Consider the following 57,671-nt stretch of genomic DNA (forward strand, 5'->3'; position numbering starts at 1 on the left):
GAGATCAAACGCTGCCTCAAGCGCTACGTCGCCCGAGAGCTCTACCGACGCCTCGAAACCCCACCAGGACCACTTGACGCGGCATAGGAGCGTCCGGGGACGTTGATCGAGTCTGAGCGTTGTGAGCCTGCGATCACAAGCGGTGAATTGGTCAGGACCCCTGGCCCTTCGCCTTCTGCGGGGCGTAGTAGGCGCAGGCGCGGTTGCGGTGGCCACAGTCCTTCGTGTTGCACCAGCGGCGGGAGCATCTGCGGCCGGGGGACGAGAAGTTCCACTACAGTGATGACTCCCACCGGTGGATTCCGCCGGAGCCGGACTACGACCAGGGGGTCTGGGACGAGCAGGTCCGCCAGCACAAGCTGGGCCACCTGCGCAACGACCGCCCGAAGGTCCGTGTTCGGCGTCTCGGGTGACGGCCGGCGCCGCAGGTACGGACCGGTGTCGGCAGGTCAGAGCACCGCCGCTGGTACCAGTTCCACCTCGTCGACACCGTCAAGGTTCATGAGCTTCGGCGCTCCGGGTGACTTCCCGTCGACAGGTAGCTCGAACCGTACGGACTCGCGCATCATCTGCCGGTCGAGCTGCGCGGCCAAGTCGCCCTTGCCCTGACACTGCTCACGGAGGCGCTCGTACGCCGCGTCGCGCTTCTCAACCTCGATCGACTTCGCGTGCGGCAGCGCCCGGACGGCCTCCTCCGCGGCGGACAGCTGCTCTCCCGTGGCCGTTGATTCCATCCGGACGATGAGCCCGATCCGCGATGGCAGCGGCTCTGCGTCGGCGATGCGGAGCGCGACCGCTCCGACATGGTCGACCGTACCCATGACAAGTTTGATCGCCTCGGCGGCCAGCGGGTCGGTGATGGTGGCGTGGAACGACTCCGGCACGTACTCGGGATTCAGGCGCGCAAGCAGGTCCGGGTCGTCCTTCAGGGTCTCCTTCTGGCGTGCGTACGCCTGCTCGCGCGTCTCGAGGGTGACGCCCTCGACGCTCGGCATCGAGCGCAGCTGTTGCTCCACCGCGCTCTTCTGCTCGGATGTCACGTCCTGATCGAGGATGACGGCCACCGTGGTGTGTGCGAAGTCCGCCGACTCAGAGGTGCAGCCGGGCAGCGGCACCAGAAGCAGGGAGGTCAACACCCGCGCGACACGACGCATGGGGTCGGATCGTAGATGATCCAACGCGGTCCGGTGGGCCCGCCCAGAACGGCCGGGCCACGAGTCCGATGTTGCGGTTTGATCAACTCGTTGACACGGCACCGCTCTGCCCGGGACTATCAGCGACGGTTCGGTGGCCTGCCTCTTGTGGGCGATGGGTCCACATGACAACGATGTCAGGCCGCGACTCCGGAGGAGAGCACATTGCCGAGATCGGCGGGCCACGCACCAGGGCGGCGAGCATCCTGTCCGGCGGTGCCGTGACGGCTCGACGCCAACTCCGACGGACGGTTCAACCGGCCTGAGCAGGCGGCAACGCCTGCACCCCTGACGGGCCGCGGTCGCGGCCCGCTCCACCACCACGTTCGACGTACTCGACGCGAATCGAGTCGAAAGGCCCTACCTGTATGTCGTATCCCTCATCCGCGCGCCCCCCGTCGCGCCGACTGCTCGCCGCGGCAACCGCGGTGCTGCTGCCGGTGGGCGTGGTCCTGGGCGCGCCCCTCGCGAATGCGGCGTCCCCGACGGAGCCGCCCGGCAACTTCAGCTCCTCGTTCGAGGCGGCCGACCCGCAGCCCGTGACGAGCACCGCAGAGGTGGGTACGGACGGAAAGCCGGTCCAGGCCAACCTGAGCGGGACGACAACCACCCTGCCCGGCAGCCTGCTCGACAAGGTCAGCTCGGTGACCGCGAGCGACGAGAACGCGCCGAACGAGATCGCCGCGAAGCTGACGGACGAGGACTCGGCGACGAAGTGGTTGGCGTTCAGCCAGACCGGCTGGGTCACCTACCGGCTGACCGAGCCGGCCGCGGTGGTGCGCTACGCGCTGACGGCTGCCAACGACGAACCGGGCCGTGACCCGCGGGACTTCGTCATCCAGGGGTCGAACGACGGCAGCACCTGGACCGACCTGGACAAGCGGAGCGGTGAGCGGTTCAGCGGGCGGTACGCCACCAAGTACTACAGCTTCACCAACAAGACCGCCTACGGTTACTACCGCCTGAAGGTCACCGCGAACTCCGGCGAGCCCCTCCTGCAACTCGCCGGCTGGAGCATCAGCGACGGCTCGAACACCCGGCCGCCGACCACCCCGATGGTCACCAGCGCGGGCACCGGGCCGATGGACGGCTACACCACCAAGCCCGACGCCGGATTCACCGGAATCTCCGCGCTGCGGTACGCGGGTGGCTCCGAATCCGCCGGTCGTTCGTACGCGACGAACAAGCTGTTCGACGTGCACATCCCGGTCGGACCGAAGACCCGGCTCTCCTACAAGATCTTCCCCGAGTTCACCGACGGGAACGGGCAGTACCCGTCCACCTACACGGCGGTGGACCTGCACTTCACCGACGGCAGCTACCTGAGTCGTCTCTCGCCGGTCGACCAGCACGGCTACCCGCTGACCACGGCCGGACAGGCCGCGTCCAAGGTGCTCTACGCCGACCAGTGGAACGCGGTGCAGTCCGACATCGGCGCGGTCGCGCAGGGCAAGACCATCGACCGGATCCTGCTCGCCTACGACAACCCCGACACCACCGACACGACCCGGTTCCGGGGTTGGCTCGACGACCTCGAGCTGACGGCCTCGCCGACGCCGATCGACGGCTCGCAGCTGACCAACTACGTCGACACGCGGCGCGGGACGAACTCGACGGGCGGCTTCTCGCGCGGCAACAACCTGCCGATCAGCGCGCTGCCGAACGGCTTCAACTTCTTCACCCCGGTCACCGATGCGGTCTCCGACTCGTGGCAGTACAACTACCACCGGTACAACAACGAGGCCAACCTGCCCGAGCTGCAGGGCCTCGGGATCTCGCACGAGCCCAGCCCGTGGATGGGTGACCGCAACCAGATGTCGGTCATGCCGGTCGCCGGCGACGGTCCCCTGACCGGGGAGCCCGCCAGCCGGGCGGTCGCGTTCCGCCACGAGGACGAGACGGCGCGGCCGGACTACTACCGGGTCGCCCTGCAGAACGGCCTGGTCGCGGAGATGGCACCCACCGACCACGCCGGGGTCATGCGGTTCACCTTCCCCACCGGGAAGGCCACCGGAAGCCTCGTCTTCTACAACGGCACGTTCAGCATCGGCACGGACGGCACGTTCACCGGCTGGGTCGACAACGGAAGCGGCTTCTCGGCCGGTCGTAGCCGGATGTTCGTGGCCGGCGCCTTCGACCGCGCGCCGACGGCGTCCGCCGCGACGTCCGCCACCTTCGACGTCTCCGCGAACCGTCAGGTCACGATGCGTATCGCGACGTCGTTCCTCTCGGTCGACCAGGCGCGTAAGAACCTCGACCTGGAGGTCACCGGGAAGAGCTTCGACCAGATCCACGCCGCCGCGACCGCCTCCTGGCAGGAGCGGCTCGGCCGGATCGAGGTGCGGGACGCGACCGAGACGCAGTTGGTGACGCTCTACTCGAACCTGTACCGGCTGAACCTGTACCCGAACTCGCAGTCGGAGAACACCGGCACCGCCGCCGAGCCGCGCTGGCAGTACGCGAGCCCGGTGTCGGCGCCGACCGGCGCGTCGACCGCCACGCAGACCGGTGCCAAGATCGTCGACGGTCAGATCTACGTCAACAACGGATTCTGGGACACCTACCGCACCGTGTGGCCCGCCTACGCACTGCTGTACCCGGACGTCGCGGCCCGGATCGCCGACGGGTTCGTCCAGCAGTACCGTGACGGCGGCTGGATCGCCCGCTGGTCGTCCCCCGGCTACGCCGACCTGATGACCGGCACCAGCGCGAACGTGTCGCTGGCCCAGGCCTACCTCACCGGGGTCAAGCTGCCCGACCCGCTCGCCGCGTACGACGCCGCGGTCAAGGACGCGACAGTCGCGTCCGGACGCAACGCGGTCGGCCGCAAGGGCATCGAGACCTCGCTCTTCCTCGGCTACACGCCGACCTCCACCGGTGAGTCGGTGTCGTGGGCCCTGGAAGGCTTCATCAACGACTACGGCATCGGCAACATGGCTGCGGCCCTGGCGAAGGACCCGGCGACGCCGAAGTCGGAACGCAACCGGCTCAAGGACGAGTCGGAGTACTTCCTGCAGCGGGCCCGCAACTACGTCCACCTGTTCGACCCGAAGACCAAGCTCTTCCAGGGCCGTGACGCCGCCGGTAACTTCCTCGTCAGCGACCCGCTGGACTGGGGTGGCGTCTACACCGAGACCAACGGGTGGAACTTCGCGTTCACCGCGCAGCAGGACGGCCGGGGACTGGCCAACCTGCTCGGCGGGCCGAAGGCGTTGGAGCAGAAGCTCGACGAGTTCTTCGCCGCCCCGGAGAACGCCGACCGGCCCGGCGGCTACGGCGGCATCATTCACGAGATGCTCGAGGCGCGGGCCGTGCGGATGGGTCAGCTCGGCATGAGCAACCAGCCGTCGCACCACATCCCGTACATGTACGACTTCGCCGGGGTGCCGGCCAAGACCCAGGCGATCGTCCGGGAGATCCTGCAGCGTCACTACGTGGGCAGCGAGATCGGCCAGGGCTACCTGGGTGACGAGGACAACGGCGAGATGTCGTCGTGGTACATCCTCAGCTCGCTGGGCATCTACCCGCTGCAGGCCGGGTCGTCCCAATGGGCCATCGGCTCGCCGCTGTTCACCCGGATGGTCGTGCACCGCGCCAACGGCGACATCGTCGTCAACGCGCCGAACAACAGCACGAAGAACGTCTACGTGCAGGGCGTGCAGGTCAACGGCAAGAAGCAGCGCACGGTCTCCATCGACGCGTCCGCGTTCGCCAAGGGCGGCACCATCGACTTCCAGATGGGTCCCAACCCGTCGTCCTGGGGTACCGGTGAGAACGACGCGCCGCCGTCGCTGACCAAGGGGAACGCGACGCCCGAACCGCTGCAGGACACCACCGGCCCGGGCCTCGGCACCGCGACCGCGACGGGCGGCCAGGACGCGGCGAAGCTGTTCGACGACTCGTCGACCACGCAGCTGACCTTCACCTCCGGCACGCCGGAGATCGACTGGACGTTCCGCGGCGAGAAGCAGAAGCCGGCGTACTACACCCTCACCTCGGGGGCCGCCGCGGGTGACCCGGCGGACTGGCGCCTGCAGGGCTCCAACGACGGCATCACCTGGACCACCGTCGACTCCCGCAAGGGTGAGGTGTTCCGGTGGCGCAACCAAACCCGCCCCTTCAAGATCGACAAGCCGGGACGGTTCGCTCAGTTCCGCGTCGTCGTGACGAAGAGCGTCGGCGCAGCGCAGACGAACCTCGCCGAGGTCGAACTGCTCGCCGGCGGTGACCTGGAACTCGGCGGTGGCGACGTCGCGGTGACCGCGGCGAGCAGCGTCAACGCGCGGGCCGGCGTTCCCGTGTCCGTACCGCTGGCCACCGTCACCGGCGGCAACGCCGAGGGCTACCAGGTCACCATCGACTGGGGAGACGGCACGCCGGTCACCGACGGCACCCTCGCGCTCAGCTCGCGTGCCGTCTACAGCGTCAGCGGCTCGCACACCTACGCCACGCCCGGTTACCACCAGGCGAACGTCACCGTCACCGACGGTGCCGGCCAGGGTTCCGTGACCGTCGGCGTCGACGTTTCCTACGCGCCGAGCGACGGCCTCGTCGCCGCCTTCGACACCGTCTGCATCGGTGACGAGGGCGTCCGCGCGGCGAACTGCGACGCCAAGCAGTGGGCGTACTCGCGGGCCGCCCTGACGGCGGCCGGCGTGACGCAGGGCAAGCGGCACGCGGTGCCGGGTACGTCGCTGCACTTCACCCTGCCGGCGATCCCGGCGGGGCAGGCCGACAACGCCAGCGGCAACGGGCGGACGATCGCGCTCGACCTGCCGGACGACGCCACCAGCATCTCGTTCATCGGCGCCGGCACGCAGGGCAACCAGAGCACGACCGGCACGGCGACGTTCAGCGACGGCAGCACCGCCAGCATCCCGATCCAGATGAGCGACTGGACGCTGGGCGGCAACGCCAACGGCACGCCGTCCTACGGCAACGTGATCGTCGCCAGGACCGCGTACCGGTTGTACGGCACGAGCCGGGACGGCGCCCAGCCGTTCCTGTTCGCCACCGCGCCGTACCAGATTCCGGCGGGCAAGACGCTGGTCTCGGTGACCCTGCCGGCGCAGACCGGCGACCCCGCCTCGGCGGGCCGGATCCACGTGTTCGCCATCGCCGACGACGGCACGTCGGAGGAGCTGGCGGTCGCCGCGGCGAAGGACCAGACGGCCGACGCCGGTCAGGTCCTCACCGCGAACCTCGGCTCGGTGAGCGGTGGCGTTCCGGACGCGTCGGGCTACCGTGCGCGCGTCCAGTGGGGTGACGGCACGGTTCCGGAAGACGTCACGATCGACGGGTCGGGTGCGATGAGCGGGCAGCACACCTACGCGCGGGAGGGCACCTACACGGTGCACGTCACCGCGTGGGACCGGCAGTCCAGCAGCACCGGCACCTTCACCGTGACCGTGGGACGTGGCGAGACCCAGCCGGCGATCGCCATGTCCGCGTCCGCCACCGTCACCACCGGCGACACGATCACCGTCAACGGCAGCGGGTTCGCCGCCGGCGAGCAGGTCACCGTGACGCTCGGCACCAGTCCGGTGCGGACCATGAAGGTCACCGCGTCCTCGAAGGGGGCGGTGAAGGCCTCGATCGCGACGTCCGGCGCGGCGCAGCCGGGCCGCTACTCCGTCACCGCCACCGGCGCCTCCTCGCGGACCCCGGCGACGGCCACCATCCAGGTGACCGAGCCGGCACAGCCGCGGACGTACCAACCGCGGGCGGGGCTGCTGACCACGTCGGGCCAGCGCGGCACGGCGATCATGATCGACGGTTTCGGGTTCGCGCCGAACGAGACGGTCACCGTCCGCTTCGGTGACGGCCTCGCCACCAGCACCGTGCGGGCGAACGCTGACGGCGTCATCTCCGGCGTCACCATCAGCGTTCCCGGCACGGCGAAGGTCGGCTCGACCAGCGTCACGCTGACCGGTGCCGACTCGGACAAGCGGATCACGCTGCCGTTCCGGGTCACCGGCTGAGCCGGAGGTAGTGCAACCGCCGTGGGCGGGCCGTGTCTCACGGCCCGCCCACGGCCGTTTTCCGGCGTCAGCGCAGCAGCACCGGTCCGGCGTCGATCGGAGTCCGGAACAGCGCGTACGGCTTGCGCCGCCGGTCCTGTCCGCCCTGGTAGGTGGCCTGCCGGTGCAGTTGGTTGGCGGTGACGTAGAGGTGCCCGTCGGTGGCGACCGACATGGTGTCCGGCCAGAGCAGGCGCGGGTCGTGCAGCAGCGTCTCGAACTGCCCGTCGGGCAGCCGCCGGTACACCGCGTTGTGCTCGTACGAGGTGAAGTAGATCCGCCCCGCGTCGTCGCTCTCCAGCCCGTCCGAACCGGTGCCCTTGTCGCCCTCGTCGACGACCGCGTCGGACATCTCCTCGTCGGGCAGCGACGCGTCGGCGAGCGCGTCGGTGGAGACGCTGTACCAGTGCCGCGACGCCAGCGGGCAGTAATAGAGCCGCGACCCGTCGGCGCTGATGGCGATCCCGTCGGAGCCCATCGACAGCGGCGTCGGCGGCCCGTCCGGCGGCCGCTGCAGCAGCGGCCGCCCCTCGACCATCGGCCGGTAGCCGTGCAGCGACTCGGCCTTCGTCGACGGGTGGTCGTGCAGCCGCCGCCACGAGCGGCCGGTGGCGAGGTCGACGACCACGATGCCGTTCGGGCCGTTGCTCGCGGAGTCGGTGAGGTAGGCCAGCCCGGCCGGCCCGCGTCGCAGGTCGAAGCGGACGTCGTTGAGGTAGGTGCTGGGCAGCACCACGTCGGGCGGGAACGTGATCACCTGGGCGACCTGGTCGGTGTCCAGGTCGATGCGGACCAGCTTCGGGCCGCCCGGCTTCGTCGGCCGGAACATCGGGCTGCCGGTGTCCACCACCCAGAGCCGATCGGCCGGATCGACCACCACGGACTGCACCGACACGAACGCCTGCGCGTCGTCGTCCCCGCCGGGGGAGTTCCACCGCTCGTCCGGGAACGGCACCTCCCGGCCGTCGCGCAGCTCGGCCACGGTGGCCGGCGGGTCGTCACCCCACTGCGGGTAGTTGACGAAGATCCGCCCGGTGTGCGAGACGGTCACCCCGGTCGGCATCGGCCCGGTGAAGGTGTGCACCAGCTCCAGCTCACCGACCGGCTCGTCGCCCACCGGCCCGTTCACGCCGGGCCACCGCGGGCGCCACCGTGCCGGGGCGCGGGCCTGGCGAAGCTTCCCATGGACGTACCTCCTCGGTGACGACGCGGCCGGCGGCGCGGTGACCTCCGTGCTTCCCGGCGAGCGGCGGCTGAAACCGGCCCCACCGCCCGCGCGCGTCAACCCGGCGGACCGGGACGGCGCTGCACCGCCCGCCGGCGCAGCCACCGCAGCAGGAACACCACGGCGCTGATCAGGAACAGGATTCCGGTGACCGCCAGCCATCGGCCCAGGAACGGGATCCGCTCGCGGGCGGTCGCCGCCCGGTAGGTGTCCGCGCCCCAGCCGAGCACGCCCGGCAGGTAGACGAGGAAGAGGAGCCCGGCGCCGAGCGCCGGCAGCCGCACGTGGTTGAGCAGCGCGAGCCGCACCGGAACCCGCCGGGCGTGGCTCGGCCGGGGGTCCGGCGCGGCCGGCCGGGCGGGTACGCCGACCGCGGCCCGCAGCACCCGGTCGACCAGCGCGTACACGGGGAAGAGGAGCAGGTCGTGGAGGACCACGGCGCCGATGAACCAGAGCAGCATCCGCCCCGCTGTAGCCTCCCCGGCCACCCGCAGGGCCACCCAGCCGGTGACCACGAAGCAGAGCAGCAGGACGAGCAGGTGCCGCGGCCCGGCGCCGTAGGTGGCCCGCAGCCGGGCGAGCGCCTCACGCATCGGTACGGAAGTCGATGCTGGCCACCCACTTCGTGCAGTGCACGCCGGGCAGCGCCGGAACGATGATCCTGGCCGGGGAACCATGGTCGAGGGAGAGGTCGGCCCCGTTGACCCGCAGCGCCAGCAGCGAGTCCGGGTCGAGCACCTGGTTCGCCTGGAGCGTGGCCCGCCGGAACAGCCCGTTGCGCTCCAGCGACTCGACGTGCGCCGCCACCGGGTCGGGCACCCCGGCGAGAGCGGCGAGGTCGCGCAGCCGTACACCGGTCCAGGTCTGCGTGGTCGACCAGCCTTCGACGCAGGCGATCGGCAGGCGCGCGGTGTGCTGCGCCATGGCGAGCAGCCCGGGACGGTCGAGGGTCGTGGTGCGTCCGCCACCGCGCAGCGTCAGCCGCCAACCGGAGCCGGTGTCGGCGGGTCGGATGCCGGCCGCCGCGGCACTCCGGTTGATCTGGAACCCGTTCGGTCCCTCGCCGGGGTCCTGTCCGCGCGGCAGCAGCCAGGCCATGCGACGCAGCGGCCCGTCGACGCTCTGCCCGACGGTCAGCGCGGCCAGCAGCAGCGAACCGCCGCCGACCAGCGCGATCGCGCCGCGCCGGCTCACCGTCGGCGGGTCCGGCCGGGCGGGCACCAGTCCGTCCGGGTCGGGCGGCTCGGGCCGGGTCTCGGCTCGGCCCGTACGCAGCTCGGCGCCCGCCGGGCGGGACCGCAGCGCCGTCACCATCCGGGGCAGCTTCAGCACCACGTGCGCCACGAGCGCCGCGGTGAAGACCCAGGCCCCGAAGTAGTGCGCCGTGTAGAAGTCGAAACCGAAGACGTACGCGTACTGGATGTTCAGCAGCCCGGTGGCGATCTGGAAGAGGATCCCGCCGACGAGCAGCAGCAGGGAGAGCCGTTCGAGCACCTGCGCCACCGATCGGGCCGGCGGCCAGTCGAAGAGCTTCGGGATCACCGACCAGAGCTTGCCCAGCACCACCGGCACGATCACGATCCCGAGCCCCACGTGCAGCCCCTGGGTGAGCTGGAACAGCCACGCCGGGCGGGTCGGCCAGTCGAAGTGCGGCAGTCGCAGCCAGCCCACGTCGAACGGGAACGCCTGCCCGAACTGCGGGCTGTACGCGGCGTAGTCCAGCAGCCCGGTGACGATGACCAGCGGCAGCGTGACGAGCAGCGCCAAGCCGTACACCGAGGTGAGCCAGGGGCCCCGCAGCGGGCTGCGCCAGCCCGTCGTGACCGCCTCGACGCCGGGCGGCCGGTGTCGGTCGAGGGTCCGCCAGAGCCGCCGGGGTGCGCCGTAGTCCCCGGTCGGATCGGCGCCTTCCCCGGTTGCCGGGTCGCTCGCAGGCACTGCCCCTCCTCGGTCGAGTGGTCGATCTCCTGGCCATCGTGGCCGACCGCCGGGCCGGGTGGCCGGGTTTGCCGCATTACCGGAGGCTTACCGATCAGCCGGCCGGGTGCGACCTGTTGCGAACTCCTTACAGACCCGCCGTACCGGCCCTTCGCGCCGGTCGGTTGACCTACCGTCACCGGACATGCGGGTACTGGTCACCGGCGCGGCCGGGTTCATCGGATCGCAGGTCGCCGACCTGCTCGCCGACGAGGGGCACGAGGTGGTGGCGCTTGACGCGCTGCTGCCCCAGGCGCATGGCGCGCAGCCGCCGCCGTGGGCGCAGCGGCACGAGCTGGTGCGCGGGGACGTCCGCGACGGCCGGCTGCTGGATCACCTGCTGACCGGTGTGGACGCGGTCTGCCACCAGGCGGCGATGGTGGGGCATGGCCTCGACCCGGACGACGCGCCGGAGTACGCCGGCCACAACGACCTGGGCACCGCGGTGCTGCTGGCCGCGATGTACCGGGCCGGTGTGTCCCGTCTGGTGCTGGCCAGCTCGATGGTGGTCTATGGAGAAGGGCGCTACCGGTGTGCCGCCCACGGGGTGGTGCGACCGGCCCCGCGCCGAGCAGAGGACGTGGCGGCCGGTCGGTATGACCCCACCTGCGCCCGTTGTGGTGACCCACTCACGTCGGTACTGGTGCCCGAGGACGCGCCGCTGGAGCCGCGCAGCACGTACGCGGCCAGCAAGCTCGCCCAGGAGCACTTCGCCGCGGCGTGGGCCCGGCAGACCGGCGGGGGAGTGTGGGCCCTGCGGTACCACAACGTCTACGGCCCACGGATGCCCCGCGACACCCCGTACGCCGGTGTCGCGTCGATCTTCCGTTCCGCGCTCGCGGCGGGCCTGCCACCCCGGGTGCTGGAGGACGGCCGGCAGCGACGCGACTTCGTGCACGTCACCGACGTCGCCCGGGCGAACCTGCTGGCGCTGGCCGCGCCACCGCCCACGGCGGCGCTGGTGCCCGTGAACGTCTGCTCCGGCGAGCCGCACACCGTCGGCGAGCTCGCGCAGACCCTCGCCGGCGCGATGGGCGGGCCGGACCCGCTGGTCGTCGGCGGTGCCCGGGCCGCCGACGTACGGCACGTCGTCGCCGACCCGCGCCGCGCCGCCGAGCTGCTCGGCTACACCGCTCGGGTCAGCTTCGCCGAGGGCGTCGCAGGTTTCGCCACCGACCCGCTGCGCGAACCGGCGGCGCTTGCGGCCTGACCGACCTCCACGTCCGCGCGGTCCGCGCTTGCCGGTCGGGTCCGTGCTGGCGCCGGCGCAGCTCCCACAGCCGGCTGTTGTCACCGTGGCGGGGTGGGGTGTAGGCACTGTCGAGCTGCCCCAGATCTGAGACCGCGCGGATCCGGCATGTCGGCGTCCCAGAGTTGGGGCAGCTCGACAGCGTCTCGAACAGGGACCGGCGACCGGGCCGGAACGAGCACGCCGGCAGGTGCGGAACCGGTCAGGAGACCGTCCAGAGCAGGTGGTTGACGGCGAGCGCGGTGACCGCCTGCCCGGCCAGCCACCAGCGGCGCGCGCCGGCGGGCAGCAGCGCGGCGGCCGCCAGCAGCCAGACCGCGAACGGCAGCCAGATCCGCTCCACCTCCGCCTTGCTCAGCCCCGACAGGTCGGCGCCGAGCACCGCCACGGCGGCGGCCAGTGGCAGCACGACGGCCGGACCGGCGTCCCGCACCGCCGTGGCCAGCGCCGCCCGCCGCCAGCCGGCGCGCGCCCGCCCCGTGGCCGCCACCATCGTGCGGCGCAGCGCCGGCCCGACCGCCGGGCCGGCGCTGAGCAGCAGCGCCGCCAGGTTCGCCCACACCCAGTAGGCGTACGGGCGTTCGGCGGCCCAGCCCTGGTAGTAGCGCTCGACGACCAGCCGGTACCCCTCCCACCAGTGGAAACCGGCGAGGCTGAACGCCACCGCGACGGCGACGACCCCGGCCCCGCCGGCGAGCAGCGCCCGCAGCCGTGCGGTCGGGCGCAGCACCAGCACGGCCAGCGCGAGCATCCCGACCAGGACGAAGCCGTACGACAGGTAGAGCGCGAAGCCGAGCAGCACCCCGCCGAGTGCGGCGGCGGCCGGGCCGCGTACCGCCAGCAGGGCGAGACCGGCGGCGATCACCCCGGCGAACATCGCGTCGGCCGACGCGCCCATCCAGACCGCGCCCGGCAGCAGCACCAGGAACGGCAGCACCGCGCGCGCCGCGTCGGGGGCGCCGAGCGCCCGCAGGGTGACCGGCACCGACACGGCGACCGTCGCCCCGACCAGCACGCAGGCCAGCCCCGCGACGGTGCCGCCGCCCAGTCCCACCCGGTCCAACCCGACGAAGAGCAGCAGCGCGCCCGGCGGATGCCCGGCCGTGTGGGTGGACCACGATTCGGGCTGGAAGTCGAGGATCCGGTCGGTGAAACCGGCCAGCATCGCCGGCACGTCGTGGACCCCCGGGACCTCGGTCAGGTACTCCGCCTGCACCGTCAGCCGCTCCGTCAGCCCCGCCGACCAGCCGTCCACCAACGCCAACGACAGGGTCCAGGCCACCGACGCCAGCCAGCCGGCGGTGAGCAGGGCACCCCAACGGGCGGTTCGCGCCCAGCGCACACCCCACCACAGCACCGTCACCGCGACCAGCAGCGCGGCCGGTGTGCCCCAGCCGACGTGCGGTTGCCACGTGGCGTAGAGCGGGGCGGCGTCGGCGTACAGGCCCGCACCGCGTGCGTTGAGCATGAACCCGACGCCGGCCGCGGCCGTGAGCAGCGCGACCTCCACCGCGAGCACCACCAGGTCGGCGCGGTGCCGGGGTTTCGCAGTCCGTCGGGGCGCGGCGGTGAGCGTGGTTGCGGAGGCCATGACCCTGGAACCGTACGGCGGTGTGACGCCTTGCGGGGGCCGAACGGCCGCACCGTCACCGTCCGGTAAGAATCGCCCGCGCGGTAAGCGTTCGGTAAGGACGTTCCGCCCCCGGACGCGTTGGTTGCGACCTAGCGTCGGCCTCATGCCGACCCAGATTGATCCCGTTCCGATCGATGTCGTGCTGCCCTGTCTGGACGAGGCCGCCGCGCTGCCGCACGTGCTCACCGCCCTGCCGCCCGGCTACCGGGCCATCGTGGTCGACAACGGCTCCCGGGACGGCTCGCCGCAGGTCGCCGCCCGGTACGGCGCCCGGGTGGTGCACGAGCCGCGACGAGGCTACGGCGCCGCCGTGCACACCGGACTGGAGGCCGCCGGCACCGAACTGGTCTGCGTGCTCGACGCCGACGGCTCGTTCTACCCCGGTGAACTGCCGGCGCTGGTCGCTCCGGTGGCGGCCGGCGCGGCGGACCTGGCCGTGGGTCGCCGCCGCCCGGTGGGGGTGGGCGCCTGGCCGTGGCACGCCCGGGTCGGCAACGCCCTGGTCGCGGCGCTGCTGCGCCGCCGGGGCGTACCGCTGCGGGACCTCAGCCCGATCCGGGTCGCCCGCCGCGAGGCGCTGCTCGCGCTCGGCGTCACCGACCGGGCCTTCGGCTACCCCCTCGAACTGCTGATCCGGGCGGCCGCCGCCGGCTGGCGCATCCACGAACTCGACGTGCGGTACGCGCCCCGCGCGGCCGGCACCCGCTCGAAGGTCTCCGGCTCGGTGCGAGGCACGCTCCGGGCGACCCGCGACTTCGCCGGGGTGCTGCGTACCGTGAACGGTTCCCGGTGACCGTGCTCCTGGTGGTGGCGAAGGCACCGGTGCCCGGTGCCGTCAAGACCCGGCTCTGCCCACCGGTCAGCCCCTTGCAGGCGGCCCGGATCGCCGCCGCCGCGTTGCGAGACACCCTGGACGCCGTACGGGCCACCCCCGGGGTCACCCCGGTGCTCGCCTGCGCCGGTCGGATGACCGACGCGGAGGACGCCGCCGGACTCGTCACGTCCCTGCGTGGCTGGACCGTGCTGCCGCAGCGGGGCAGCGGGCTCGGTGACCGGCTCGCCAACGCGTACGCCGAGGTGGCCGATGTCTTCCCGAGTCGCCCGGTGCTCCAGGTCGGCATGGACACCCCGCAGCTGACCCCGGCCGGGCTCACCGCGGCGGTACTGCGGCTGGCGAGCGCCGACGCGGTGCTCGGCGCGGCGGTCGACGGCGGCTGGTGGGCGCTGGGACTGCGCGAGCCGCGGGAGGCGGAGCTGCTGCGTACGGTGCCGATGTCGACCCCACGCACCGGCTGGCTCACCTGGTCGGCGCTGACGGAGCGGGGCCTAAGGGTCGCGCCGCTGCCTCTGCTGCGCGACGTCGACGAGTGGCCCGACGCGCTCGCGGTCGCCGCCGAGGCGCCGTCCGGCAGGTTCGCGCGACAGATCGGCACGGTCCGCCGTGCCCTGGTGTCCGGAGGCCGCGGATGAGCGTGGACGGCTTCGCCATGGCGCTGCGCGACCGTGCGGCCGACGGCCACTGGCTCGTCAACGGCGACGGCGTACGGCACCGGCTGCCGGTGCGCCGCTGGCACGGTCCGGCCGAGCCGGCCACGGCCGAGGTGGTGGCCCGCTGCGCCGGCCCGACGCTCGACCTCGGGTGCGGTCCCGGTCGGCTCACCGTGGCGCTGGCCCGGGCCGGGGTCACCGCCGTCGGAGTGGACATCTCCGCGTACGCGGTGGCCGCCGCCCGGGCCAGTGGAGCCGTGGCGCTGCACGGCGACCTGTTCGAGCCGCTGCCCGCCGAGGGCCGGTGGGCGCACGCCGTCCTGCTCGACGGCAACATCGGCATCGGCGGCGACCCGGTCGCGCTGCTGGCCCGCTGCCGGGCCCTGCTCGACGCGGGCGGCACGGTGCTGGTCGAGCTGGAAGCGCCCGGACCCGGGCTGTGGCAGGGGCAGGTCCGGGTGGCCGCGCCACACCGGCCGGGGCTGACCACGCTGGGACCGGCGTTCCGCTGGGCCCGGCTGGACACCCGGGCGGTGCACCAGGTCGCCGCACGCGCCGGCCTCGCCGTGCGTGACGTGTTCCGGCACGGCAGGCGCTGGTTCGGCGAGCTGACCGTGTCGTCAGCGCGAAGGTGACGGTGCGGCAGATGTGTTCAACCGTTCGGCTCCTTCCGACGGGAACCCGTGGATCGGGGCGACCTGGCCCCGTGAGAAGTCCTTAACATCCACGGGCTTCACCTTGTTTCGCACGGGGAGGAAACCGATGTCCAAGCACTTCGTCCGGTGCTGGCTCGCCGGGATCGGCGTCGCAGGCGCGATCATCGTCGCCTCCGCTACCGCCGCCGCAGCAAACCCCGTACCGGTCGGGGTGCGCGGGGCCGAGGGCTTCGACCTGTATGCCAACAGCGTCACCGTCACCCGCTCGGGGTCGGAGAAGCACGTCACGCTCCGTGCCCTGGTGGGTCAGCCGCTCAGCGAGTACACCGTGACGGTGGACCGCAGCGCGGTCGAGCGGTTCGCGGAGGTGCGGAAGCCGGAGGGAAACGAGTACGGCTCCTGCACTGAGGACGACGCGATCCTGACCTGCAAGGTCGATGGGGCCAGGAGGCCGGACCTGCTCACCCTCCCGGTGGTTCCGCTCGCCGGCGCCAAGGCGGGCCAACAGGGGCAGCTGCGCTTCACCGTCTCCACGTCCGACTCCGGTACCGACGACTTCCGGTCGACCATCACCGTTGGCGAGGGCGTCGACCTGGTGTCGGAACCCGGATTGGGACTGAGCGGTCGGCCCGGTGACACGGTGAAGGCGCCGCTGTCGGTGGGCAACCAGAGCGAGCAGACCGCGAGCGGCCTGGTGCTCCTCGTCTACGGCAACTACGGCCTCACTCCGTCGAAGCGGTACGAGAACTGCGAGTACGGCAACACCGGCCCGAACCGTTACATGCCCAACCTGTTCGCGTGCAGCTTCGACCGGTCACTCGCGCCCGGCGAGGCTGCCCGGGTCGACGCCGGGTTCGGATTCACTGTGCCGAGTGACGCCTGGGCGCCGGACCTGCAGAACGGCTTCGCCGCGTGGTTGACCGCGGCGGACTGGCAGGAGGTGCGGCACGAGTTCGACCTGGGCGGGAAGGGCGGCGACGGGGTGCTGAAGCTGGAGCCGACGAGCATGCCCCAGAACCTGTCGTCCCACGGGACGCAGACGGACGTCGACCCGTCCAACAACGAGACCTGGGTCCGGCTCACGGTCGAGGGCGATCAACAGGCCGATGTGGTGGCGAACGGTGCCACCGTCACGGGCGAGGTCGGCGAAAACGTGCCGGTGACGGTCGGCTTCACCAACAACGGGCCGGCGGCCGTTGGCGTCGCCGGCACCGAATCCCTCCCCACCATGGCGCTGGTGACCCTGCCCGAGGACACCACTGTGGTCGAGACGCCTGAGTACTGCGCGGACTACGACGAGGTGTTCGGCCACGGTGACAACCGCGGAAACCCTGACTTCGCGTGCAGCCTGCCCGGGCCGCTCGGCAAGGGCAAGACGGCCGCGTTCCCGTTCTCGCTACGCATCGACAAGGCCGGTCCCCAGCAGGGCATCGTCAGGCTGTACCACGGTGGCTCCGACGAGGGCTACAACGAGGACCTGCACCCGGCCAACGACGAAGCCAAGATCCTGATCAACCCGGCTGCAGGAGACGGCCAGGGCGGCGGTCAGGGCGACGACGGCCCCTCGCTGCCGATCACTGGTTCGTCGACCAGCCTGATCATCGGCATCGGCGGTCTGCTGCTCGTTGCCGGCGCGGGTGGCTTCCTGGCGGCCAGGCGCCGGCGGACCCGTTTCGTGGCCTGATCATGGCTCCACCGGTGTCCGGCCGGTGGCGCGCCGTGCCATCCCCGGCCGTGGCCACCGCTGGTCGGCTCAGGCGGGTACGGCGGGAAGCCGGACCACGAACCGGCATCCGTCGCCCGTGTTCCGTACGGTGACCCGGCCGCCGTGCGCCTCGACCAGCCCCCGCACGATGGCCAGGCCCAGCCCGCCGGAGTCCTCCCCGTTGCCGCCCAGCCGGGGCGTACGTGCCGGCTCGCCGCGGAACGCCACGTCGAACAGGCGCGGCAGATCCTCCTCCGGGATGCCGCCGCAGGTGTCCGCCACCGCCAGCCAGGCCTCGTCGTCGTCCCGGCCCCCGTCGACGTGCACGGTGCCGTCCTCGGGGGTGTAGCGCACCGCGTTGAGCAGCAGGTTGCCCACCACCCGGGCCAGCTCGGGTTCGCTGGCCAGCACGGTGGGCCAGCCCGACTCGGCGGCGACGAGTTTGATTCCTCGGGCGGCGGCGAGCGGCGCGGCGCCGGCGAGGGCGTCGGACACCACCTCGCCGAGCGGCACCGAGGCCAGGGAGAGCCGCAGCGCGCCCGCGTTGATCCGGGACAGCTCGAACAGGTCGTCCACCAACCGGGTCATCCGGTCGGTCTGCACCCGGATGCGCCGGTGGTACTCGGCGACCGTCGCCGGTTCGTCCACCACACGGTCCTCCAGCGCCTCGGCCATCGCCCGCAGGCCGGCCAGCGGCGTACGCAGGTCGTGGGACACCCAGGCGACCAGGTCCCGACGACCCTTCTCGATCCGGCGTTCCCGCTCGCGCGCCTGGTCGGCCCAGACGGCGGCGGCGGCGAGCCGCCGGCCGAAGTACCAGCCGATGGCGAGGCTCACCGCCGCGGCGGCGGCCACGGTGAGCAGCACGACCTGAAGGTCGTGGCGGGACAGGAACATCGCCCGGGCGACCACCGTCACACCGGCCACCACGGCGGCCACGGTCACCGCGAGCAGCACGCAGACGTGCACGGTGATCGACCGGTGCCGCAGCAACCGCAGCGCGAGCGCGCCGGCCAGCCCGACGCCCAGCGCCGCCGCCAGCGCCATGGCGAAGATCAGAATGAGGTCACGCATCGGCGGGCTGGTAGCGGTAACCGACGCCCCACACCGTGACGATGCGTCGTGGCGCGGCCGGGTCGTCCTCGATCTTCTCCCGCAGCCGGCGTACGTGCACGGTCACCGTGGACTCGTCGCCGAACGTCCAGCCCCAGACCCGCTCCAGCAGTTCGGCGCGACGGAACGCCCGCGCCGGGTGCCGCAACAGGTGAGCCAGCAGGTCGAACTCACGCAGGGTGAGGGTCAGCTCCCGGCCGTGCAGCCGGGCCACCCGGGGGCCGGTCGCCACCTCGAGGCCGGCGTCGACGAAGACCTCCGCCTCCGGCGGTGCGGGCTCCCCGGCCCGGCGCAGCACCGAGCCGACTCGCAGCACCAACTCCCGTGGCGAGAACGGTTTGCCCAGGTAGTCGTCGGCGCCCAGTTGCAGCCCGAGCACCCGGTCGGCCTCGTCGCCGCGGGCGGTGAGCATGATGATCGGTACGCCGTCCGACCCCTGCCGCAGCCGCCGGCACACCTGCAACCCGTCCAGCCCGGGCAGCATCAGATCGAGCACCACCAGGTGCGGCCGGCGTTCCCGCACCGCGTCGAGGGCCGCCAGGCCGTCTCCGATGTGGTCGACCTCGTAGCCGGCGTGTTCCAGGTAGCGGCAGACCACGTCGCTGACCGTCCGGTCGTCGTCCACCACCAGCACCCGATGACTCACATGCACCTCCCCGCGCCAACCCTAGCCAGGGCCTCCGCCGAACGGTCGGGGGCGAGATGTTGCGGATTCCTTACCGACCAACGTGGCTGACCGGCCGGTCAGCCACGCGGTGGCGGCTGCGTACGATGCGGGACCGGGCATCCTCACCGCGGAGGTATCGGTAGATGGCAGGCCAGCACGAGGGCTTCGCTCTCGGTGTCGACCTCGGTACGTCCAACACCGTGGCGGTGCTGCGCTGGCCGGACGGGCGTACCCGGCCGCTGCTGGTGGACGGCCAGCCGATCATGCCCTCCGGCGTGTACGCCGACCAGGACGGCGGTCTGCACGCCGGCCTCGACGCCCGACGGCTGGCGCAGGCCGACCCGGGCCGCTACGAGCCGAACCCGAAGCGCCGCATCGACGAGCCGACCGTACGCCTCGGCGACCGCGACCTGCCGCCCGCGAAACTGCTCGGGGCGGTGCTGCACGCGGTCGGTCGGGCCGCGGTCGAGGCCGTCGGCTTCCTGCCCCCGGCGGTGCTCACCTGCCCGGCCACCTGGGACGACACCCGGCGGCAGGTGCTCGGCGAGGCGCTGCTGGGCGCCGGCTGGCCGCAGGCGGCCGAGCACACCCTCGCCGGCCCGACCCCACCCGGCACCCGGCTGCTGCGTGAGCCGGTGGCCGCCGCCCGCTACTACACGCAGGTGCTGCGCCGCCCGGTTCCGGTCGGCGAGGCGATCGCGGTCTTCGACTTCGGCGGCGGCACCCTGGATGTCGCCGTCGTACGCAACGAGGGAGCCGACCCGTGGGGCGACTCGGGCTTCACCGTCATCTCCTGCGGTGGGCTACCCGACCTCGGCGGCCTGGACGTCGACGCGGCGCTGGTCGCCCGGGTCGGTGAACTGGTCGCCGGCCGGTACGCGCAGCAGTGGGCGCGGCTGACCGCGCCGAGCGACACGATGCAGCGTCGCGACGCCATCGCGCTCTGGGAGGCGGTACGGGGCGCCAAGGAGTCGCTGTCCCGTGCCACGGCCGCGCCGGTGGCGGTACCCGGCGTGGCCGAGCCGGTCCGGCTGACCCGGGACGACGTCGAGCGGGCCGCCCGTCCGTTGCTGGAGCGCGCGGTCGCCGCCGCCCGGGAGGTGATCGGCGCGGCCGGGCTCACGCCCGAGCGGCTCGCCGGGCTCTTCCTGGTCGGCGGGTCGTCCCGGATGCCACTGGTGGCCAGGATGCTCCACGCCGACCTGGGCATCGCGCCGACCGTCCTGGAACAGCCGGAGCTGCCGGTCGCCGAGGGCGCCCTGACCGACCTGCCGCTACGTGTGCCGACGGCGACGGCCGCCGGTCCGGCCTTTCCCGCGCAGCGGCCGGCCCCGACGGTGCTGGACGCCGGCCCGGCCGCGCCGGCACAGGCGCCCGGCGCGGTGCCGGCCGGTCCGGGGCCGGAATCTGCCGTGCCGGCGCCTGCCGGCGCGCCGCCCCGGTCGGGGCTCGCGGCCACGCTGCCCGCAAACGTCGGTCCGACCCTCGTCGACCGTCCCGGCTCTCCCGCCGGGCCGCCGTTGCCCGGGCCGCCTCCGTCCGTCAACCCCGTCTCCGCGCCGCCCGCCGGCCACCACGCTGCACCGTTCCGCGGACCGGCCGCGCGACCCTCGCCGGTCGGCCCGGTGTCGCCGCCCCCGTCCGGTGCGCCCGGCGTGCGAGCCGGTCGACGGCGGACCGGTTGGATCGTCCTCGGCGCCGTGGTCGCCCTCGCCGGGGTGGCCACCGCCGCGCTGCTCTACCTGACCCGGGACCGTTACCCGGGGCTGGACTTCCACACACTGCAGGAGGTGAACCGGGTGGCCGCCGGCGACGAGCGTTCCGTCGGCGTGTGGACGGCCGTGCTGGGCGACCGTGCGTATCTGGCGTACCGACGAACCGACGGACAGCTGGAGGTGGTGGCCGTCGAGGCCGGCACCGGTGAGGAACTGTGGCGGAAGACGACCGGCGTCGCCGCCGATGACTGGGAGCAGATCGTCGCCGTGCCGGGTGCTGTCGTCGCGTACCCCAGCGAGCCCGCCACCAGCACGCCGCGAGAGATGGTGGTGCTGGACGCCACCACCGGCGCGCAGCGGTGGAAGCGGGCCATTCACGGCGACGACGACGTCTACTTCACCGATCAGGTGGCGGTCCTGGTCGATCGGACCGGGAAGCGGCTCGTCGGCCTGCGCCTGCGCGACGGTGAGCAACGGTGGGACCTGCCCAACCCTCAGGACGAGTACGGCGGCGCCCGCACCACGGTCGTGCCGGTCGGCACCCGCCAGGCGGACGCCGGGCCCGGCTACCTCGACGGTGTGCCGCGGAATCCGTGGCGGGAGAAGGGACGGCGCCTGCTCCAGGTGGGCGCGGACCGCTCGGTGCGGGTCGTCGAGATGGACAGCGGCAAGGTCATCGGCAGCCGGGGAAACGTGGCCGACCTCGACGATCTTCTCGCGGCGCACGAGGACCGGCTCTACGTCGCCGCCGACGAGGGCGGCTACCAGCTGCTCGGGTACGACCTGAACTCACTCGCCGCGCAACCGGTCGTGCTCTACCGGGCTCCGGACGACAGGCGTCGGCCCGAGGCGTTGGTGGCGTGCGGCGAGCACCGGGCCTGCGTGCTGGAGGTGCCGGATGCCAAGGCCGATCAGACCGTCGTGGTGGCGGCGACCGAGGGCGAGGCGCCGAAGAGTTGGCCGGCGCCGAACGCGAGCACGCTGGCGCCCGTCGGTGAACGTCTGCTGGTCCGGGTGACCGACTCGGCGGCCACGAGTACGCTCTTCGACTCGGACGGCAAGGCGGTGCTGCGCGATCGGCGGGGGGTCGCGGTCCGGCTCGACGCGGGGAATCTGCTGGTCTTCGCGCAGCCGCCGAGCACGGTCGAGTCCGACCGCAGCGTCGCCGGTGTGTGGGCGGGTACCGGCGAGGTGACCGAACTCGGTGAACTCGTCGGCGTGCGCGGCAGCAGTTGTTCGTGGAACACCCGGCTGATCGTCTGCGGCGCGGAGAAGGACTTCGTCATCTACCGCTTCGCGTCGGACTGACCCCGCCACGGGACGCCTCGAACCCGCCCGCCCGGGCCGTGCGAGGCGGCCGGGCGGGCGGGGCGGGCTCACTCCCGATCGAGGACGATGAGGTCGGCGTCGTGGGTCGGCGTCCACTGCACGGGAAGTCCGACCGCGCTGAGGTGGCTGCCCGAGTAGCTCTGGTCGCCCTGCCGGTACCGCGCGTCCGGGGCGAGGCCGCGCAGCGGCAGCCGCACCGGGCGGGACGGCAACAGTCCCGGGCCGTCCGACCGGCCGGTGTGCCAGGCCAGCACGACCACCCGCCGCCCGTCGGGAGAGGTGTACTGCACCGCGCAGCGGGCCTGGTCCGGCCCGCCGATCAGGTGCACCTCGCCGTGTGTGACGACCTCCCGGATCTCCTTGTACCGGGAGATCCACCCGGCCGCCTCGGCGCGCTGCTGCGGCGTCCAGTGCCGGATGTCCGCGCCGATGCCGAGCACCCCGGCCATGGCGAGGACGAACCGGAACGCCAGCGACCGGGGCCGCGGATCGAAGATCCCGGGCGCATCTGTCACCCACGAGCTCAGCAGGTGCGGAGCGTTGGCGTGCAGGAAACCGTGCTGGATCGCCAGCCGGTCCATGGGGGCCGTGTTGTCGCTGGGCCAGAAGATGTCGGCCCGACCGGCCATGGCGAGGTCGGTGCGGGCGCCACCGCCGGCGCAGGACTCGATCAGCACGTCCGGGTGGTCCCGGCGGAGCTGGTCGTAGATCCGGTGCAGGGCGGTCACGTGCGCGCCGTCGAGGTCCAGCGGTCCGTCCGCGCCGGCGCGGCCCGGTTCGGTCCGCGGCCGGTTGAAGTCCCACTTCAGGTACGCGATGTCGTACCGGCGCAGCAGGCCGTCCAGCGTGGAGTGGACGAAGTCGGCGACCTCCGGCCGTCCCAGGTCCAGCAGGTACTGGTTGCGGATCGGGGTCAGCGGCCGCCCGTCGACCTGGTAGACCCAGTCGGGGTGCTCGGCGTAGAGGCGGGAGCGCGGATTCACACACTCGGGCTCCACCCAGAGCCCGAAGCGCAGCCCCAGGCCGCGGACCTCGGCGATGAACGCCTCGAAGCCGTCCGGGAAGCCGGCCGGGTCGGGCGTCCAGTCGCCCAGCCCGGCGGTGTCGTCGTTGCGGCCGACGAACCAACCGTCGTCGACGACGAACGTCTCGACCCCGAGGTCGGCGGCGATCCGGGCCAGTTCCAGCTGGCTCTTCGCGTCGACCGCGAAGTAGGTCGCCTCCCACGAGTTGTAGAGCACCGGCCGGGGGACGAGCCGGTCCCCGGCGAGCAGGCGCTGGTAGCGGTGCCAGACCCGGGCCAGCCCGTCCAGCCCGTCGGTGCTGTACGCTCCGGCGACCTCCGGGAGGGTCAGCGTGCCACGCGCCGGCAGTTCCAGGGGGCCGTCCGGCAACCGGCGCCCGGCCCGGATCCGGGTGAGCCCGCCGGTGTCCCGCTCTGCGGTGATCTCCCACGAACCGGTCCAGGCCACCGCCACGCCCCAGGCCGGTCCGTCCGGCTCGGCCCCGTCCCGTACGGCCAGCCACGGCACGTGCAGATGCCCGGGTACGCCCTGGCTGCTGCCGATGGTGAACGCCCCGTGCTTCAGGTCGACGTGCTCGAGCTGGAACTCCTGCGCCCACTGGCCCCACTGGTGGCTGAGCAGCGCGCCGTGCGGGGTGGGTACGCAGAAACCGCCCGTGCCGACGCGGGCCAGTCGGAGGGGCTCGTTGCCGGTGTTGGTCAGCTCCACCCAGCGGCGGACCACGTCGGCGCCGGCCGGTACGGCGTAGCGCAGCACCGCCCGCAGCCCGGTGACCGGGTCGGCGAAGGTGACCGCCAGCGTGCCGGCGGCCGGATCGTGCGCCGCCTCGGTGAAGCCGAACGCCACCCGCCGGTGCCCGGTCATCGTCTCCACCACCAGATCGGCGCCCGTGAACGGGCGGTCCGCGTCGGTGGCGTACTCGATCGGGGCGGCGTCCCCGGCCGTGAGGAACGGCACCGGCCCGTCGTACGCGACGGGGGAGGGGCCGTTGCCGACCCCGTGCGGCCCCCACGCGACTAGTTCCAGCCAGCGCCCGTGCGCCGGCACCGTCACCACGTACTCGGTGTGCGCGCCGCGCAGCGTCCACCGCCGCGCGGCGTCCGTACCCTGCTCGCTCACTGGCTCTCCTTCGTTCGCGACTGCGGGGCTCGCAAAAGCGGCTCACTCCTCGCGCTCACTGGCTGTCCTCTGTTCGCGACTGCGGGGCTCGCAGGAGCGGCTCACTCCTCGCGCTCACTTGACCGCGCCGATCGCCAGGCCGCCGATGAAGTGCCGCTGGAAGCGCAGGAAGACCGCGACGGTCGGCACCGCGGCGATCACCGTGCCGGCGGCGATCACGCTCCACGAGGAGACGAACTGGCCTTGGAGCGCGAGCAGCGCCGGGGTGACCGGCATCCGATCGTCGGTGCGCAGCACCGTGATGGCCCAGAGCAGATCGTTGAAGATCCAGGTGAAGGAGAGCGCGCCGAGCGCGGCCAGGGCCGGCCGGGTCAGCGGCAGCATCACCCGGGTGAAGATCTGCGCCGGGCCCGCGCCGTCGATCGTCGCCGCCTCCTGGATTTCGCCGGGCAGGTCGCGCATGAAGCCGTGCAGCACGAACGTGTAGAAGCCGAGCCCGAAGCCGACCTGCACCGTGATCAGCGCCCAGAGCGTGTCGTACAGGCCGGTCAGCTCACTGAACTTCTGTACCGGGATGAGCAGGATCTGCGGCGGCAGCAGGTTGCCGGCGAGCATCAGCAGCAGGATGGTCCGCCGGCCGGGGATCCGGTAGCGGCTCAGCGCGAACGCCGCGACGGCGGCCAGCGCCAGGCTCAGCAGCACCGAGGGCACGGTCACCAGCAGGCTGTTGACCAGCGCCCGCAGTTCCCCGCCGTCGACCCACGCCTGCCGGTAGGTGTCGAGGGTGAACGAGTGCGGCAGGCTGCCCACCCCGTTGGCGGCGATGTCGTCGAAGGTGCGGGTGGACATCACCACCACCCAGATGACCGGCCCGAGCCAGAGCAGCGAGAGCAGGACCATCCCGGTGTGGAAGGTCCCGGTGCGGAGCTTGCGGATCACGCTTCCTCCCGGAACGCACGGACGAGGTAGCCGAGGATGACGGCGAGCGCGAGCACGAAGATCACCACGGCGATGGCCGAGGCGTACCCGAGCCGCAGGCTCTGGAAGGCGGCCGAGTACATGTACGTGCTGAGCAGCTCGGACGAGTGGTACGGCCCGCCCTTGGTCAGCGACCAGACGATGTCGAACGAGCGCAGCGAGTCGATCACGATGACCGAGAGCACGACCGCGTTGACGCCCTTGAGCTGGGGGACCGTGACGTGCCAGAGCCGCTGCCAGCCGTTCGCCCCGTCCATCCGCGCGGCCTCCTGCAGCGCCGGGTCGATCGCCTTGAGGCCGGCGAGGAAGAGCACCATCACGTAGCCGATCTGCCGCCACAGGGCCGGCAGGATCACCGCGTAGAGGGCGGTCTTCGGGTCGGCGAGCCACGGCCGGATGAGGTGTTCCAGCCCGACGGTGCGCAGGATCTGGTCGGCCAGCCCGTCCGGCTGGTAGAACACCCGCCAGACCAGCGCGGTCACCACCAGGGAGAAGACCACCGGGGTGAAGAGCGCGGCCCGGTAGAAGCCGACACCCCGCCGTTCCCGCTGCAGCAGCAGCGCCATCCCGAAGCCCCCCACGACGGAGAGCCCGCCGAAGAGGACCAACCAGATGACCGTGTTGAGCAGGGCGCCGCGGAACGTGGCGTCCCCGGCGAGCTCCACGTAGTTGTCGACGCCGATGAATTCGGGTGGGGTCTGGCCGTCCCAGCGGGTCAGCGAAAACCAGAAGCCCTGCAACGCCGGCCAGAACACCCAGATGCTCTCGACCGCGAAGGGCACCAGCACGAACGCCACCAGCAGCGGCGACAGTCGGGCCGACCGTCGCCGCCGCCGGGGGGTGCCGGCCACCGCGGACGTCGCAGTCCCGGGTGTCTCGGCGATTGTGGACACGTCTGCCACGTCAGCCCTTGAAGACCTTCTCGGCGGACGCCTGCCACTCGCGGAGGATCGCGTCGATCTGGTCGGGCTTGTCCATGAACTTGGTCAGCGCCGTGTCCGCGGTCGGCTGGAGCGCGTCGCTGGAGTCGCGGTTGAAGAACTGGGTCAGCTCGGCGGCGCTGTCCAGCATCGCCTTGCCCTTGGCCACCAGGGGCGAGTCGGCCGCCTTGGCCTTCGGGTGGACCGGCAGCACGATGCCGGAGCTGGACTTGACGTACTCCTCCTGCGCCTCGACGGAGGCGAAGTACTTCAGCAGCTCCTTGGTGCCGGCCGGGTTGGCGCTCTTGGCGCTGGCGAAGAAGCCGTCGGTCGGCGCCTCCTCGGCGACCGGCACCGCCTGGTCGATGATCGGGAAGCGGAAGAAGTCCAGGTCGCCCAGGGCGTCCTTCGGCGCGGCGTCGGCGAAGAAGGTGCCGATCAGGAACATGCCGGTCTTGCCGGCGAGCAGCGCGGTGGTCGCCTCCTGGAACGGGTACGCCTTGCCCTTCGGGTCGAAGTACGGCAGGACCTCGCGCCAGCGGGTGAGGACGGCCTTGACCTTCGGGTCGTCGAAGCGCTGCTTGCCGGCGAGCAGCTCGCGGTGGAACGGGGCGCCGTTGATGCGGATGTTGAGGTAGTCGAACCAGGCCGAGGCGACCCAGGGGGTGTCGCCGAGACCGATGCCGATCGGGGGAACGCCCTTGCCCTTGAGGGTCTCGCAGAGGGCGAGGAAGTCGGCCCAGGTCTTCGGCTCCTGCACGCCCCACTTGGCGAAGTTGCTCTTGCGGTAGAAGAAGCCCCACCAGTAGTTGGTCATCGGCACGAAGACCTGCTTGCCGCTGGCGTCGGTGGAGAGCGTCTTCAGCGACTGCGGGTACTCGCCGAGCCCCTGCCACACGTCGGAGACGTCGAGCAGCAGGCCCTTGCTGGCGTAGTCGTTGGCCACCGAGCCCGCGTACCACGTGTAGAGGTCCGGCGGGTTGGCCGACGTCAGGTAGGTCGGCAGCTGGGTGCGGAACGTCTCCGAGGCGATCGTGTTGACCGACGCGGTGCCCTTGCCCAGCTTGTTGAAGTTCTCGACGAGCTTCTCGATCGCCGTCTTGGCCTGCGGCGAGGAGAGGTTGGACTGGATGGTCACGGCACCGGAGCCGCCGCTCTTCGCAGGCCCGCTGGCGGAGCTGGCGCAGGCGCTCAGCAACGAGCCGGCGCCGAGCGCGCCCAGGCCCGCGAGCCCCAGGTGGCCGAGGAATCGACGGCGACCGGGATCGAAGTCCGTCACAGGTGGTCCCTTCCTCATCGACACGCTGCGACGCGGCGCTCGGTGTCGGTCTTGTTAACGGTGTGACCAGAAGGTTGCATCCGGGGTACTCTCACTGTCAAGATGTATTCGTAATTAATGGTTAAACCGTGCCTGGGGTGGTCGATGGATCCGGTCGTACGCCGGTTGGACGGCAAGACAGCTGTGGTCACCGGCGCCTACGGCGGGATCGGCGCGGCCACCGCCCGTCGCCTCGCCGCGGAGGGAGCCCGGGTCGCGCTGCTCGACGTCCGCGATCCCGCCCCGGTGGCCGAGGAGCTGACCGCCGCCGGAGCGCAGGCACTGTCCATCGTGGCCGACGTCTCCGACGAGGCGTCCTGGGCCGCCGCGATCGACCGGGTGCGCGCCGAACTCGGCCCGGTCGACATCCTGGTCAGCAACGCGTCGGCCGTCGAGATCGCGCCCGCTCACCTGACCAGCCGCGCATCCTGGGACAGCCAGCTCGGCGTCAATCTCACCGCCGCCTTCCTCGGCGTCCGGGCCTGCCTGGACGACCTGCTCGACCGCGCCGGCGCGGTCGTGCTGATCTCCTCCGTGCACGCCCTGATCGGGTTGCCCGGCCGGCCCGCCTACGCGGCCGCCAAGGGCGCCCTGGTCGCGCTCGGCCGTCAACTGGCCGTGGAGTACGGACCACGCGTACGGGTCAACAGCGTGTTGCCCGGCCCGATCCTCACCGGTGCCTGGGACGGTATCGGGGAGGAGGACCGCCGACGCAGCGTCGCGGAGACGGTCGCCAAGCGGTTCGGTACGCCGGACGAGGTGGCCGCCGTGGTGGCCTTCCTCGCCTCGCCGGACGCCGCCTTCGTCACCGGCACGAGCCTGGTGGTGGACGGTGGATGGACCGCGGTGAAAGCCTCGGCCTGACCGGCCGGGACCGACGAGCGAAGAAGGCGCGAAGAGCATTGGCACAGTACGCAGGCCGTGGCGTCCACGGACAGACCGTCGAGGTGATCGCCCGGCGCATCCTCACCGGGGAGATCGCTGAAGGCGCCACCCTGAACCTCGCCGCGCTCCAGGAGGAGCTGGACGTCAGTCTCACCGCCCTCCGCGAGGCGCTCAAGGTCCTCACTGCCAAGGGCATAGTGGACGCCCGGCAGAAGCGCGGCACCTTCGTGCGGCCCCGTGCGGACTGGAACCTGCTCGACGGTGACGTGATCCGCTGGCAGTTCGCCGACGGGGCGGACCCGCTGCTCATCGACCAGTTGCAGGAGGTCCGGGCCATCATCGAGCCGGCGGCGGCCCGGCTGGCGTCCTCCCGGGCCAGCGCTGAGGACGTGGCGGCGCTCGACGCGGCCCTGGCGGCGATGGCCGAGGCGAAGGGCCGCCCTTCGGCGGCCGTGGCCGCCGACCTCGCGTTCCACCGGGCCCTGCTCGCCGCCACCCACAACGAGTTGCTGGTCCGGATGGAGGTGGTGATGAAGACCGGGCTCGCCGAGCGCGACCGGCTGGTGCACGGCCGCGACAGCGACGACGATCCCGTCCCCAGCCACCGCGCGGTGGTCGACGCGATCCGCGCCGGCGACGAGCGCGCCGCCGAGACGGCGATGCGCGAACTGCTCGCCAAGGCCGTCCGGGACGTGGAGAAGCTGCGCTCAGGAGAGGGTGACCGGTGAGCGCGAGGAGTGAGCTTGCGAGCCCCGCAGTCGCGAACGAAGGGTCGGCTCGGTGAGCGCGAGGAGTGAGCTTGCGAGCCCCGCAGCCGCGAACGAGAGGGCGGTCCAGTGAAGATCGAACGCATCGAGACCTTCCTGGTCCCGCCGCGGTGGCTGTTCTGCCGGGTGGAGACCGACACCGGTGTGGTCGGCTGGGGTGAGCCGGTGGTGGAGGGGCGGGCCGAAGTGGTCCGTGCCGCGGTCGAGGTGCTCGCCGAGTACCTCGTCGGGGAGGATCCCCTCCGGGTGGAGCAGCACTGGCAGGTGCTGACCAAGGGTGGCTTCTACCGTGGCGGCCCGGTCCTGTCCAGTGCTGTCGCCGGGCTGGACCAGGCGCTGTGGGACATCACCGGGCAGGCGTACGGAGTTCCGGTGCACGCTCTGCTCGGCGGGCCGGTCCGCGACCGGGTGCGCATCTACTCCTGGATCGGTGGGGACGAGCCCGGCGAGATCGCCGACGCCGCCGCCGAGCAGGTCGCCGCCGGGCTCACCGGGCTGAAGATGAACGCCTGCGGCCAGCTCTCCCCGATCCCCACTCCGGCCGAGATCGACGACATCGTCAACCGGGTCGCCGCCGCCCGGGCGGTGCTCGGCGACGAGCGCGACATCGCGCTGGACTTCCACGGCCGTGCCGGGCTCGCCGCGGTGCGCCGCATCCTGCCCGAGTTGGCGCCGCTGCGCCCGTTCTTCGTCGAGGAGCCACTGCTCCCGGACCAGGCCCACCACCTGCGGGACGTGGTCATCAGCTCCCCGGTGCCGGTCGCCACCGGCGAGCGCCTCTACTCGCGGTCGGAGTTCCTCGCGCCGCTGCAGGCCGGGGTGTCGGTGGTGCAACCCGACCTGTCCCACGCGGGGGGCATCTCCGAGGTGCGGCGCATCGCCGCGCTCGCCGAGACGTACGGCGCCCTGCTGGCCCCGCACTGCCCGCTCGGCCCGATCGCGCTCGCGGCCAGCCTCCAGGTGGCCTTCGCGACGCCGAACTTCCTCATCCAGGAACAGAGCATCGGCATCCACTACAACGCCGGTTCGGAGCTGCTGGACTACCTGCTCGACCCGGAGCCGTTCCGGTTCACCGACGGGCACATCCTGCGGTTCGACGGGCCCGGCCTCGGCATCACCATCGACGAGTCGGCCGTGCGGCGCGCCGCGAAGAGCCCGCACGCCTGGCGTAACCCGGTCTGGCATCACCCCGACGGGTCGTTCGCCGAATGGTGACGCCGGCCGGGGAGCGACCGGACGACCCGGCCGTCTCGCGTCCGCACGCGGTGCCCGCCGCCCCCGGCGAGCTGGTACCCCTGCGCGCCGACGTCGACCTCGCGCTCGGCGGACGCTGGACCAGCCTGCGCGGCGGCGGGCGGGAATGGCTCTGGCAGGGGCCCGAACCGGGCCGGGAGACGGTTTCGCCGGGGGCGGCCTTCGTGGACGCCGGCGGGCTGGAGGAGTGCCTGCCCACCGTGCGGGGCAACCCCGACCACGGTGACGTCTGGTCCCGCCAATGGCGGGAGGTCGGTCCCGGTGCCGCGGTCGTCGACAGCCCGCAGTTCAGCCTCACCCGCCGGATCGCCGAACGTTCCGGCGCGGTCGTCGCCGACTATCGGCTCGCCGCCGACCCCGGCTACCGTTTCCTCTGGGCCGCGCACGCCCTGCTCGACCTGTCGCCGGCGGCCCGGCTGGAGGCCCCTGCCGGCACCCCGACCCGGCTGCACCCGGAGGCCGCCGCGCTGCTGCCGCCGGGCGTCTGGCCGGCCGGGCGGCCCTGGCTCACGGGCGACTGGCCCGCGCCGGCCGGTCTGGCGCTGGACGCCCTCGGCCCGGACGACGGCACCGCCGTCGGTGCCGTACTGGTGGGCTGCCGCCGGGTCCGGGTCGTGGACGCACCCGATGTGCTCACCTTCGAGCTGGAGTGCGACGGCCAACCCGTGGGCGTCGGTTTCTGGCGCAACCTGCGCGGCTGGCCCGAGACGAATCCCTACCGCAGTCTCGGCGTGGAGCCGATGCTCGGCGCCGCCTTCGACCTGGCCGAGGCCGGGCCTGCAGACGCGGCGGTCGTCCCCCCGGCCGGAGAGGTCGCCTGGCGGCTGACCGTCTCCGCCCATCGACAGAAAGGCCACCCGTGAACCTGACCGACGCCCTGCGCACACACCGGCTCCTCGCCATCGTGCGCGGCCCGGACCCGGACGCGGCGCTCGCCGCGGTCCTGACCCTCGCCGACAGCGGCGTGGCGCTGATCGAGGTGTCGCTGACCAGCGCGGACGCCCTCGGCACGCTGCGCCGTGCCCGGGCCGCGCTCGGCCCCGAGTTCGGTCTCGGCGCCGGTACCGTGCTCAGCGCGACAGACGCCCGCGCCGCCGCCGACGCGGGCGCGACCTTCCTCGTCACTCCGGCGCTGGCCGAGAGCCTCGACGAGGGGCCCCGACTCGGGCTGCCGGTGCTCGCCGGCGCGCTGACCCCGACCGAGGTGCTCGGCGCGCTGGCGGCCGGTGCCGCCGCGGTCAAGCTCTTCCCCGCCTCGATCGGCGGGCCCGGCTATCTCGGTGCGCTGCGCGACCCGTTGCCCGACGTCCCGTTCGTGCCGGTCGGCGGGGTGGACGCCGAGAGCGCCCGCCAGTACCTGGCCCGGGGCGCGGTAGCCGTCGGAGTCGGCTCCCCGCTGCTCGGTGACGCGGTGCGCGGCGGAGATCTCGACGCGCTCCGCGCCCGGGCCGCCGCCTTCCGCGCGGCGGTGGCCGACGTGCCGGCCGTACCGTCCCCGCGCTGATCGAGGCACGGGACCTGCCCACCGCTGTGTTGCTGGACGTACCGCCCGCCGATCGAGGAGGAGAGATGGAGTTGACCGAGCCGACCGCGTGGAGCGCCGACCGGCTGGAGCTGGGCGAGGGCGCCCGTTGGGTGGACGACCGCCTCGTGCTGGTGGACCTGCTCGCCGGGCGACTGCTCACCACCGATGGCGACGGCCCCGCGCCGCTGGTCGAGCTGCGCCGGCTGGACGTCCCGCTGGGCGCGGTCGCCCCGGTCGACGGTCACCCGGGGGAGTGGCTCGCCGTCGCCGGCACCGGCGTCGCTCGGCTCACCGCCGACGGTGGGCAGCGCGCCGTCGCGGACCTGGAGGGCGGGAACACCGAGCCGGCTCGCATGAACGACGCCGTGGCCGATCCGCACGGCCGGTTCTGGGCCGGCAGCATGACGTACGCCGGGACGCCCGGCGGCGGCTCGCTCTACCGGATCGATCCGGGAGCCGCGCCGGTGCCGGTGGTGACCGGGTTGACCATCGCCAACGGACCGGCCTTCGACTGCGCGGGTACCACCATGTACCTGGCCGACACCCCGCGCGGGCACGTCGACAGGTTCACTGTGGACGCCGGCACCGGTGCCCTCGGCGACCGGACGCCGTTCCTGCGGCTCGACCCCGCCGAGGGTGCGCCGGACGGCATGACCGTCGACGCGGAGGACCACCTCTGGGTGGCGCTCTGGGGTGGCTCGGCGGTACGCCGCTACCGGCCCGACGGCACGCTGGACCGGGAGATCCGGCTGCCCGCGGCACAGCCGACCAGTGTTTGCTTCGGCGGTCCCGGCCTGCGCCGCCTCTTCGTGACCACCGCTTCGTACGGCTTGCCCGACCCCGGTCCGTTCGACGGCGCGCTGCTCGCCGTCGACGTGCCGGTCGCCGGTCGGCCCGCCGCGCCGGTCGCGGCCGGGTGGGCCGGCCACGCCTAGCGCGTACCAGGCAGGTGTGCGGGCGCTCGGTGAACTCGCCGGGCGCCCGCTTCGGTTGGGCCCGCCCGACGAACGGTTGCCATTACGTGATCTTGACGGGGTCGACAGCCAGTCGATGATCCACAAGCATTACCGTCCGGGCGGGTTCTCGCATTGGCAGTGCGAAAACACCACCCGAATCCTATTCGGACACGACGTACCGCCGGCTCCGGTGACCCGGCCGGCGGCACGCCCTGTCGCCATGCAAAGGAGCACGCATGCGACGTCGCCGTTCATCCCCTTACGGCGCGCTTGCCCTCGTCACCGTCGCCGGGCTGCTGATCGGGGCCGGCCCGGCCGATGCCGCCACCACACCTCCCACGCCGGCCGCCACCTCGGCCGCCGAGCCCACCCCGGCCGAACCGGCCAGGCAACCGGCCCGCACCCTGACCCTGATCACCGGCGACCGGATCGAGTCCTCGGCCGGCCGGATCGCGATCGTTCCGCGCCACGGCATCCAGTTCCTCCGCTACCGGCACGGCGACGACGAGTACGTCGTGCCCTCCGATGCCCTCGGGCTGCTGCGCGAGGACCGGCTCGACGAGCGGCTGTTCAACGTGACGCAACTCCTCGCCGACGGCTTCGACAGGCGTGACGGGCTACCGCTGATCGCGTCCGACCTGACCGGCATGCGCGGGCTCACCGCGCAGCGACGACTCGCCTCGGTCGACGGCTTCGCCGCCGAGATCCCGGTCGCCGACCTGGCGCGCAACTGGCCGACGCTGCGAGACTCGCTGCGCGCGGGGAAGCTCTGGCTGGACGGGATCCGCAAGCCGGCCCTCGACGTCAGCGTGCCCGCCAGTGGCGCCCCGGCCGTCTGGGCTGCCGGCTACGACGGCTCGGGTGTCAAGGTGGCGGTGCTCGACAGCGGCATCGACGACACCCACCCCGACTTCGCCGGACGGGTAGCCGCCGAGCGGAACTTCGTCACCGACTACGAGACCACCGACGACGACCTCGCCGGACACGGCACCCACGTCGCCTCCATCCTGGCCGGCAGCGGGGCGGCCTCCGACGGCCGCTACCGGGGCATGGCGCCCGGAGCGGACCTGCTGGTCGGCAAGGTCTGCTTCAGCTACTACGGCCTCGGCGCGGCCTGCCCCGACTCGGCGATCCTCGAGGGGTTGCGCTGGGCGGCCGAATCCGGCGCCCGGGTGGTCAACCTCAGCCTCGGCGCCGACGACCAGCCCGGCGTCGATCCGATCGAGGCTGCCGTCAACGAGCTGACCGCCGAGTACGGCACCCTCTTCGTCGCCGCCGCCGGCAACAGCGGCTGGGTACCGCAGTCGATCGGCTCACCGGCCTCGGCCGACGCCGCCCTCGCGGTGGGCAACGTCGACAAGAGCGGTGTCCGCAGCTGGGACTCCGGCCAGGGCCCTCGGCTGGGGGACTACGCCGTCAAGCCGGAGATCACCGCCCCCGGTACGGCGATTACCGCGGCCCGCTCCGCCACCGCCGACGTCGCCCCACCCGGCGAGCAGTACGTCTCGTTCAGCGGCACCTCGATGGCGAGCCCGCACGTCGCCGGCGCGGCGGCGCTGCTCGCCCAGGCGCACCCCGACTGGCGTGCCGGCCAGCTCAAATCGGCGCTGATGGGTTCCGCCCGGCCCAGCGCGGCGATCGACCTGTTCGGCCAGGGCGCCGGCCAGCTCGACGTGGCCCGGGCGCTCGCCCAGCCGGTCGCCGCAGACCCACCGGCGGTCAACTTCGGCTTCCGGGCGTACCCGCACGACGCGCAGGACGTGGTCACCCGGCCGGTGACGTACCGCAACGACGCCGACGCGCCGATCACCCTGCGGCTCGCCGTGACCGGTGACGTGCCGGCCGGCGTGATCACGTTGGACGGCAGCACGGTGACGGTGCCCGCCCACGGGCAGGCCACGGTCCAGCTCACCGCCGACACCCGCGCCGGTGGGGACGCGTACGGCACCTTCGGCGGCCGACTGGTCGCCACCGCGGACGGGGTGAGTGTGCAGACCCCGTTCAGCGTCTTCCGGGAACAGCCGTCGGCCGACGTGCACCTGAAGGTCACCGCCCGCACCGACGCCCCGCAGGAGGTGGTCACCCAGCTCGGCAACCTCGCCACCGGCGAGTTCGTCGTCAGCTACGACAGCGCGGACACCCTCCGGGTGCCGATGGGCGACTACGTGGTGCTCAGCATGGGCATCAGCGCCGACGGCACGGGCACCATCCTGGCCAACGGCCGGCTGACCGTCGACCGGACGACCGACCTGACGCTCGACGGCCGCCAGGCCCGGCGGGTCGACATCCGGCTTCCGGAGCGGGACGCCGCCCCGGTCCTCGGTGAGGTCGAGGTCCAGCACACCGGCGCCCCGCAGCTGTTCGCCATGAGCCTCGCCGGCGACCCTGGCTCCATCTACACCGCCGACCTGGGTCCGAAGAACGTCGACGGTCTGATCACGTCGGTGACGGCGCTCTTCGCCCGCCCCGACGGGAACGGTGGCTTCACGGCCAGCCCGTACACCTACCAGACCGGCTGGTACCAGACCGGCTCGTTCGTCACCGGCTTCACCCGCGAGCTCAGCGAGCGCGACGTGGCCAAGGTCCGGGTCGGCTACGCGTCCGCGGCGACCGACGGGGTGGGTACCCGGGCCAACTACCCGGTCATCCCCGGGGTCGACTACCCCGACGGTTTCATCCTGCCGTCCACGCCGCTGCCGGCGCAGCGAACCGAGTACTACGCCGGCAACCTCGGCTGGGAGTCGACCTTCGAGGAGGGCGTCGGCGCGGGCGCGGACTACCGGCGGGTGGCCGAGTTCGACGCGCAACGGTCGGACTACCAGGCCGGGAAGGACTACACCGAGCAGTGGAACCAGGCTGTCTTCAGCACGCCGATGACGCCGGCCTTCCCTGAGTACCCGATCGTCGAGCGGCGCGGCAACGAGTTCCTCCTCCGGCTCGACGGCTACGCCGACGCCGCCGGTCACCGGGGCTTCTCGGAGGCGGCCGGGTCCACCGGCAAGCTGGCGCTGTACCGGGGTGACACGCTGGTCGAGGAGCGGGCCGGGGCGTACGCCGGCGTCGACGTCGGCGAGCCGGGCCGGTCCCGGTACCGGCTGTCGTACGGCTTCACCCAGCCGGCGCCGGCGCGGCTCTCCACCAGCGTCGAGACCGTGTGGGAGTTCGACTCGGCGTACACCGCGACCGGTACGGCCCTGCCGCTGACCGCGGTCGGCTTCGCGCCGCAACTGGACGACACCAACGCGGCGAAGAAGCACGGCATGCTGGCGGTGCCGCTGACCTTCACCCGCCAGGCCGGCGCCGGCAAGGTCGCCAAGGTCGAGGTCGAGGCCTCGTTCGACGACGGCGCCCACTGGAGCAGGACGCAGGTGCTGTCGCTGCCGGGCGGCCACACCGCCAAGGTCAAGCATCCGGGCCGGGCCGGATTCGTGTCGCTGCGTGCCCGCGTCACCGACTCGGCCGGCGCGGTCGTGACCACGACCGTGATCCGGGCGTACGAGATCCGCTGACACCGATCGAACGTTGGTGGGGCCGTCCTGGTCGGGGACGGCCCCACCACCGTCTTCGGTCACCGACCACCGCACTGGGTGCGTCGCGGCCCGGCCCCGGATGTACGGCTCGCGCCGGGCGCGGTGGATCTGGCCGCTCAGCCACCCAGCTGATCCGTCCGGTCGGCGATGCCCACGGCTTACTGCGTCGGCGGCGTTCCTACACTGCTGCGCGTGGCACTTCGGGCATACGAACGTGGGTTGCTCGCCATGCAGCGTCGGGCCTTCGAGGAGGCTCGTGAGCAGCTGGCGCTGGCCGGACCGGATGACCGGGCGCTGCTGCTGCTGGGCCAGTTGGCCAGCGCCGGTCACGGCGAGCAGGTGGATCCGGTGCGGGCTCGCGAGTTGTACGAGCGCGCGGCTGAGTTGGGCAGTGCCGAGGCGGCGCACAACCTCGGGGTCCTGTACGCCACCGGACGGGGTGTCGCGGAGGACCAGGCGGCGGCGTTGCGGTGGTATCAGCGTTCGGCCGAGCTGGGCTACGGGCCCGCTCGCCGGATGGTCGGTCTCATGTACGCCACCGGTCAGGGCGCGCCCGTGGACCAGGATGCAGCCGAGCGGCACTGGCGGATGGCCGCGGCCGCCGGCGAGGCACAGGCGTTGCACGATCTGGGCGCCCTCTTCGCATACCACAGGGTGAACCTGCCGGAGGCTGCGTCCTGGTACCTGGAGGCCGCCAAGGCGGGCATCGAGGCGGCCGAGCGGGAATTGGCTCTACTCGCGCCGAAGCTCCGTCTGTTGGCTTCGGTGGACCCTCGGGCTCGCACGATGCTCGGGGTGATCCGCGCCTTCCACCTCGGGGATCCGGCCGGAGGAGTGAAGCTGCTCGCCGTCTCGGCGGAGGGCGGGGACCCGGTCGCCCAGCGAACGCTCGGCTACCTGGTCCAGCACGGCGTCGGCACGGCAAAGGACGATGTCCGGGCGAACGCTCTCTATCAGGCCGCCGCCGAGCAGGGGGATGCGTTTGCCGCGTTCAACCTTGGTGTGCTGTCCGGTGGGTCCGATGAGGCGGTGCACTGGCTGCGCCAGGCGGCCGACGCCGGGGTCGTTGAGGCGTACTCGCGGCTGGGTGATCGGCTCAGCGAGCGTGACCTCGACGAGGAGGCGTTGCGGTGGTACGTGCGGGGTGCCGAGGCCGGCGACAAGGGCAGCATGTTCGCGGCGGCCTGCTGGTACCGCGACGGATTCGGCGGTCCTGTCGACCTTGTGCAGGCACTTCGGTGGTACCTCGCCATGTTGAACGTAGATAGCGGCGACGGCATCCACGAAGCACATGCGATCGTGCCGCGGATGACGACCGACGAGATCCACGAGGCGGGCCGGCTCTCGGGCCGGCTGCTGGAGGCCGACTTGTTCGTGCAGCGGGAAGGCCGGCCGAGCGCCGCCTCTGATTGACCTGGTGCTTCGGCCGGTGGACGTCCTGGCTATCCGCTCGGCTTGCGTCCGCAGTCCGGGCGCCGAGCCGTCAGATTGCGCCCGGGGTGGAAGTGACGCAGGTTATGACGGCTCGCCCCTGGGCCGCCGCGGTCCCGCCGCTCCGTACGCTGCCTCTGTGATTCTTCGCGGCAAGATCCGGTCCGACGCGCCGCTGCTGGTCCTGGCCGTCGAGGAGGAAGCGGCTCATCTCGACGCCGACCTGCCGGTGCTGCTCACCGGGATGGGCAAGGTCAACGCGGCGGCCGCCGTGGCGGCGGCATTGGCCACCGGGCCGAGGCCGAGTCTGCTGCTCAACCTCGGCACCGCCGGGGCGCTGCGCCCGGGCTGGGCCGGCATCCACGAGATCGGCACCGTGCTCCAACACGACCTCGACACCGAGCTGCTGCGCACCCTCACCGGGCAGATCTACGGCGCGCCGCTGACCCTCGGCACGCGCACCGCGGTGCTGGCCACCGGCGACACATTCGTCGCCGAGGAGGCCGCCCGCGCCCGGCTCGCGCGGCAGGCGGACCTCGTCGACATGGAGGGGTACGCCGTCGCCTGGGCGGCGGCGCAGGCCGGGGTGCCGTGCCGGTTGGTCAAGCGGGTCAGCGACGAGGCGGGCGAGGGCGCGGACCGGGCCTGGCGGGACGCGGTCGACGACTGCGCCCGTGACCTCGCCGGCTGGGTCCGGCGCGAGTTCGCCTGACCCGACCCGGCCGGACCACCGTCTCGATCATGGAGCTGGCGGGTCGGCTCCCCGGTCTGTCAGGCCGCGAACCACGATCAACGCGACCGACGCGCCATGCGCCCGGAGTGCTGGGGCATGGCGGCGCGGATCGGCGTTAATCTACTGCGGACAGTCGGTGGAGCAGGGGGTGCGGCCGTGCGGGTACGGACGTCGGGTCGCCGCGTCGCCGCCCCGGCCCGTGGTCGGGCACGGTGAGGGGCGGGCGGCTGCTCGCCGTCAGCGACCTGCACGTGCGGTACGCCGAGAACCGCGCGATCGTCGACGGGCTGCGCCCCGGTTCCGACCACGACTGGCTGATCGTGGCCGGCGACGTGGCCGAGTACTTCGCGGACGTCCGCGCGACGCTGGCGCTGCTGCGCGACCGGTTCGCCACCGTGATCTGGGCTCCCGGCAACCACGAGCTGTGGACGCTGCGCGACGATCCGGTCCAGCTGCGCGGTGCGGCGCGCTACCGGGAACTGGTCGCGATGTGCCGCGAGTTGGGCGTACTCACCCCGGAGGACGCGTACCCGGTCTGGTCCGGCCCGGACGGCCCGGTGACGGTGGCCCCGCTGTTCACGCTCTACGACTACTCGTTCCACGCCCCTGGCACCACCAACAAGGAGGAGTCGCTGCGCCGGGCGTACGACGCCGGGGTGGTGTGCACCGACGAGATGCTGCTGCATCCCGACCCGTACCCGGGACGCGACGCCTGGTGCGCGGCGCGGGTGACGCACACGGAGCGGCGGCTGGCGGCCGTCGACCCCGCCCAGCCGACGGTGCTGGTGAACCACTTCCCACTGGTCCGCGAGCCGACCCGGGTTCTGCGCTTTCCGGAGTTCGCGCAGTGGTGCGGCACCACGCGGACGGCGGACTGGCACCTGCGCTTCCGCGCGGCAGCGGTGGTCTACGGCCACCTGCACATCCCGCGCACCACCTGGTACGACGGGGTCCGCTTCGAGGAGGTGTCGCTGGGCTACCCGAGGGAGTGGAAACCCCGCGCTGTGCCGTTCCAGCCGCGCGTGGTGCTGCCCGCCCCGCCGTCCTGACCCACCGAAGGTGCCACGTCGCGCGGGATCCGGCGGCCCGGGCCACGTCGCCGCGACCGTCGTCACCGATCGTCGGTCGGGGGCCGGTCCGCAGCGACCGCCGGCCGGTCGAGGAAGAGCAGTCTGGCTCGTTTCTCCGGCTTGTCGACGATCGGCCCGAGGCGGAAGCCGGCACGCACCAGCCGGGCGATCGCCTTTTCGTTGCGTGCGTCCGGCTCGGCCAACAACCGTCGCCGGTTCGGGTCGGCCCAGACGAAGTCGAGCAGCGCGCCGAACAACACTCCGGTGAAGCCCGGCTCGGCCACGGCCGCCGGGCCGACCAGCAGGTGCAGGCCGAAGTCCCCGGGCTGGACCGGGTAGCACTCGCCGACCGGGTCGGCCTCCGGTTGGTACGTCTGGAACAGCGCCACCGGCAGCCCGTCCCGGTGCACCAGGTAGGCGTGGTGCGTGGTCAGCGAATCCAGGTAGGCGTAGATCTCCCGCACCCGCTCGCGGTCGGCGTCCAGCATGCCCCAGAACCGGGCCCGTTCCTGCGTCACCCAGCCGTGCAGCAGGTCGACGTCGCCGTCCGGGTCGACCGGGCGGACGGTGAGCCGGCCGAACCCGGCCACGTCGCGGTCGTAGTGGTGCAGGCCGGTCCCGGTGCTGTCCTGGTCAGTGGTCATCTCGCTCCTCGGTGAGCCGCGCCCAGTCCGTGGTCACGGGCAGCAGGTCGCCGGCCAGCCAGGCCGGCGTCTGGTCGTGGTGGTGCGCGTCGCCGGGCACCCCGCAGGCGCCGAACGGCACGACCCAACGGCTGCGATCGCGGTCGCCGAGATCCCAGACGTAACGCGCCGCCGGCCCGCGCAGGCAGTCGTGGGTGACTCCCGGCACGCTGGAGGTGGAGAGCACACAGTGGTGATCGCCGGCGAGGCCCGGCACCGCCTCCGCGTCCACCTCCGGCAGCGCCCGCCACGGCGTGAGCCGGTGCAGCTCGCCCCAGCGGGGCAGGTCCCGTTCCGCCACTTCCTCGACGGCGGCGCGCACCAGCGCCTCGGGAACGCCGTCGGGCAGGAGCCCGCTGCCCAGCACCGCCTCGATCGCGTGCGCCACCCGCGGCGTGAGCGCCAGCCAGGGCTGGAACACCTGCGGGTACGCCGGTGGGTCGGCGAGCGGGGCCAGTGCCTCGTGGGCAGCGAGCCGGCGTACGAGGGCCGCCCGCACCAACGCGTACGCGGCGGCGTCGCGGCTGTCGGCGGCCATCCGGCGGTCCCAGCCCAGCAACCGGTCGCGCAGGGCGGTGGCGCCGGGACCGAGCCCGGTGAGCCGGGCCAGCCGGGCGATCAGGGGGCCCGCCGAGGCCAGGTGCGCGTCAGTGTGGACAGTCGCCATCGCCTCGGCCGTCCAGTCGCCGCCCGCGTCGAGCAGTTCACGGATCCGGTCGGCCCGGTACGGCGGGGCGAACTCGACGCCGAGCGGCGCGGCGAGTTCGCGCGCGTTCGCCATCACCGCGCGGCCGTTCACCTCGGCGCGCGGCATCGGCGCGTACCAGCCCTGCCAGGCGTGCTCGGCCGACCAGGCGGGGACCACCCGGTGCCGGTTCGCCGGGTGCCGCACCGGCACCGCGCCGGCGACGCGGTGCAGCAGCCCGCCGGAGGTGTCGGCCGCCTGGAGCACGTTGACCGGCTCGACCCACCGGTCGACGGCCGCGTCCACGTCGGCGACGGTCCGGGCCCGCAGCAGCGCCGGCAGCGTGGCGAAGCCCAGCTCCGCCAGCACCCGGGGCGGATGGCGGAGGCTGATCGCCGTCGCGTCGTCCGGGCCGCCGATCACCACCGGTCCCCGGGCTGTCTCGATCACCTCGACCTCGATCGGGTTCCCGCCGGCCACCTCGACGGTCTCCGTGTGCGTCGCCGCGGGCTCCCAGCCGTCCGGTCCGTACGCCTCGACGGCGGTGCCGCGGCGGCGCAGCCGCTCCGCGTACAGGTCCTGGTAGTCGGCCATCGCGTTGGTGATGGCCCAGGCGACCGCTCCGGTGTGTCCGAAGTGGGCGATGCCTGGCACGCCCGGCACCGCGAGCCCGACCACGTCGTACTCCGGGCAGGCCAGCCGGATCTGCTGGTACACGCCGGGGTCCTCGATGAAGCGGTGCGGGTCCCCGGCGAGCAGTGCCGCCCCGGCGGCGGTGCGGTCACCGGCCAGCAGCCAGCCGTTGCTGCCGGCGGTGGCCGGAGCGTCGGCCGCGAAGAGAGTCATCCACCGCTCGCCGAGCCGGCGGGCCACGTGCTCGCGCCACAGCTTCGTCGGCATGTTGGCGAACAGGACGTGGTGGGACAGCCACACGGCCAGCGGGGTCCACGGCTCCCACCGGCCGGGCCGTAGCCCGACGGCGGCGAACTGCGGCGACCGGGCCGCCCCGGCGGGCAGGCCGGCGTTGACCCCCTCGACGTAGGCGCCCACCCACTCGGCGGTGGCCGGATCCAGCGCGGCGTGGCAGCGGCGGGCGGTGTTCGCCAGCCGCGCGCACCGGACGAACCGATCCCAGCCGAGTTCGTCGACGCCGAGGAAGGCCGCGCTGGTGCCCTGGGCCCGGTGCCGCTCCACCTCCAGCTGCCAGGCCCGGTCGTACGCGGTCACCCGGCCCTGCGCCGCGGCGAGCGCCAGCTCCCCGTCGGCCCGCAGGTGCGGGACGCCCCAGGCGTCGCGGAACACCCGGGCGGTCACGCCGGCTCCGGGGCGGGTCGCGCGGCCGGGCGGCGGGCGGCCGGAACGACCAGCGGGGTGCCGCTCTCCGGGTCCTCGATCACCCGGCAGGACAGCCCGAACACCTCCGCGACCAGCTCCGCGGTGACCACCTCGCCGGGCGGCCCGGCGGCGACGACCCGACCGTCGCGCATCGCGATCAGGTGGGTGGCGTACCGGGCGGCGTGGTTCAGGTCGTGCAGCACCGCGACCAGGGTGCGGCCCTGCTCCTCGTGCAGCCGGGCGCACAGGTCGAGGATCTCGATCTGGTGGGCGATGTCCAGGTAGGTGGTGGGCTCGTCGAGCAGCAGCAGCGGCGTCTGCTGGGCCAGCGCCATGGCGATCCACACCCGCTGGCGCTGCCCACCGGAGAGTTCGTCCACCACCCGGTCGGCGAGGTCGGCGACGCCGGTGGCCGTCATCGACTCCTCGACCACCCGCTCGTCCTCGCGGGACCACTGCCGCAGCAGGCCCTGGTGCGGGTACCGGCCGCGGGCCACCAGCTCGGCCACCGTGATGCCGTCCGGCGCGATCGAGGACTGCGGCAGCAGACCGAGCGTGCGGGCGACCTGTCGGGCCGGCCGGCGGTGGATGTCCGCCCCGTCGAGCAGCACCGATCCGCTCGTCGGCCTGAGCATCCGCGACAGCGCCCGCAGCACCGTCGACTTGCCGCACGCGTTCGGCCCGATCACCACCGTGAAGGAGTGGTCCGGCACGGCGACGGTCAGGTCTTCGGCGACGGTGCGCCGGTCGTACGCGAGGGTCATCCCGGTGCCGCGGAGCCTGGAGGTGCCGGCCTGCATGAGTGGTGCTCCGTTCTCGTCGCTGGTGTTCCCGGCGGTCCCGCCGCCCCTCGCGAACCGGCTCACAGCCGGCCCGCCCGTCGTTGCATCGCCAGCAGCCAGACCAGGTACGCCCCGCCGATCGCGCCGGTGATCACGCCGGCCGGAAGCTGGTGACCGGTGAACGCCCGTTGCGCCACCAGATCGGCCGCCACGAGCAGTGTCGCGCCCACACACATCGTGGGAAGCAGGTTCGGCCCGGGCGAGCGGGTGAGGCGCCGGGCCAGGTGCGGGGCGGTCAGCGCCACGAACGACACCGGCCCGGCGGCCGCCGCCGCGAAGGACACCAGCAGCACCGCCGCGGCGAGCAGTGCCATCCGCAGCCGCCGCACCGGAACGCCGAGCGCCGCGGCGGTGTCGTCGCCCATCTCCAGCATCCGCAGCGCCGGCCCGCAGCCGAGCAGCACCAGCGGGCCGAGCACCCCCAGCACGATCAGCAGCGGCAGCGCCTCGGACCAGCCCCGCCCGTCCAGGCTCCCGGTGAGCCAGAGCACCGCCCGGGCGGCGTCCATCAGTGGCGCCCGGGTCAGCAGGTAGCCGTTGACTCCGGTGAGGATGGCGGTGATGCCGATGCCGACCAGGATCAGCCGGTAGCCGTGCACGCCGTTGCGCCAGGTGAGGAGGTAGACGAGCACTCCGGTGGCGAGGCCGCTGGCGACTGCCGCGCCGGAGAGGGCGAGGCTGCCGCCGCCGAGTACCACCACGACCAGCGCGCCGGTCGACGCACCCTGGGTGAGACCGAGCATGTCGGGGCTGCCCAGCGGGTTTCGTACCAGCGACTGGAAGACCGCCCCGGCCAGCGCCAGGGCCGCGCCCACCAGCAGCGCGGTGACCAGCCGGGGCAGCCGCAACTCGTGGATGATGAACCGCTCGGCCGGGGTGCCGCCGCCGAGCAGGGTGCGCAGCACGTCGGCGGGCGTCATCGGGTAGTCGCCGCCGGCGATGGCCAGCACGCCGAGGCCCGCGGCGAGCAGGGCACAGCCGGCTCCGACGGCGAGCGCGCGGGGTCGGAACCGCAGCGAGTACCCGCCCGGGGTACGCAGCACGGTCACGGTCGGGCCACCCGCCGGCGCAGCACCAGCCAGAGGAAGAGCGGCCCACCGAGCACGGCCGTCACCATCCCCACCTGGAGTTCTCCGGGGCGGCCGAGCACCCGGCCCAGCACGTCGGCGCCGAGCAGCAGCACCGGTGAGAGCACCGCGCAGTAGGGCAGCAGCCAGCGCAGGTCGGGCCCGGCGAGCGCGCGGACCAGGTGCGGCACGAGCAGGCCGACGAAGACGATCGGGCCGCAGGCGGCGGTGGCCGCCCCGCACAGCAGGGTGACCACCGTGATGACGGCCGCCCGGATCAGCGTCGGTCGCGCGCCGAGGGCCCGGGCCGTGTCGTCGCCGAGGGCGAGGGCGTTGAGTGGACGCGCGGTGGCGAGCGCGACCAGCAGCCCCGCCCCGACGAACGGCGCCACCCGGGCGACCGTCGCGGCGTCGGCGCTGGCCAACGAGCCGACGGTCCAGAAGCGCAGCCGGTCCAGTGAGGCGGCGTCGAGCAGCATCACCGCGCTGACGTACGAGTAGAGGGCGGCGTTGAGCGCCGCGCCGGCAAGCGCGAGCCGGGCCGGGGTGGCACCGCGCCCGCCTCCGACGGCGTAGACCAGCGCGGTCACCGCCGCCGCGCCGAGCAGCGCGAACCACACGTACCCGTTGAGCGCGGTCACGCCGAGCACGGCCGCGGTGGCCACCGCGGCGGAGGCACCCGAGTTGATGCCGAGCAGACCCGGATCGGCGAGCGGGTTGCGGGTGAGCGCCTGCATCACCGCACCGGCGACGCCGAGGGCCGCGCCGGCGAGCAGGCCGAGCAGCGTACGCGGCAGGCGCATCTGGTGGACGACCGCGTACTCGGCCGAATCGGGGTCCCGTAGGCCCGACCAGACGTCGGCGAGGGGCAGCTGCTTCGCGCCCACCGTGATGCTGAGCACGACGACGGCCGCGAGCAGCGCCACGGCTCCGACCAGGCCGACGGCCCGTACGGTGGCCCGTCCGCGCCACGGTGGGGCCGGTCGGGGGGCCGTCGCGGCGACGCCGGACGGTGATGACTGGAGAACGGACAGTGTGGGCTCCGGTAGGGGGAGAAACGCCGGACGAGACTTGACAGCGAATTAGGTTAGGTTAACCTAACCGCGCTGTCCACGGTCATCCTGGACCCTGATCGAAAGACGACGCCATGCTCGATTCCACGTCTCGTATCTCCCGTCGCGGCCTGCTGGCCGGCGGGGCCGCCGCCGTCGCCCTCCTGCTGGCTGGTTGTAGCGGCGGTGGCGATTCCGCCAAACCGACCACCAGCAGTGATGGCCCTTGGACGTTCACCGACGACCGGCGCGAGAAGGTGACCGCCGCCAACCGGCCGACCCGGGTCGTGGCCTTCACCGGCACGGCCGCCGCGCTCGTCGACTTCGGACTCGACAAGCAGATCGTCGGGGTCTTCGGTGAGACGAAGCGGGCCGACGGCACGATCGATCCGCAGGCCGGTGATCTGAACGTGGAGAGCGTGGAGATCCTCGGCAACGTCTGGGGCGAGTTCAGCGTCGAGAAGTACGCGGCGCTCCGCCCCGAGCTGCTCGTCACCCACATGTACGATCCCGGCGCCCTCTGGTACGTCCCGGACGAGAGCAAGAACAAGATCCTTCCACTCGCGCCCACCGTGGCGGTCACCACCGCTCGGGTGCCGATGACCAAGCCGATCGAGCGCTACGCCCAGCTCGCCGAGTCTCTCGGCGCGGATCTGTCCGCGAAGAAGGTCACCGACGCCAAGGCCCGCTTCGAGGCGGCGGCCGAGTCGGTCCGTCAGGCGGTGAAGGCCAACCCCGGCATCAAGGTGCTGGCCGCCTCCGGCAGCCCGGACCTGTTCTACGTCTCCAACCCCAAGGTCAGCACCGACCTCATGTACTTTGCCGAGCTCGGGGTCGACATCGTGGTGCCCACCAAGCTCGAAGCGGGTGACTACTTCGAGGCGCTCAGCTGGGAGAACGCCGGCAAGTTCCCGGCCGACCTGATCCTGCTGGACAACCGCAGCACCGCGCTGCAGACCAAGGACCTCGCCGCCAAGCCGACCTGGGCGCAGCTGCCCGCGGTCAAGGCCAACCAGGTCGCGCCGTGGGACGCCGTCCCACGCTTCTCCTACGCCGGCGCCGCGCCGCTGCTGGAGAACCTCGCCACCACCATCCGCGCCGCCAAGAAGCTGAGCTGACGAGGCGACGAAGAGCCCCCGCCGACGAATCCGCCGCGTGCGGGGCCCCTTCCTGACATCTCGCGCGGCATCCGCCACGCATGTCCGGCACGTCGTCCGGCGACACCGTTTCCCCCTGCCGTTCTGCCGCCCGACCACGGCGGCGGGTTCCGGCTGCCCCGAGATCAGCTCCGTCCGCAACCGAGCGTGGAGGACCTTCCAATGAGTCTGCCGGCGTACCCCGTCGAGGCAGTCGCGAACCTGCCCGGTTCGCCCACCCCGGCCCCGGCCGATGCACCGCTCGATTTCCGGTCCGGCGCCACGGCCGCCCGGAGACATCTGTTCAACGGCGGGACGGCCGCGCGGTACCGAACGGTTCTCACCCGTGGTGTCGACCGGATGGCCCGGCGGGTGGCCGGGGTGGACCGGCCGTTCACCGGCGTGACCCCGGGCGAGTTGGCGCCCCGGGTCGCCGGCATCGACCTGGACCGGCCGCTCGGCGACACCGCCGCCGCTCTCGACGAACTCGACGAGGTCTACCTGCGCGATGCGGTCTGGTTCCACCACCCCCGCTACCTGGCACACCTGAACTGCCCGGTGGTGATCCCGGCGCTGCTCGGCGAGGCGGTGCTGAGCGCCGTGAACTCCTCGCTCGACACCTGGGACCAGAGCATCGGGGCGACCCTCATCGAACGCCGCCTGATCGACTGGACGGCTGAGCGGATCGGCCTCGGTCCCGCCGCCGACGGGGTCTTCACCAGCGGCGGCAGCCAGTCGAACCTGCAGGCGCTGCTGCTGGCCCGGGAGGAGGCGTGCCAGGCCGCGCCCGGCCGGGAGGCCCGGGCCGAACTGCTGCCCCGGCTGCGGGTGCTCACCTCGACGGCCGGTCACTTCAGCGTGCAGAAGTCGGCGAACCTGCTCGGCCTGGCCCCGGACGCGGTACTGACCATCCCGACCGACGCGCAGCGGCGGATGATCCCCGCCGTGCTGCGGCGGGAGATCGAGCGCTGCCGGCGCGAGGGGCTGGTGGTGATGGCCGTGGTGGCCACTGCCGGCACCACGGACTTCGGCTCCATCGACCCGCTCGACGAGATCGCCGGGGTCTGCGCCGCCACCGGCGTCTGGCTGCACGTCGACGCGGCGTACGGCTGCGGGCTGCTGGCCTCGCCCACCCGCCGGCACCTGCTCGACGGGATCGAGCGGGCCGACTCGGTGACCGTCGACTACCACAAGTCCTTCTTCCAGCCGGTCAGCTCCAGCGCCGTGCTGGTACGCGACCGACGCGTGCTGCGGCACGTCACCTACCACGCCGACTACCTCAATCCGGCCCGGATGGTCGAGCAGCGCATCCCCAACCAGGTGGACAAGAGCCTCCAGACCACGCGGCGGTTCGACGCCCTCAAGCTCTGGCTGACCCTGCGGGTGATGGGTCCGGACCTGCTCGGCGACCTCTTCGACGAGGTGGTGGACCGGGCCGCCGGCGCCTGGGAACTGATCAGCGAGGACCCCCGGTTCGAGGTGGTGACCAGGTCACCGCTGAGCACCGTCGTCTTCCGCTACCTGCCCACCGGACCGGGGCGGGGGCTCGCCGACGAGGCGAACCTGTACGCGCGGGAGGCGCTGGCCGCCTCCGGGGCCGCCCTGGTCGCCGGCACCACTGTGGACGGCCGCCACTTCCTCAAGTTCACCCTGCTCAACCCCGAGACCACCCTCGACGACGTCGGGCACGTGCTGCAGCTCATCGCCGAGCACGCGGGCCGGTACGTGCACGAGCGGAGCACCGCCGATCTGGCCTGCCGGGTCGGCTGACCACCGGAGCTCGCGAACCCGCCCGGGAGGGCCGCATGTCCACGCACGATTTCATCGCCATCGGCCTCGGCCCGTACAACCTCGGCCTGGCCTGCCTCACCGCACCGATCCCCGAACTGGACGGGATGTTCCTGGAGGCCCGACCGGGCGTCGACTGGCACCCCGGCATGCTGTTGTCCTCGGCCCGCCTCCAGACACCGTTCCTGGCCGACCTGGTCACCCTCGCCGATCCCACCTCGCCGTTCTCGTTCCTCAGCTACCTGAAGGAGACCGGCCGGCTCTACCCGTTCTACATCCGGGAGAGCTTCTACCCACTGCGCAGCGAGTACAGCGCGTACTGCCGGTGGGCCGCCGCGAAGCTGCCCAACCTGCGGTTCAACCACGAGGTCACCTCCGTCGAGTACGACCCGGCCGACGGGCGGTACGTGGTGCGCGCCCGGGTGGGCGCGGGGCAGGAGGACACGGGCGCCGGGGAGACCGTCACCTACCGGGCGCGGCACCTGGTGCTCGGCACCGGGACCCCGCCGTACCTGCCGCAGGCGTGCGAAGGGCTCGGCGGCGACCCGGTGCACACCTCGCGGTACCTGGAGAACCGCACGGCGCTGCGGACCAGACGGAGCATCACGGTGATCGGCAGCGGGCAGAGCGCGGCGGAGATCTACCACGACCTGCTCGGCGACATCGACACGTACGGCTACCAACTGAACTGGGTCACCCGCTCACCCCGGTTCTTCCCGCTGGAGTACACCAAGCTCACCCTGGAGATGACCTCACCGGACTACGTGGACTACTTCCACGCCCTGCCCGAGTCGACCCGCTACCGGCTGGAGTCCGAGCAGAAGGGGCTGTTCAAGGGCATCAGCGCGGACCTCGTCGACGGGATCTTCGACCTGCTGTACGAGCGCAGCGTGGCCGGACCGGTGAACACCCGCTTGCTCACCAACACAGAGCTGGCGAGCGCCGCGTACGAACCGGCCACCGGCACGTACACCCTCGGGCTGCGGCACGTCGAACAGGCGCGGGACTTCACCGTGCGTACGGAGGGGCTGGTGCTGGCCACCGGCTACCGCTACCTGCCGCCGGCGTTCCTGGAACCGGTCCGGGACCGGATCCGCTGGGACGGGCACGGACGTTTCGACGTCGCCCGCAACTACAGCATCGACCACGCCGGCCGCGAGATCTTCCTCCAGAACGGCGGCACCCACACCCACAGCGTGACCTCGCCCGACCTCGGCATGGGTCCGTACCGCAACTCGTGGATCATCCGTGAGCTGCTCGGCCGGGAGCACTACCCGATCGAGAAGAGCATCACCTTCCAGGAGTTCGGCGCACCGGCGGGATCAGCGCCGTGAGCCGGCGGAACGAGCCGGCCGCTCACGGCCCTCGGCCGCGGCGCGGCGTCGAATTCACCTGGGTCGATCACTCGTTGGGCGAGTTCACCCTGCGCGCGGTCGACCCGTACGCCGACGCCGCGCTGCTGCACCGCTGGGTGACCCATCCGAAGGCGGTGTTCTGGCTCATGCAGGACTCCGACGTGGCCCGGGTCGCCGAGGAGTACCGGCGCATCGCGGCGCACCCGCACCACGACGCGTACCTGGGCCACTGGCGCGGTCGGCCCGCCTTCCTGGCCGAGCGCTACGACCCCGCCCGCGTTGAACTGGTCGGCCGGTACGACGCCAGCCCCGGTGACGTGGGCATGCACTTCCTCTGCGCGCCGGCCGACGTCCCCGTGCACGGCTTCACCCGCGCGGTGATCACCACGGTGCTGGCCTGGCTCTTCGCCGACCCGTCGACCGAACGGGTGGTGGTCGAGCCGGACGTGCGCAACACCGCGGTGCACGCGCTGAACGCCGCCGTCGGCTTCCAGGTCGTCGGCACCATCACCAAACCGGAGAAGGACGCACTGTTGAGCATCTGCACCCGCGCCGGCTTCCACCACGCCACCGGCCTCGCCGCCGGCACGGCCACCGCGACCGGTGCGCCCAGCATGGATGGAGTCTCGGCGTGACCGTGTTCGACCCCGTCGCCCACCTCGCGCCCGAGCACTGGGCCCGGGCCAACCGGCTGCTGGTGCGCAAGGCACTCGCCGAGTTCGCCCACGAGCGGCTGCTCACCCCGGAGCCGACGGCCGCCCCCGTCCCGCAGGCCGGCGCCGCTGCCGGCGACACCCCACGGTGGTACGTGGTGCGCAGCGACGACGGCATGGTGACGTACCGCTTCGCCGCTCTCGTGCGTACCCTCGAGCACTGGCAGATCGACGCCGAGAGCATCACCCGGCATCGCGGCGACGAGGAACTGCCCCTGGACGCCGTCGACCTGATCATCGAGCTGCGCGGGCCCCTCGGACTCTCCGACCAGGTCCTCCCGGTCTACCTGGAGGAGATCACGTCCACGCTGGCCGGCATCGCCTACAAGCTGGACCGCCCGCCGCTGACCGCCAAGGAGCTCGCGGTGGCCGACTTCCAGACCATCGAGACCTCGATGACCGAGGGCCACCCCTGCTTCGTGGCCAACAACGGCCGGCTCGGCTTCGGCATCGACGAGTACCACCGGTACGCCCCGGAGGCGGCCCGGCCGGTCCGCCTGGTCTGGCTCGCCGCGCACCGCCACCACGCGCGGTTCAGCCACAGCGCGGACCTCGACTACGACACCCTCATCGCGGGCGAACTCGGTGCGGAGACGCTGTCCCGGTTCGAGGCCGTCATGGCCGGGCTCGGCCTCGACCTGGACGACTACCTGCTGATTCCGGTGCACCCGTGGCAGTGGCAGAATCGGATCGCGGTGACCTTCGCCGGTGAGATCGCGCAGCGCCGGCTGGTCTGTCTCGGGCCCGGGGCCGATGAACATCTGGCCCAGCAGTCCATCCGGACGTTCTTCAACCTCACCGACCCGACGCGGCACTACGTCAAGACGGCGCTCTCGGTGCTCAACATGGGGTTCATGCGCGGGTTGTCGGCCGCGTACATGGCGGGAACGCCGGCCATCAACGACTGGCTCGCCGACCTGATCGCCGCCGACGAGGTCTTCGCCGCGACCGGGCTCACCGTCCTGCGGGAGCGGGCGGCCATCGGCTACCGGCACTCGCAGTACGAGGCGGCCACCGACCGGTACTCCCCGTACCGGAAGATGCTCGCCGCCCTGTGGCGGGAGAGCCCCGTGCCGCACCTCGGACCGGGCCGGCGACTGGCCACCATGGCCTCGCTGCTGCACGTCGATCGCGGCGGCGGCTCCTTCGCCGCGGCGCTGATCGACCGTTCCGGCCTGGCGCCGGAGGCGTGGCTGCGCCGCTACCTGGACGCCTACCTGACTCCGCTGCTGCACGCGTTCTACGCCTACGACCTGGCCTTCATGCCGCACGGCGAGAACGTGATCCTCGTCCTCGACGACCAGGACACGGTCGAGCGGGCGATCTTCAAGGACATCGCCGAGGAGGTCGTGGTGATGAGTCCGGACCTGCCGCTGCCGCCGGCGGTCGAACGCATCCGGGCCGACGTGCCGGAGCAGGAGCGGCTGCTGTGCATCTTCACCGACGTGGTGGACTGCTACCTGCGGTACCTGGGCGCGGTGCTGGCCGAGACCGGGACGCTCCCCGAGGAGGCCTTCTGGCGTACGGTGGCGGGCTGCGCCGCCGACTACCTGGCGAGCGTTCCGCACCTGGCCGAGCGGATCGAGCGCTACGACCTCTTCGCCCCGGAGTTCGCCCTCTCCTGCCTCAATCGGTTGCAGCTGCGCGATAACCAGCAGATGGTCGACCTCGCCGACCCGTCGGCCGCGCTGCAACTCGTCGGTACGCTGGCCAACCCGCTGGCACCGTACGCGCCCGCCCGGTGAGCCGGAGCCGCCGGGGTGTCCGGGGTGGCCCGGGTAACCCGACGGCACGTCTAATGACGACATGACCACCCTGCGCACCCTGAGCCTGCTCGCCGCGACGGTGACCATGGGACTGATGGCCGGTCTCTTCGCCGCGTTCGCGTACTCCGTCATGCCCGGCCTCATGCGCGCCGACGCCCGAACGTTGGTCCTCGCCATGCAGCGGATCAACGAGGCCATCCTCAACGGCTGGTTCCTCAGCTGCTTCTTCGGCGCGCTGGCCTTCACCGGTGCGGCAGTTGCTCTGCACGTCTCGCCGGGCTGGACCGCGGTGCTGCCCTGGATCGTGGCGGCGCTGGTGCTCTACCTGGTCGCGCTGGTGGTCACCATGGCGCTCAACGTGCCGCTGAACAACGCTCTCGCCCGGGCCGGCGACCCCGACCGGCTCGCCGACGTCGCGGCGGTGCGGGACCGGTTCGCCCCTGCGTGGATCCGCTGGAACCTGCTGCGTGCGGTCGCCTCGCTGGCCGGGTTCGCGCTGCTCAGCTGGGCGCTGGTGGTGCACGGCCGGGTCGCCGGCTGACCCGGCCGGCCGGTTCGGCCCGGTCAGAACTCGTGGTACATGACGTGCAGGCCGACGCGGCCGCGGGTGGGGTGCCGGAAAGCTCCGGGCACGGTCCCGATCACCGTGAAGCCCTCCCGCAGGTACACCTCGACGGCCGCCCGGTTCGTCTCCACGACCGCGTTGAACTGCATGCCCGCGTACCCCTGCCGCCGCGCCCAGTCCAGCGCGTCCCGGCACAGCGCGGTGCCGACACCCCGGCCGCGGGCATCAGCCGCCACCATGAAGCTCGCGGTGGATACGTGCGAGCCGGGCCCGGGGCGGTTGGCGCCCATCTTCGCGGTACCGAGCACGCGGGTGCCGTCGACGGCCACCACCGTGCGCCCGGGCGGGACCTCCACCCAGGTCGCGTGCGCCTCGTCGGCGCTCATCGCGGGGTCGTAGGCGAACGTGTCCTGCGCCTGGACGACTTCGGAGATGATCGGCCACACCTGCGCCCAGTCCTGCGGCGCGAACGCTCGGATCCGCACCAGCGCAGGCTAGGGACGCCGGCACCGCGAGGCAACGGGTTTCCCGAGTCGCCGGCGGCCCGGCGGTGTTCTCCGGCCGGCGGGGTCCGCCTGGTGACGTACCGCTTCGACCCGTGCCGGACGGTAGGTCCACAGTGGTGGCGCGGACGGGTCGTTGTCGGTGCCCGAACCTAGACTCCGCGGCCATGGTGATGGTGAGGTTCGTCGACGAGACCACCAGCGGCGCCAAGGCCGACGCGTGGCACCTGGAGATCTTCGAGGAGCGGCTCGCCCTGCGCGAGCTGATCCGCCGCCGGGTCTTCCAGGAGGTGGCCGAGTACAACGCCCGGCGGCCCGAGGTCTTCCGCGGCCTGGTGCAGCCCAGCGACGCCGAGCGCACGCTCAACGGCTACCGGCTGCGCGAGCCCCGCCGGGTCGACCCCGAGGAACAGTACAATCGCGCGATCGAGGCGTTCGGCCGCAACGGTTTCGTCGTGCTCGTCGACGACCGGCAGGTCGACCACCTCGACACGGAGGTGCAGTTGCGCGCCGGCACCGAGGTCTGCTTCCTCAAGCTCGTCCCGCTGGTGGGTGGCTGATGAGCGCCTACGACAAGCGTGTCGCCGCCCTCCGGCGGCTCGCCACCGGCGACGACATCGCCGCGATCGTCACGGAGCTGGCCTGGATCGCCCGGCACTTCCACGGCGGCTGGTACTACGAGGGCCCCCGAATCGCGGGCGCGCTCGACGCGCTGCCCGACGATCGGCGTGCCCGGCTCGCCACCGCCCTGGTCGAGCGGCTCGAGGCGGGCGAGCCGCCGGACGCCGACGGCGACGCCGACGCCGAGGCCTTGCCGACGCTCGTGGCGATGCTGCTGCGCAGGTTCGGTCCGGCGGTCGCCGTCAACGACATCCGGTGTCTGCTCGACCACGCCATCGGGCGCTGGACCTGGTGGCTCGCCGACGAGTTCGCCGAGCTGTGCCAGGTGGTGTACGAGACCGACGGAACCCTGCCCGGCGAGGTCGTCGCGGTGCTGCGCCGCACCGAGGTCACCGGCTACGGACCCACCGGCCTGGTACGGCAACTGCTTCAGCGGGTCCGCGAGCCGGTGGTGAACCCCGGGGAGGCGTGGAGCGACCTTCTGCTGGCCGAGCTGCCCGCGCTCGGCGCGGACTGGCCGGAGCTGGTGGCACACGCGCTGACCGCGACCTCCGCCCGCCCCTCCGATCGGTGGGAGCGCCAGGCCCGCGCGCTGCTCGACCGGGTCGGGGCCGACCGCTACCGCAAGACGGCGCTCACCTGGCTGGCGCAGGTCGGCCGCCCCCGCACGGTCCGCATCCTCGCCCGCACCCCCGAGCAGGACTTCTCCCAGGCGTACGACCCGTACAACGCGACCGCCCTGCGTGGACTCACCTGGCTGCTCGCCCTCGCTGCCGACGGCGCGGACGCCGACGTCGCGCGGGAGCTGGGGCGCCTGGTGGAGACCTCGCTGCGCAAGGTGCCGGGCCTCGGCCCGCGCAACCCCAAGGTGGCCAACGCCGCGGTCCACGCGCTCTCCCGTCTGGACGGTGAACCGGCGCTGGCCCAGCTCGCTCGACTGACCGCCCGGGTCACCTACAAGGGCACGCTCAAGGAACTCAACAAGGCCCTCGACCAGCGGGCGACCGATCTCGGGCTGTCCCGGGCGGAGGTCGAGGAGCTGGCGGTCCCGACGTACGGCCTGACCGGAACGGGTCGGCGGATCGAGACGTTCGGCGAGGTCACCGCGGAACTGGTGGTCGACGGCGGCGTGGTGGCACTGCACTGGCGTAACGCCGCAGGCCGTCCGGTCCGGACGGTGCCCGCCGCCGTTCGCCGGGAGCACCCTGAGCAGCTGCGGGAGCTGAAGGCGACGGCGAAGGACGTCGAGAAGATGCTGGCCGCCCAGGCCGAACGGCTGGACCGGCAGTTCCTCGCCGGGCGGCGCTGGCGGTACGCCACCTGGCGGGCGCGGTACCTCGACCATCCGCTGGTCGGCACGCTCGGGCGGCGGCTGATCTGGTTGGTCGACGGAGTGCCGTGCGGGTACGCCGACGGCGCGCTGCGCACCGTCGACGACGTGCCGGTCACGGCGGCCGACGACACCGAGGTGACGATCTGGCACCCGATCGGGCGCGACGTCGCCGAGGTGCTCGGCTGGCGCGACTGGCTGGAACGACACGCCGTGGTGCAGCCGTTCAAGCAGGCGCACCGGGAGGTCTACCTGCTCACCGCCGCCGAGGAAAGCACCGGCGTCTACTCCAACCGGTTCGCCGCGCACGTGTTGCGTCAGCACCAGTTCCACGCGCTCGCGGCGGTGCGCGGCTGGCGCAACCGGCTGCGGTTGATGGTCGACGACGAGTACCCCCCGGCGACCCGTGAGCTGCCCGAGTGGGGGCTGCGCGCCGAGTACTGGGTGGAGGGGGCCGGCGACGACTACGACACGGATGCCACCGACACGGGCACCTACCTGCGGCTGGTGACCGACCAGGTCCGCTTCTACCCACTCGGCGCGCCGGAGAACAGCGCGCACGCCGGCGGTGGCGGGTACGCGCAATGGCTTCCCGCGGGCGGCGAGCCGGCCGGCCCGCTGCCGCTGGAGCAGATCCCGCCCCTGGTGTTCAGCGAGGTGATGCGCGACGTCGACCTCTTCGTCGGCGTGGCCAGCGTCGGCAACGACCCGACCTGGCAGGACGGCGGCCCCGAGGGCCGGTACCGGGAGTACTGGCAGTCGTACGGCTTCGGCGAGCTTTCGGCCACCGCGGAGACCCGGCGGGACCTGCTCACACGGCTCGTGCCCCGGCTGGCCGTCGCCGACCGGTGCCAGTTGGCGGGACGCTTCCTCGTGGTCCGCGGCGACCTGCGCACATACAAGATCCACCTCGGGTCGGGGAACATCCTGATGAGCCCCAACGACGAGTACCTCTGCATCGTGCCGCAGCAGTCGGCGACGGCCGGGAACGGCCAGCTGTTCCTGCCGTTCGAGGGGGACCGGATGCTCGGCGTCATCCTCAGCAAGGCGCTGCTGCTCGCCCGGGACACCGAGATCACCGACCCGACGATCGTCTCCCAGATCCGGCACCGGTGAGCCCGCGCCGTGCCTCCGGTGATCGCGGCGAGCCGCCGGAGGCACGGTTCCCGGGCACGGTCCGGGCCGGAACAGGGTTGGTCGGGGCGGCCCGCGGACGACTGGGGACTGTGGCGTCATGACCCGCTCGCCGACGAGTGGCGGGCGGCGTTTCCCACCGAGAGCGGTGGCTCAGACGCAGGCCAGCACCCCGTCGAGTGACCGGGGCACCCGGTCGAGGTCGAGCTCGTCGACCAGCAGCCGGGCGTACACGCTCTTGCGTCCGGAACGGGTGCCGAGGAATCTGCGCAGCTGCGCGTCCACCGGGCGTCCCTGCTGGGCCGGCTGCCGTTGGAACAGCCGGAACGAGCGCAGCTCGCCCTCGGCGGCGACGACCCCCTGCACCGCCTCGACGCCGACCGCGCGGATCAGTTCGTCCTCCAGGTCGGCGACGCAGACGTGGAAACCCAGTGCGGCCATCGCGTCGCGGGACAGCTCCGCCCCGTATCCCGCCCGGTGCAGCCCGCGCCGGACGTAACCCTCCTCGGCGTGGTCGTAGAGCCCGGCCAGCCGCAGCCCCTGACCGGCCGGGCCGAGCAGGTCGAGGAAGTGGCCGATGTTGGTGACGCCACCCATCGGCACCACCCGTACGCTCTCGGCGGCCAGGTCCCGGCCGCGCCGGACGGCCAGCGTCTCGAGGGCCACCCGGTCGCTCTCGCCTTCGACGAGGACGACGGTGCGTGCGTCGCGGGCCACCATCGCGTCGAGCAGCACGGGCACCTCCACATCCTCGGCATATCATCGCGCGGCGCCGTCCGATGACCCAACGGCTTTCCGGCGTGAGTTTCTGTCGTACCCCCGCGGCAACATGCATCCATGGCTGTCTCCGCGCTGACCCCTCACTCCGATCAGCCGCGCTCCCTGCCGTTGCGCGAGGCGCGCACCCGGCTCACCCAGCTCGTCGCGCTCGCCGAGCTGGCCGACACCGTCACGGTGCTGACCCGCGACGGCGATCCGCGTCCGGTGGCCGCGATCGTGCCGGCCGGCGCCGCGCGCACGCGGGCGCAGGCCAGCGCCGACGCCGACCGGCTCGCCACGGTCACCTCCGGCTGGGCCCGCCGCCTCGACGAGCAGCGCCGGCAGAGTGGCGCCCGGCACGCCGCCGAGCTGCGGGCGGTCCGTGCCGCGTTGGCCCAGGCGTGGGCCGAGCTCGATCGGCGGGCGCCACGCGGCGATCCCGCACTTGCCCGGCTCCGGGCCGCCCACGCCGACCTGCTCGCCGACTGATCCGGTTGCCGCGTCGCCGGCGAAGGGCACCGGGTGGTGTCAGGCCCGGCGGGTCCGGCCCTTGAGGTGGCGGCCCAACTCCCGGGCGATCTCCCGGTTGGCGTCGCGTTCGGCGAGGGCCTGACGCTTGTCGTACGACCGGCGGCCCCGGGCGAGCGCGAGTTCCACCTTGGCCCAGCCGTTCTCGAAGTACATCGACAGCGGCACGAGCGTGAACCCGCCCTCCCGGGTCTTGGCGAGGATGCGCTCGATCTCCACCCGGTGCAGCAGCAGCTTTCGGGTGCGCCGCGGCTGGTGGTTGGTCCAGCTGCCGAAGCCGTACTCGGCGATGTGCAGCCCGTACAACATGATCTCGCCGTCGCGTTCC

Annotated in this window: 46 protein-coding genes and 1 pseudogene (1 of these 47 running past the window's edge); 27 read left to right on the forward strand and 20 right to left on the reverse strand. The window is 72.7% G+C overall.

The window, feature by feature from the left end; genetic code table 11:
• Positions 1–151: 151 nt before the first annotated feature.
• A pseudogene (locus BXA10_RS32745) lies at positions 152–229 on the reverse strand (hypothetical protein); the annotation flags it as partial.
• Between BXA10_RS32745 and BXA10_RS24130 the strand changes: the two are divergent.
• Positions 225–413, forward strand: coding sequence for a hypothetical protein (locus tag BXA10_RS24130; protein ID WP_076473119.1), 189 nt, complete (start codon positions 225–227; stop codon positions 411–413). The pseudogene BXA10_RS32745 and the gene BXA10_RS24130 sit on opposite strands and share 5 nt — an antisense overlap.
• A gap of 36 nt (positions 414–449) precedes the next feature.
• Here BXA10_RS24130 and BXA10_RS24135 read toward each other — a convergent pair whose 3' ends face one another.
• Positions 450–1,154: a permease-like cell division protein FtsX gene (locus BXA10_RS24135; RefSeq protein ID WP_076473120.1), complete on the reverse strand. Its 705-nt coding sequence runs from the start codon at positions 1,152–1,154 to the stop codon at positions 450–452.
• Positions 1,155–1,561: 407 nt separating this feature from the next.
• Here BXA10_RS24135 and BXA10_RS24140 point away from each other — a divergent pair, with 407 nt between their 5' ends.
• Positions 1,562–7,174 carry a GH92 family glycosyl hydrolase gene (locus BXA10_RS24140; protein WP_076473121.1) on the forward strand — a complete coding sequence of 1,871 codons (5,613 nt, stop codon included), beginning with the start codon at positions 1,562–1,564 and terminating at the stop codon, positions 7,172–7,174.
• Between the two features lie 67 nt (positions 7,175–7,241).
• On the opposite strand, the gene BXA10_RS24145 is transcribed toward BXA10_RS24140, so the two are convergent.
• The 3 genes from BXA10_RS24145 to BXA10_RS24155 form a co-directional block, all read right to left on the reverse strand.
• On the reverse strand, positions 7,242–8,342 hold the full coding sequence (locus BXA10_RS24145; protein WP_076473122.1) for an L-dopachrome tautomerase-related protein: 1,101 nt from the start codon (positions 8,340–8,342) through the stop codon (positions 7,242–7,244).
• 152 nt (positions 8,343–8,494) lie between these two features.
• Positions 8,495–9,031 carry a hypothetical protein gene (locus BXA10_RS24150; protein ID WP_076473123.1) on the reverse strand — a complete coding sequence of 179 codons (537 nt, stop codon included), beginning with the start codon at positions 9,029–9,031 and terminating at the stop codon, positions 8,495–8,497.
• Entirely contained in the window at positions 9,024–10,376 is a 1,353-nt protein-coding gene (locus BXA10_RS24155) for a molybdopterin-dependent oxidoreductase (RefSeq protein ID WP_076473124.1), read from the reverse strand. Before BXA10_RS24155 ends, BXA10_RS24150 begins: the two co-directional genes overlap by 8 nt.
• Before the next feature lie 184 nt (positions 10,377–10,560).
• Between BXA10_RS24155 and BXA10_RS24160 the strand changes: the two genes are divergently transcribed.
• Complete coding sequence (locus tag BXA10_RS24160) at positions 10,561–11,625, forward strand: NAD-dependent epimerase/dehydratase family protein (protein WP_076473125.1); 1,065 nt, start codon at positions 10,561–10,563, stop codon at positions 11,623–11,625.
• 241 nt (positions 11,626–11,866) lie between these two features.
• Here the strand turns inward: BXA10_RS24160 and BXA10_RS24165 are convergent, their stop codons facing one another.
• Positions 11,867–13,255 (reverse strand): hypothetical protein, encoded by a 1,389-nt coding sequence (locus tag BXA10_RS24165; protein WP_076473126.1) that lies wholly within the window; start codon positions 13,253–13,255, stop codon positions 11,867–11,869.
• 145 nt (positions 13,256–13,400) lie between these two features.
• Between BXA10_RS24165 and BXA10_RS24170 the strand changes: the two genes are divergently transcribed.
• The 4 genes from BXA10_RS24170 to BXA10_RS24185 all read left to right on the forward strand — a co-directional run bounded on the left by BXA10_RS24170 (position 13,401) and on the right by BXA10_RS24185 (position 17,125).
• Complete coding sequence (locus tag BXA10_RS24170; protein ID WP_076473127.1) at positions 13,401–14,090, forward strand: glycosyltransferase family 2 protein; 690 nt, start codon at positions 13,401–13,403, stop codon at positions 14,088–14,090.
• On the forward strand, positions 14,087–14,767 hold the full coding sequence (locus BXA10_RS24175; protein ID WP_076473128.1) for a TIGR04282 family arsenosugar biosynthesis glycosyltransferase: 681 nt from the start codon (positions 14,087–14,089) through the stop codon (positions 14,765–14,767). Before BXA10_RS24170 ends, BXA10_RS24175 begins: the two co-directional genes overlap by 4 nt.
• Entirely contained in the window at positions 14,764–15,420 is a 657-nt protein-coding gene (locus tag BXA10_RS24180) for a class I SAM-dependent methyltransferase (protein WP_076473129.1), read from the forward strand. Before BXA10_RS24175 ends, BXA10_RS24180 begins: the two co-directional genes overlap by 4 nt.
• Positions 15,421–15,547: 127 nt before the next feature.
• Positions 15,548–17,125 (forward strand): LPXTG cell wall anchor domain-containing protein, encoded by a 1,578-nt coding sequence (locus tag BXA10_RS24185; protein WP_076473130.1) that lies wholly within the window; start codon positions 15,548–15,550, stop codon positions 17,123–17,125.
• A gap of 69 nt (positions 17,126–17,194) precedes the next feature.
• Here BXA10_RS24185 and BXA10_RS24190 read toward each other — a convergent pair whose 3' ends face one another.
• Together BXA10_RS24190 and BXA10_RS24195 are read right to left on the reverse strand one after the other, a co-directional pair.
• Positions 17,195–18,220: a sensor histidine kinase gene (locus tag BXA10_RS24190; RefSeq protein WP_076473131.1), complete on the reverse strand. Its 1,026-nt coding sequence runs from the start codon at positions 18,218–18,220 to the stop codon at positions 17,195–17,197.
• Positions 18,213–18,905, reverse strand: a complete 693-nt coding sequence (locus BXA10_RS24195) for a response regulator transcription factor (protein ID WP_076473132.1) — start codon at positions 18,903–18,905, stop codon at positions 18,213–18,215. The genes BXA10_RS24190 and BXA10_RS24195 overlap by 8 nt, the downstream gene beginning before the upstream one ends.
• A gap of 164 nt (positions 18,906–19,069) precedes the next feature.
• Here BXA10_RS24195 and BXA10_RS24200 point away from each other — a divergent pair, with 164 nt between their 5' ends.
• A complete protein-coding gene (locus BXA10_RS24200; protein ID WP_076473133.1) occupies positions 19,070–21,949 on the forward strand; it encodes an Hsp70 family protein in 2,880 nt (959 codons plus the stop codon).
• 68 nt (positions 21,950–22,017) lie between these two features.
• Here the strand turns inward: BXA10_RS24200 and BXA10_RS24205 are convergent, their stop codons facing one another.
• The 4 genes from BXA10_RS24205 to BXA10_RS24220 all read right to left on the reverse strand — a co-directional run bounded on the left by BXA10_RS24205 (position 22,018) and on the right by BXA10_RS24220 (position 27,291).
• Positions 22,018–24,114: an alpha-galactosidase gene (locus BXA10_RS24205; RefSeq protein ID WP_076473134.1), complete on the reverse strand. Its 2,097-nt coding sequence runs from the start codon at positions 24,112–24,114 to the stop codon at positions 22,018–22,020.
• A 114-nt stretch (positions 24,115–24,228) separates the two neighbouring features.
• Positions 24,229–25,053, reverse strand: coding sequence for a carbohydrate ABC transporter permease (locus BXA10_RS24210; RefSeq protein ID WP_245828425.1), 825 nt, complete (start codon positions 25,051–25,053; stop codon positions 24,229–24,231).
• On the reverse strand, positions 25,050–25,985 hold the full coding sequence (locus tag BXA10_RS24215; RefSeq protein WP_245828428.1) for a carbohydrate ABC transporter permease: 936 nt from the start codon (positions 25,983–25,985) through the stop codon (positions 25,050–25,052). Before BXA10_RS24215 ends, BXA10_RS24210 begins: the two co-directional genes overlap by 4 nt.
• Before the next feature lie 10 nt (positions 25,986–25,995).
• Complete coding sequence (locus tag BXA10_RS24220) at positions 25,996–27,291, reverse strand: ABC transporter substrate-binding protein (RefSeq protein WP_076473135.1); 1,296 nt, start codon at positions 27,289–27,291, stop codon at positions 25,996–25,998.
• Between the two features lie 144 nt (positions 27,292–27,435).
• On the opposite strand from BXA10_RS24220, the gene BXA10_RS24225 reads away from it, so the two are divergent.
• The 10 genes from BXA10_RS24225 (at position 27,436) to BXA10_RS24270 (ending at position 39,460) form a co-directional block, all read left to right on the forward strand.
• Entirely contained in the window at positions 27,436–28,194 is a 759-nt protein-coding gene (locus BXA10_RS24225; protein ID WP_076473136.1) for an SDR family NAD(P)-dependent oxidoreductase, read from the forward strand.
• Between the two features lie 38 nt (positions 28,195–28,232).
• Positions 28,233–28,943 (forward strand): FadR/GntR family transcriptional regulator, encoded by a 711-nt coding sequence (locus tag BXA10_RS24230; protein ID WP_076473137.1) that lies wholly within the window; start codon positions 28,233–28,235, stop codon positions 28,941–28,943.
• 108 nt (positions 28,944–29,051) lie between these two features.
• Positions 29,052–30,197: a galactonate dehydratase gene (dgoD, locus tag BXA10_RS24235; protein WP_076473138.1), complete on the forward strand. Its 1,146-nt coding sequence runs from the start codon at positions 29,052–29,054 to the stop codon at positions 30,195–30,197.
• Positions 30,191–31,099: a hypothetical protein gene (locus BXA10_RS24240; protein ID WP_245828431.1), complete on the forward strand. Its 909-nt coding sequence runs from the start codon at positions 30,191–30,193 to the stop codon at positions 31,097–31,099. The genes dgoD and BXA10_RS24240 overlap by 7 nt, the downstream gene beginning before the upstream one ends.
• Complete coding sequence (locus BXA10_RS24245) at positions 31,096–31,740, forward strand: bifunctional 4-hydroxy-2-oxoglutarate aldolase/2-dehydro-3-deoxy-phosphogluconate aldolase (protein WP_076473139.1); 645 nt, start codon at positions 31,096–31,098, stop codon at positions 31,738–31,740. The genes BXA10_RS24240 and BXA10_RS24245 overlap by 4 nt, the downstream gene beginning before the upstream one ends.
• A 65-nt stretch (positions 31,741–31,805) precedes the next feature.
• The gene (locus tag BXA10_RS24250; RefSeq protein ID WP_076473140.1) at positions 31,806–32,696 is read left to right on the forward strand and encodes an SMP-30/gluconolactonase/LRE family protein; all 891 of its coding nucleotides are present in this window, start codon (positions 31,806–31,808) and stop codon (positions 32,694–32,696) included.
• 257 nt (positions 32,697–32,953) lie between these two features.
• A complete protein-coding gene (locus BXA10_RS24255; RefSeq protein ID WP_076473141.1) occupies positions 32,954–36,226 on the forward strand; it encodes a S8 family serine peptidase in 3,273 nt (1,090 codons plus the stop codon).
• Positions 36,227–36,439: 213 nt separating this feature from the next.
• Positions 36,440–37,660: a tetratricopeptide repeat protein gene (locus tag BXA10_RS24260; protein WP_175649294.1), complete on the forward strand. Its 1,221-nt coding sequence runs from the start codon at positions 36,440–36,442 to the stop codon at positions 37,658–37,660.
• Positions 37,661–37,817: 157 nt separating this feature from the next.
• The gene (locus tag BXA10_RS24265) at positions 37,818–38,390 is read left to right on the forward strand and encodes a nucleosidase (RefSeq protein WP_076473143.1); all 573 of its coding nucleotides are present in this window, start codon (positions 37,818–37,820) and stop codon (positions 38,388–38,390) included.
• Positions 38,391–38,623: 233 nt separating this feature from the next.
• Positions 38,624–39,460, forward strand: coding sequence for a metallophosphoesterase family protein (locus BXA10_RS24270; protein WP_076473144.1), 837 nt, complete (start codon positions 38,624–38,626; stop codon positions 39,458–39,460).
• Between the two features lie 62 nt (positions 39,461–39,522).
• Here BXA10_RS24270 and BXA10_RS24275 read toward each other — a convergent pair whose 3' ends face one another.
• The 5 genes from BXA10_RS24275 to BXA10_RS24295 form a co-directional block, all read right to left on the reverse strand.
• Positions 39,523–40,125, reverse strand: a complete 603-nt coding sequence (locus tag BXA10_RS24275; protein WP_076473145.1) for a GNAT family N-acetyltransferase — start codon at positions 40,123–40,125, stop codon at positions 39,523–39,525.
• Entirely contained in the window at positions 40,115–42,163 is a 2,049-nt protein-coding gene (locus BXA10_RS24280; RefSeq protein WP_076473146.1) for a penicillin acylase family protein, read from the reverse strand. The genes BXA10_RS24275 and BXA10_RS24280 overlap by 11 nt, the downstream gene beginning before the upstream one ends.
• Complete coding sequence (locus tag BXA10_RS24285; RefSeq protein WP_217696840.1) at positions 42,160–42,948, reverse strand: ABC transporter ATP-binding protein; 789 nt, start codon at positions 42,946–42,948, stop codon at positions 42,160–42,162. The genes BXA10_RS24280 and BXA10_RS24285 overlap by 4 nt, the downstream gene beginning before the upstream one ends.
• Before the next feature lie 98 nt (positions 42,949–43,046).
• The gene (locus tag BXA10_RS24290; protein ID WP_076473147.1) at positions 43,047–44,075 is read right to left on the reverse strand and encodes a FecCD family ABC transporter permease; all 1,029 of its coding nucleotides are present in this window, start codon (positions 44,073–44,075) and stop codon (positions 43,047–43,049) included.
• Positions 44,072–45,019 (reverse strand): FecCD family ABC transporter permease, encoded by a 948-nt coding sequence (locus BXA10_RS24295; protein ID WP_139338116.1) that lies wholly within the window; start codon positions 45,017–45,019, stop codon positions 44,072–44,074. The genes BXA10_RS24290 and BXA10_RS24295 overlap by 4 nt, the downstream gene beginning before the upstream one ends.
• A 221-nt stretch (positions 45,020–45,240) precedes the next feature.
• On the opposite strand from BXA10_RS24295, the gene BXA10_RS24300 reads away from it, so the two are divergent.
• From BXA10_RS24300 to BXA10_RS24325, 6 genes are all read left to right on the forward strand, one after another.
• On the forward strand, positions 45,241–46,263 hold the full coding sequence (locus tag BXA10_RS24300) for an ABC transporter substrate-binding protein (RefSeq protein ID WP_076473149.1): 1,023 nt from the start codon (positions 45,241–45,243) through the stop codon (positions 46,261–46,263).
• A gap of 201 nt (positions 46,264–46,464) precedes the next feature.
• Positions 46,465–48,051: a pyridoxal phosphate-dependent decarboxylase family protein gene (locus tag BXA10_RS24305; protein WP_076473150.1), complete on the forward strand. Its 1,587-nt coding sequence runs from the start codon at positions 46,465–46,467 to the stop codon at positions 48,049–48,051.
• 35 nt (positions 48,052–48,086) lie between these two features.
• Entirely contained in the window at positions 48,087–49,403 is a 1,317-nt protein-coding gene (locus BXA10_RS24310; RefSeq protein WP_076473151.1) for a lysine N(6)-hydroxylase/L-ornithine N(5)-oxygenase family protein, read from the forward strand.
• 74 nt (positions 49,404–49,477) lie between these two features.
• The gene (locus BXA10_RS24315; RefSeq protein WP_076473187.1) at positions 49,478–50,059 is read left to right on the forward strand and encodes a GNAT family N-acetyltransferase; all 582 of its coding nucleotides are present in this window, start codon (positions 49,478–49,480) and stop codon (positions 50,057–50,059) included.
• Positions 50,056–51,882 (forward strand): IucA/IucC family protein, encoded by a 1,827-nt coding sequence (locus tag BXA10_RS24320; RefSeq protein ID WP_076473152.1) that lies wholly within the window; start codon positions 50,056–50,058, stop codon positions 51,880–51,882. The genes BXA10_RS24315 and BXA10_RS24320 overlap by 4 nt, the downstream gene beginning before the upstream one ends.
• A 61-nt stretch (positions 51,883–51,943) precedes the next feature.
• Positions 51,944–52,444 (forward strand): anthrone oxygenase family protein, encoded by a 501-nt coding sequence (locus tag BXA10_RS24325; protein WP_076473153.1) that lies wholly within the window; start codon positions 51,944–51,946, stop codon positions 52,442–52,444.
• Positions 52,445–52,467: 23 nt separating this feature from the next.
• Here the strand turns inward: BXA10_RS24325 and BXA10_RS24330 are convergent, their stop codons facing one another.
• A complete protein-coding gene (locus tag BXA10_RS24330; protein WP_076473154.1) occupies positions 52,468–52,953 on the reverse strand; it encodes a GNAT family N-acetyltransferase in 486 nt (161 codons plus the stop codon).
• Between the two features lie 185 nt (positions 52,954–53,138).
• On the opposite strand from BXA10_RS24330, the gene BXA10_RS24335 reads away from it, so the two are divergent.
• Both BXA10_RS24335 and BXA10_RS24340 read left to right on the forward strand, forming a co-directional pair.
• Positions 53,139–53,531 carry a hypothetical protein gene (locus BXA10_RS24335; protein ID WP_076473155.1) on the forward strand — a complete coding sequence of 131 codons (393 nt, stop codon included), beginning with the start codon at positions 53,139–53,141 and terminating at the stop codon, positions 53,529–53,531.
• Complete coding sequence (locus tag BXA10_RS24340) at positions 53,531–56,038, forward strand: DUF4132 domain-containing protein (protein ID WP_076473156.1); 2,508 nt, start codon at positions 53,531–53,533, stop codon at positions 56,036–56,038. The genes BXA10_RS24335 and BXA10_RS24340 overlap by 1 nt, the downstream gene beginning before the upstream one ends.
• A 171-nt stretch (positions 56,039–56,209) precedes the next feature.
• Here BXA10_RS24340 and BXA10_RS24345 read toward each other — a convergent pair whose 3' ends face one another.
• Positions 56,210–56,797 carry a TOPRIM nucleotidyl transferase/hydrolase domain-containing protein gene (locus BXA10_RS24345; RefSeq protein WP_076473188.1) on the reverse strand — a complete coding sequence of 196 codons (588 nt, stop codon included), beginning with the start codon at positions 56,795–56,797 and terminating at the stop codon, positions 56,210–56,212.
• A gap of 96 nt (positions 56,798–56,893) precedes the next feature.
• On the opposite strand from BXA10_RS24345, the gene BXA10_RS24350 reads away from it, so the two are divergent.
• Positions 56,894–57,304, forward strand: a complete 411-nt coding sequence (locus BXA10_RS24350; RefSeq protein ID WP_076473157.1) for a type II toxin-antitoxin system Phd/YefM family antitoxin — start codon at positions 56,894–56,896, stop codon at positions 57,302–57,304.
• 39 nt (positions 57,305–57,343) lie between these two features.
• Here BXA10_RS24350 and smpB read toward each other — a convergent pair whose 3' ends face one another.
• Positions 57,344–57,671 carry the 3' portion of an SsrA-binding protein SmpB gene (gene smpB, locus BXA10_RS24355; protein ID WP_076473158.1) on the reverse strand. The gene runs 164 nt beyond the window's last position, so the window shows 328 of its 492 coding nt (coding positions 165–492); the start codon falls outside the window, past its right edge; the stop codon is at positions 57,344–57,346.

This window comes from Micromonospora avicenniae (assembly GCF_900156065.1).
Taxonomy (GTDB): Bacteria; Actinomycetota; Actinomycetes; order Mycobacteriales; family Micromonosporaceae; genus Micromonospora; species Micromonospora avicenniae.

Bases quoted from the DNA above. Each gene is read 5' to 3' on its own strand.
- BXA10_RS24135 (WP_076473120.1), bottom strand. From the start codon at position 1,154: ATGCGTCGTGTCGCGCGGGTGTTGACCTCCCTGCTTCTGGTGCCGCTG.
- BXA10_RS24140 (WP_076473121.1), top strand. From the start codon at position 1,562: ATGTCGTATCCCTCATCCGCGCGCCCCCCGTCGCGCCGACTGCTCGCC.
- BXA10_RS24150 (WP_076473123.1), bottom strand. From the start codon at position 9,031: ATGCGTGAGGCGCTCGCCCGGCTGCGGGCCACCTACGGCGCCGGGCCG.
- BXA10_RS24160 (WP_076473125.1), top strand. From the start codon at position 10,561: ATGCGGGTACTGGTCACCGGCGCGGCCGGGTTCATCGGATCGCAGGTC.
- BXA10_RS24165 (WP_076473126.1), bottom strand. From the start codon at position 13,255: ATGGCCTCCGCAACCACGCTCACCGCCGCGCCCCGACGGACTGCGAAA.
- BXA10_RS24170 (WP_076473127.1), top strand. From the start codon at position 13,401: ATGCCGACCCAGATTGATCCCGTTCCGATCGATGTCGTGCTGCCCTGT.
- BXA10_RS24180 (WP_076473129.1), top strand. From the start codon at position 14,764: ATGAGCGTGGACGGCTTCGCCATGGCGCTGCGCGACCGTGCGGCCGAC.
- BXA10_RS24185 (WP_076473130.1), top strand. From the start codon at position 15,548: ATGTCCAAGCACTTCGTCCGGTGCTGGCTCGCCGGGATCGGCGTCGCA.
- BXA10_RS24190 (WP_076473131.1), bottom strand. From the start codon at position 18,220: ATGCGTGACCTCATTCTGATCTTCGCCATGGCGCTGGCGGCGGCGCTG.
- BXA10_RS24200 (WP_076473133.1), top strand. From the start codon at position 19,070: ATGGCAGGCCAGCACGAGGGCTTCGCTCTCGGTGTCGACCTCGGTACG.
- BXA10_RS24225 (WP_076473136.1), top strand. From the start codon at position 27,436: ATGGATCCGGTCGTACGCCGGTTGGACGGCAAGACAGCTGTGGTCACC.
- BXA10_RS24240 (WP_245828431.1), top strand. From the start codon at position 30,191: ATGGTGACGCCGGCCGGGGAGCGACCGGACGACCCGGCCGTCTCGCGT.
- BXA10_RS24250 (WP_076473140.1), top strand. From the start codon at position 31,806: ATGGAGTTGACCGAGCCGACCGCGTGGAGCGCCGACCGGCTGGAGCTG.
- BXA10_RS24255 (WP_076473141.1), top strand. From the start codon at position 32,954: ATGCGACGTCGCCGTTCATCCCCTTACGGCGCGCTTGCCCTCGTCACC.
- BXA10_RS24275 (WP_076473145.1), bottom strand. From the start codon at position 40,125: ATGACCACTGACCAGGACAGCACCGGGACCGGCCTGCACCACTACGAC.
- BXA10_RS24285 (WP_217696840.1), bottom strand. From the start codon at position 42,948: ATGACCCTCGCGTACGACCGGCGCACCGTCGCCGAAGACCTGACCGTC.
- BXA10_RS24300 (WP_076473149.1), top strand. From the start codon at position 45,241: ATGCTCGATTCCACGTCTCGTATCTCCCGTCGCGGCCTGCTGGCCGGC.
- BXA10_RS24305 (WP_076473150.1), top strand. From the start codon at position 46,465: ATGAGTCTGCCGGCGTACCCCGTCGAGGCAGTCGCGAACCTGCCCGGT.
- BXA10_RS24310 (WP_076473151.1), top strand. From the start codon at position 48,087: ATGTCCACGCACGATTTCATCGCCATCGGCCTCGGCCCGTACAACCTC.
- BXA10_RS24325 (WP_076473153.1), top strand. From the start codon at position 51,944: ATGACCACCCTGCGCACCCTGAGCCTGCTCGCCGCGACGGTGACCATG.
- BXA10_RS24335 (WP_076473155.1), top strand. From the start codon at position 53,139: ATGGTGATGGTGAGGTTCGTCGACGAGACCACCAGCGGCGCCAAGGCC.
- BXA10_RS24340 (WP_076473156.1), top strand. From the start codon at position 53,531: ATGAGCGCCTACGACAAGCGTGTCGCCGCCCTCCGGCGGCTCGCCACC.
- BXA10_RS24350 (WP_076473157.1), top strand. From the start codon at position 56,894: ATGGCTGTCTCCGCGCTGACCCCTCACTCCGATCAGCCGCGCTCCCTG.